This is a genomic window from Pseudanabaena sp. SR411, assembly GCF_002251945.1.
Lineage (GTDB): Bacteria > Cyanobacteriota > Cyanobacteriia > Pseudanabaenales > Pseudanabaenaceae > Pseudanabaena.
In genome coordinates, this window is the sequence record NZ_NDHW01000188.1 from 1 (window position 1) to 57,671 (window position 57,671).

General features: G+C 42.9%; 46 protein-coding genes (1 of these 46 running past the window's edge). 20 read left to right on the top strand and 26 right to left on the bottom strand.

Annotated elements, in window-relative coordinates; all coding sequences use genetic code 11:
• The coding region (locus B9G53_RS19795) for a tetratricopeptide repeat protein (RefSeq protein ID WP_369683008.1) at positions 1–759 on the bottom strand (759 nt) is incomplete at its 3' end.
• An 86-nt stretch (positions 760–845) separates the two neighbouring features.
• Here B9G53_RS19795 and B9G53_RS19800 point away from each other — a divergent pair.
• Positions 846–3,362 carry a CHAT domain-containing protein gene (locus B9G53_RS19800; RefSeq protein WP_094535194.1) on the top strand — a complete coding sequence of 839 codons (2,517 nt, stop codon included), beginning with the start codon at positions 846–848 and terminating at the stop codon, positions 3,360–3,362.
• Between the two features lie 278 nt (positions 3,363–3,640).
• Complete coding sequence (locus B9G53_RS19805) at positions 3,641–5,005, top strand: TldD/PmbA family protein (protein WP_094535195.1); 1,365 nt, start codon at positions 3,641–3,643, stop codon at positions 5,003–5,005.
• Positions 5,006–5,033: 28 nt separating this feature from the next.
• Here the strand turns inward: B9G53_RS19805 and B9G53_RS19810 are convergent, their stop codons facing one another.
• The 5 genes from B9G53_RS19810 to cysK form a co-directional block, all read right to left on the bottom strand.
• Positions 5,034–5,417, bottom strand: coding sequence for a pentapeptide repeat-containing protein (locus B9G53_RS19810; RefSeq protein WP_094535196.1), 384 nt, complete (start codon positions 5,415–5,417; stop codon positions 5,034–5,036).
• 330 nt (positions 5,418–5,747) lie between these two features.
• Positions 5,748–6,128: a hypothetical protein gene (locus B9G53_RS19815; protein ID WP_094535197.1), complete on the bottom strand. Its 381-nt coding sequence runs from the start codon at positions 6,126–6,128 to the stop codon at positions 5,748–5,750.
• A 212-nt stretch (positions 6,129–6,340) separates the two neighbouring features.
• Entirely contained in the window at positions 6,341–7,783 is a 1,443-nt protein-coding gene (cysS, locus tag B9G53_RS19820) for a cysteine--tRNA ligase (RefSeq protein WP_094535198.1), read from the bottom strand.
• A gap of 156 nt (positions 7,784–7,939) precedes the next feature.
• Positions 7,940–13,051 carry a translocation/assembly module TamB domain-containing protein gene (locus B9G53_RS19825; protein ID WP_094535199.1) on the bottom strand — a complete coding sequence of 1,704 codons (5,112 nt, stop codon included), beginning with the start codon at positions 13,049–13,051 and terminating at the stop codon, positions 7,940–7,942.
• Positions 13,052–13,320: 269 nt separating this feature from the next.
• Positions 13,321–14,274, bottom strand: a complete 954-nt coding sequence (gene cysK / locus B9G53_RS19830; RefSeq protein WP_094535200.1) for a cysteine synthase A — start codon at positions 14,272–14,274, stop codon at positions 13,321–13,323.
• 218 nt (positions 14,275–14,492) lie between these two features.
• Between cysK and B9G53_RS19835 the strand changes: the two genes are divergently transcribed.
• The 4 genes from B9G53_RS19835 to B9G53_RS19850 all read left to right on the top strand — a co-directional run bounded on the left by B9G53_RS19835 (position 14,493) and on the right by B9G53_RS19850 (position 16,702).
• On the top strand, positions 14,493–14,900 hold the full coding sequence (locus tag B9G53_RS19835) for a ChuX/HutX family heme-like substrate-binding protein (RefSeq protein ID WP_094535201.1): 408 nt from the start codon (positions 14,493–14,495) through the stop codon (positions 14,898–14,900).
• Positions 14,901–14,942: 42 nt separating this feature from the next.
• Positions 14,943–15,782, top strand: a complete 840-nt coding sequence (locus B9G53_RS19840) for a hypothetical protein (RefSeq protein ID WP_094535202.1) — start codon at positions 14,943–14,945, stop codon at positions 15,780–15,782.
• A 281-nt stretch (positions 15,783–16,063) separates the two neighbouring features.
• A complete protein-coding gene (locus B9G53_RS19845) occupies positions 16,064–16,279 on the top strand; it encodes a hypothetical protein (protein WP_094535203.1) in 216 nt (71 codons plus the stop codon).
• Complete coding sequence (locus tag B9G53_RS19850; protein ID WP_094535204.1) at positions 16,280–16,702, top strand: type II toxin-antitoxin system VapC family toxin; 423 nt, start codon at positions 16,280–16,282, stop codon at positions 16,700–16,702.
• Between the two features lie 81 nt (positions 16,703–16,783).
• Here B9G53_RS19850 and B9G53_RS19855 read toward each other — a convergent pair whose 3' ends face one another.
• Positions 16,784–17,023: a DUF433 domain-containing protein gene (locus B9G53_RS19855; protein ID WP_094535239.1), complete on the bottom strand. Its 240-nt coding sequence runs from the start codon at positions 17,021–17,023 to the stop codon at positions 16,784–16,786.
• A 149-nt stretch (positions 17,024–17,172) separates the two neighbouring features.
• Here B9G53_RS19855 and B9G53_RS19860 point away from each other — a divergent pair, with 149 nt between their 5' ends.
• From B9G53_RS19860 to B9G53_RS19875, 4 genes are all read left to right on the top strand, one after another.
• The gene (locus tag B9G53_RS19860; protein WP_094535205.1) at positions 17,173–17,457 is read left to right on the top strand and encodes a type II toxin-antitoxin system RelE/ParE family toxin; all 285 of its coding nucleotides are present in this window, start codon (positions 17,173–17,175) and stop codon (positions 17,455–17,457) included.
• Between the two features lie 14 nt (positions 17,458–17,471).
• Positions 17,472–17,786 (top strand): HigA family addiction module antitoxin, encoded by a 315-nt coding sequence (locus B9G53_RS19865; RefSeq protein ID WP_094535206.1) that lies wholly within the window; start codon positions 17,472–17,474, stop codon positions 17,784–17,786.
• 13 nt (positions 17,787–17,799) lie between these two features.
• The gene (locus tag B9G53_RS19870; RefSeq protein ID WP_094535207.1) at positions 17,800–18,027 is read left to right on the top strand and encodes a type II toxin-antitoxin system HicB family antitoxin; all 228 of its coding nucleotides are present in this window, start codon (positions 17,800–17,802) and stop codon (positions 18,025–18,027) included.
• 381 nt (positions 18,028–18,408) lie between these two features.
• Positions 18,409–18,678 (top strand): hypothetical protein, encoded by a 270-nt coding sequence (locus tag B9G53_RS19875; protein ID WP_094535208.1) that lies wholly within the window; start codon positions 18,409–18,411, stop codon positions 18,676–18,678.
• Between the two features lie 84 nt (positions 18,679–18,762).
• Here B9G53_RS19875 and B9G53_RS19880 read toward each other — a convergent pair whose 3' ends face one another.
• The 6 genes from B9G53_RS19880 to B9G53_RS19905 all read right to left on the bottom strand — a co-directional run bounded on the left by B9G53_RS19880 (position 18,763) and on the right by B9G53_RS19905 (position 25,798).
• Positions 18,763–18,987, bottom strand: a complete 225-nt coding sequence (locus B9G53_RS19880) for a FeoC-like transcriptional regulator (protein WP_094535209.1) — start codon at positions 18,985–18,987, stop codon at positions 18,763–18,765.
• 23 nt (positions 18,988–19,010) lie between these two features.
• A complete protein-coding gene (gene feoB / locus B9G53_RS19885) occupies positions 19,011–21,377 on the bottom strand; it encodes a Fe(2+) transporter permease subunit FeoB (RefSeq protein WP_094535210.1) in 2,367 nt (788 codons plus the stop codon).
• A gap of 2 nt (positions 21,378–21,379) precedes the next feature.
• Entirely contained in the window at positions 21,380–22,003 is a 624-nt protein-coding gene (locus B9G53_RS19890; RefSeq protein ID WP_094535211.1) for a FeoA family protein, read from the bottom strand.
• Positions 22,004–22,364: 361 nt separating this feature from the next.
• Positions 22,365–24,539 (bottom strand): catalase/peroxidase HPI, encoded by a 2,175-nt coding sequence (katG, locus tag B9G53_RS19895; RefSeq protein WP_094535212.1) that lies wholly within the window; start codon positions 24,537–24,539, stop codon positions 22,365–22,367.
• A 345-nt stretch (positions 24,540–24,884) separates the two neighbouring features.
• Entirely contained in the window at positions 24,885–25,100 is a 216-nt protein-coding gene (locus B9G53_RS19900) for a DUF2202 domain-containing protein (RefSeq protein WP_094535213.1), read from the bottom strand.
• Entirely contained in the window at positions 25,100–25,798 is a 699-nt protein-coding gene (locus B9G53_RS19905; protein ID WP_094535214.1) for a 2,3-bisphosphoglycerate-dependent phosphoglycerate mutase, read from the bottom strand. The genes B9G53_RS19900 and B9G53_RS19905 overlap by 1 nt, the downstream gene beginning before the upstream one ends.
• Positions 25,799–26,264: 466 nt before the next feature.
• Between B9G53_RS19905 and B9G53_RS28695 the strand changes: the two genes are divergently transcribed.
• A complete protein-coding gene (locus tag B9G53_RS28695) occupies positions 26,265–26,531 on the top strand; it encodes a transposase (RefSeq protein ID WP_094535215.1) in 267 nt (88 codons plus the stop codon).
• Between the two features lie 133 nt (positions 26,532–26,664).
• Here the strand turns inward: B9G53_RS28695 and B9G53_RS19920 are convergent, their stop codons facing one another.
• From B9G53_RS19920 to hpsA, 5 genes are all read right to left on the bottom strand, one after another.
• Positions 26,665–27,255 (bottom strand): Tfp pilus assembly protein FimT/FimU, encoded by a 591-nt coding sequence (locus B9G53_RS19920; protein ID WP_094535216.1) that lies wholly within the window; start codon positions 27,253–27,255, stop codon positions 26,665–26,667.
• 72 nt (positions 27,256–27,327) lie between these two features.
• Positions 27,328–27,879, bottom strand: a complete 552-nt coding sequence (locus tag B9G53_RS19925) for a Tfp pilus assembly protein FimT/FimU (protein ID WP_094535217.1) — start codon at positions 27,877–27,879, stop codon at positions 27,328–27,330.
• A 47-nt stretch (positions 27,880–27,926) separates the two neighbouring features.
• Complete coding sequence (hpsC, locus tag B9G53_RS19930; RefSeq protein WP_094535218.1) at positions 27,927–29,237, bottom strand: hormogonium polysaccharide secretion pseudopilin HpsC; 1,311 nt, start codon at positions 29,235–29,237, stop codon at positions 27,927–27,929.
• A 67-nt stretch (positions 29,238–29,304) separates the two neighbouring features.
• Complete coding sequence (locus tag B9G53_RS19935) at positions 29,305–30,033, bottom strand: prepilin-type N-terminal cleavage/methylation domain-containing protein (RefSeq protein ID WP_094535219.1); 729 nt, start codon at positions 30,031–30,033, stop codon at positions 29,305–29,307.
• Positions 30,034–30,171: 138 nt separating this feature from the next.
• Complete coding sequence (gene hpsA / locus B9G53_RS19940; protein ID WP_094535220.1) at positions 30,172–38,616, bottom strand: hormogonium polysaccharide biosynthesis protein HpsA; 8,445 nt, start codon at positions 38,614–38,616, stop codon at positions 30,172–30,174.
• A gap of 255 nt (positions 38,617–38,871) precedes the next feature.
• Here hpsA and B9G53_RS19945 point away from each other — a divergent pair, with 255 nt between their 5' ends.
• Both B9G53_RS19945 and B9G53_RS19950 read left to right on the top strand, forming a co-directional pair.
• A complete protein-coding gene (locus B9G53_RS19945; protein WP_094535221.1) occupies positions 38,872–40,128 on the top strand; it encodes a glycosyltransferase 87 family protein in 1,257 nt (418 codons plus the stop codon).
• Positions 40,129–40,139: 11 nt separating this feature from the next.
• Positions 40,140–40,892, top strand: a complete 753-nt coding sequence (locus B9G53_RS19950) for a glycosyltransferase family 2 protein (RefSeq protein ID WP_176453284.1) — start codon at positions 40,140–40,142, stop codon at positions 40,890–40,892.
• Here the strand turns inward: B9G53_RS19950 and B9G53_RS19955 are convergent.
• From B9G53_RS19955 to B9G53_RS19965, 3 genes are read right to left on the bottom strand one after another with little or no spacing between them, the layout of a single operon-like run.
• Entirely contained in the window at positions 40,873–42,084 is a 1,212-nt protein-coding gene (locus B9G53_RS19955) for a hypothetical protein (RefSeq protein ID WP_141211837.1), read from the bottom strand. The genes B9G53_RS19950 and B9G53_RS19955 overlap by 20 nt on opposite strands.
• A gap of 39 nt (positions 42,085–42,123) precedes the next feature.
• Positions 42,124–43,542, bottom strand: coding sequence for a phospholipid carrier-dependent glycosyltransferase (locus B9G53_RS19960; RefSeq protein ID WP_176453285.1), 1,419 nt, complete (start codon positions 43,540–43,542; stop codon positions 42,124–42,126).
• 52 nt (positions 43,543–43,594) lie between these two features.
• Entirely contained in the window at positions 43,595–44,221 is a 627-nt protein-coding gene (locus B9G53_RS19965; protein WP_094535224.1) for a TVP38/TMEM64 family protein, read from the bottom strand.
• Positions 44,222–44,293: 72 nt separating this feature from the next.
• On the opposite strand from B9G53_RS19965, the gene B9G53_RS19970 reads away from it, so the two are divergent.
• The gene (locus B9G53_RS19970; protein ID WP_094535225.1) at positions 44,294–46,153 is read left to right on the top strand and encodes a hypothetical protein; all 1,860 of its coding nucleotides are present in this window, start codon (positions 44,294–44,296) and stop codon (positions 46,151–46,153) included.
• Positions 46,154–46,207: 54 nt separating this feature from the next.
• Here the strand turns inward: B9G53_RS19970 and B9G53_RS19975 are convergent, their stop codons facing one another.
• Complete coding sequence (locus tag B9G53_RS19975) at positions 46,208–48,109, bottom strand: GtrA family protein (protein ID WP_094535226.1); 1,902 nt, start codon at positions 48,107–48,109, stop codon at positions 46,208–46,210.
• 107 nt (positions 48,110–48,216) lie between these two features.
• Here B9G53_RS19975 and B9G53_RS19980 point away from each other — a divergent pair, with 107 nt between their 5' ends.
• Complete coding sequence (locus B9G53_RS19980) at positions 48,217–49,563, top strand: class I SAM-dependent methyltransferase (protein ID WP_094535227.1); 1,347 nt, start codon at positions 48,217–48,219, stop codon at positions 49,561–49,563.
• Between the two features lie 130 nt (positions 49,564–49,693).
• Here the strand turns inward: B9G53_RS19980 and B9G53_RS19985 are convergent, their stop codons facing one another.
• The 3 genes from B9G53_RS19985 to B9G53_RS19995 all read right to left on the bottom strand — a co-directional run bounded on the left by B9G53_RS19985 (position 49,694) and on the right by B9G53_RS19995 (position 52,676).
• On the bottom strand, positions 49,694–50,302 hold the full coding sequence (locus B9G53_RS19985) for a hypothetical protein (RefSeq protein ID WP_094535228.1): 609 nt from the start codon (positions 50,300–50,302) through the stop codon (positions 49,694–49,696).
• A 191-nt stretch (positions 50,303–50,493) separates the two neighbouring features.
• Entirely contained in the window at positions 50,494–51,741 is a 1,248-nt protein-coding gene (locus tag B9G53_RS19990; protein WP_094535241.1) for a DUF58 domain-containing protein, read from the bottom strand.
• 146 nt (positions 51,742–51,887) lie between these two features.
• Positions 51,888–52,676, bottom strand: coding sequence for a hypothetical protein (locus B9G53_RS19995; protein ID WP_094535229.1), 789 nt, complete (start codon positions 52,674–52,676; stop codon positions 51,888–51,890).
• A gap of 322 nt (positions 52,677–52,998) precedes the next feature.
• On the opposite strand from B9G53_RS19995, the gene B9G53_RS20000 reads away from it, so the two are divergent.
• The 3 genes from B9G53_RS20000 to phnE all read left to right on the top strand — a co-directional run bounded on the left by B9G53_RS20000 (position 52,999) and on the right by phnE (position 55,670).
• The gene (locus B9G53_RS20000; protein WP_217901634.1) at positions 52,999–54,018 is read left to right on the top strand and encodes a phosphate/phosphite/phosphonate ABC transporter substrate-binding protein; all 1,020 of its coding nucleotides are present in this window, start codon (positions 52,999–53,001) and stop codon (positions 54,016–54,018) included.
• Between the two features lie 69 nt (positions 54,019–54,087).
• Complete coding sequence (locus tag B9G53_RS20005) at positions 54,088–54,867, top strand: phosphonate ABC transporter ATP-binding protein (RefSeq protein WP_094535230.1); 780 nt, start codon at positions 54,088–54,090, stop codon at positions 54,865–54,867.
• Positions 54,867–55,670, top strand: a complete 804-nt coding sequence (gene phnE, locus B9G53_RS20010; protein WP_094535231.1) for a phosphonate ABC transporter, permease protein PhnE — start codon at positions 54,867–54,869, stop codon at positions 55,668–55,670. The genes B9G53_RS20005 and phnE overlap by 1 nt, the downstream gene beginning before the upstream one ends.
• A gap of 177 nt (positions 55,671–55,847) precedes the next feature.
• On the opposite strand, the gene B9G53_RS20015 is transcribed toward phnE, so the two are convergent.
• Entirely contained in the window at positions 55,848–56,387 is a 540-nt protein-coding gene (locus tag B9G53_RS20015; protein WP_094535232.1) for a 2'-5' RNA ligase family protein, read from the bottom strand.
• A 239-nt stretch (positions 56,388–56,626) separates the two neighbouring features.
• Here B9G53_RS20015 and B9G53_RS20020 point away from each other — a divergent pair, with 239 nt between their 5' ends.
• Together B9G53_RS20020 and B9G53_RS20025 are read left to right on the top strand one after the other, a co-directional pair.
• Positions 56,627–57,067: a dTDP-4-dehydrorhamnose 3,5-epimerase gene (locus tag B9G53_RS20020; protein ID WP_094535233.1), complete on the top strand. Its 441-nt coding sequence runs from the start codon at positions 56,627–56,629 to the stop codon at positions 57,065–57,067.
• A gap of 211 nt (positions 57,068–57,278) precedes the next feature.
• Positions 57,279–57,671: the 5' end (the start) of a DUF4435 domain-containing protein gene (locus tag B9G53_RS20025; protein WP_094535234.1), read on the top strand. 1,230 nt of this gene lie beyond the right edge of the window; only the first 393 of its 1,623 coding nucleotides appear in the window; the start codon lies at positions 57,279–57,281; its stop codon lies off the right edge, out of view.

Here is a 57,671-nt window from a genome sequence, read left to right on the forward strand (position 1 = left end):
GTCATTTATTTCAGCAATTATTTTGCGATCACCCGAAATAATTGCTGAAATAAATGACTCATTTTTGAAATCATTAATAAACTGATTCATGTAATCATCAGCTAGCTTCTTATATTTAGGAGCGTCAGGATGTTCGGGATAGTTAAGTGCAAACTGACGGGAAGCAATGGAAGCCTCTACCTCCATCTTTTTGGATATGAGTAGTTTGAGTAATGGCTCTAATAAATCCACGCGATCGGGATAAATGCCATAGGCGCGATCTAAGGTTTGGATCGCTTTGTCTGGTTGATTCCAGCGTAGAGAGGCTTCCGCGAACTTGATATGCCCAGTAATGAATTCAGGATAATTGTCGGATAGCTTCTCCAAAGCAATTAATGATTTGGTTGACAGACCAGCCTCTAGTCCTTCTTCAGCATTCTGCCAATATACCTTAGCTCCACTCGCTAGATTATCCACATTTCTTGTCGGCGGATTAGGCGCAGCTACGTTGGGGAGAGTTTTTTTTACAGATTGTTGCAACTTGACCGCTTCAGCGAGATTGTTACTCTGAATCAATCGATCCGCTTGAATTAGCACAGCTACACGTCTATTTCTTTCAATTGCTTCCGCATTGCCCAAGGAAACTTCGGGGATCTTGATGCAATTAGTTTGATTTTGAGACTCAGCTTGACCAACAAAAAGAAACGAAATCAGTAAACCAATACAGAATAGTGACATCCACCTCAAGACTGTTCGGCGATAGACAGAGAAGATAGGCACAATAAAATCCTAAAACTAATTAAATTATAAGTAATTCTAAATTTTTCAAACCTATCAAATTGTAAACAATCATTTATTTTATATAAATGCACTACATTATTGATTTATCTGCGAATAAGTACAGCAATATGATCTTTAAGGCTTTACACAAAGGTTTCTGCTCTTCTGTTTGGTTGTTGCCCCTTTCGACTGGTATATATGGAACTTGGACGCATCTGGGGCTAACATCTGCGGCAATGGCTCAAATTAGCTCACAAGAAAGTTCAGAAAAAAACTTCAAAGCAAAGTCATCGGATGCTGACATTCTGCAAAAGAATGGGAGTGCATTACAGAAAAAAGGACAACTTAACTCCGCATTAGAAGCTTTTCAGCAAGCATTGAAGCTTAGCACCGCAGAGCAAGATCGCGCTGGACAGGCTCAAGCATTGAATGGTATCGCCTCTGTTTACAACGACTTGGGGCAGTTTGTACGGGCGATCGAATCCTATGAACGCGCCCTCAAAATTAGCAAAGACATCAAAGATGCATTGAGCGAGAGCAGCATTCTCAATAACATGGGCATCGTCTATCGCAACTTGGGACAATTTGATCGCTCGATCAAACTCTATCAAGAAGCCCTCAAACTTCAACAAAAATTAGGTGATCGCTTTGGTATTGCCAGAACAATTAACAATTTGGGACTGGTTTATCGCAACAATAAAGAATATGCCAATTCTCTAGATTATTATCGACAGGCTCTAGCACTGACCAAAGAATCGGGCAAAAATCCCGCAGGTGAAGCCGTAATTCTCAACAATATTGGCTTTCTCTTGAATGAGCGTGGGCTGAATGCTGAGGCTTTTAAAAGTTATCAGCAATCCCTAGAAATCAGTCAGAAGTTAGCAGATCGGGTCAATGAAAGTATCACTCTCGGCAATATTGGACTGCTCTACAACAGCCAAGGACAGTTTGAAATCGCGCTCGGTTACTATCAACAGGCTCTAGCCATTAGCCGTCAAACAGGCGATCGCGCAGGTGAGGCTAAGCTCTATCAGCATATTGGTTCACTGCTCAAAGAACGGAAGCAAAATGTTTTGGCGATCGCCTATCTCAAGCAGTCAGTCAATATCTACGAAGAGATTCGGAAAGACCTCAACTCCCTAGCGCGACAGGAGCAAAAACTCTACGCGGACACAATTGCTCCAGTATATCGTCGGCTTGCGGATTTACTTTTACAGCAGGATCGCGTGATCGAAGCCCAGCAAGTGATTGATCTACTCAAAGTGCAGGAAGCGGATGACTACCTCAAAAATGTCCGTGGCAATGAACAAACTGCCAAGGGCGTGGAGTATCAACCAGTAGAAATGCAAATGATCAACTTGAATAGAGAACTTGCCGATTTACAAATATTAGAAAATCAAAACAAGCTCACTCCTCAGCAAAAGGAACGTTTCACCTATCTCGTCAATCAAGAGAAAGAAGCTAATCGACAATTTAACGCTTTTTTGAATAGTGCAGAAGTGCAGAAACTAACTACGGAACTAAATAACGATATCCAACAGCAAAATGTGAATCTCAAAGCGATCGTTAGCCTCCAAAAAGAACTCAAGCAATTAAATGCAGTGATTATTTATCCACTGGTACTCGAAAGCAGGCTGGAGATCGTATTAATCACTCCTTCATCTCCGCCAATACATCGTGCAGTTCCAGTCAGACAAAGAGATATTAGTGCTGCCGTTGATAAATTTCGAGCAGAATTACGAGATGCTAATAATTTTGATTTCAAAGATACTTCGCAACAGTTTTATAAATGGCTGATTGCCCCCATCGAAGCTGAATTGCAACAAGCCAATGTGCAGACAATCATCTATGCTCCCGATAGTCGATTGCGCTATATTCCCATTGCGACGCTCCACGATGGTAAGCAGTTTCTGGTTGAGAAATACAAAATCAATAACATTACGGCTAGTTCACTGACCAACTTTAATCGACCTTCAGTAAATCAACCCAAAGTCTTCGCTGGGGCTTCAACCACGGCTCATAGTGTGAATGTATTAGGAAAAACTATTTCCTTTGTTGCTATTCCTGCTACCCAAAAAGAAGTCAAAAACATTGTCAGCACGTTCCCGAATGTAACGGAGCTAGTGGATCAAAGTTTCACAAAAAACTCAACCAAAACGGGTACAGGTTCCCATACGATTATTCATTTAGCTACTCACGGTTCATTTAATACGGGTACACCAGATGAATCTTTTTTGATCTTTGGAGATAGCGATCGCCTGACTCTGAGAGAGATTGAGACTTGGGTACTCAAGGGCGTAGACTTGGTGGTTTTGAGTGCTTGCGAGACAGGAATTGGTGGCAAATTAGGTGATGGAACAGAAGTGCTAGGGTTGGGCTATCAATTTCAGAATGCTGGCGCAAGAGCCGTAATTGCGTCTCTATGGACAGTTGATGATGGTGGCACTCAGAAACTGATGGATACCTTTTATGCCAATATTAAAAAAGGTATTTCCGCTACCGAGTCCTTACGTTTAGCACAAGTAGCATTAATTCGAGGTGGTGAACCCTTCGATCATCCTTACTTTTGGTCTGCTTTCTTTCTAATTGGCAATGGGCTATAGGATCAAAGTCGGCGCTTCGCGCCGACTTTGATTAACTGATATGGCGTGAAAGGCTAAGATTGGGGCTTGGAGACCAAGCCCCTACCTTTACAATTATGTAGGGATTTGGTCTCCAAATCCTCTTTTAAGATGACTGGGAAACATAATGACTATCTTTGTTCTGCATAACACCACTTATACCAAAGCACAAAATGGCTTGGTCATTTTGTGCTTTGGTATAAGTGGCTATAGCTATAGTTGCTAGAATGAAGTAATCAACTAAAAAGATTAAAAGGTTTATGTCATCAGCGATCAGTGTGGAAAAATTAGTCTCCGATGCTAAAGAGACCGCAAGCAAGCTAAAAATCGACAAATTTGATATTTATGGCGCAATCGTCGATGAAACTAGTGCTGAAGTCGATAGCGGCGAACCTAAGCAAGTATCAGCCTCTAACCGCGCTAGCATCACCGTGCGGGTTTGGAATGATCAGGGGACAGTTGGCGTAACTTCTACCACCAATATCGATCGCCTTGGTCTAGAACTTGCACTCCAAAGCGCCCATGAGGCAAGCTTTTTTGGGGCTAAGGAAAATATTCCTGATTTTAGTCCCGAAGCGATCGCTGTTATCCCCTCTCGCGAATCACAGACTGCAACACAAACAGCGATCGAGCAGCTAGTCGAGACCCTCTTGGGCGCAGAAAAAGAATTACTAGCGAAACATACAGCGATCGCTGGTGTTCCCTATAATGGTTTATCTCAACGCGATGTCAGCCGCTTCTATTTGAATAGCGCTGGTGCAATGCGAAATGAGAGTAGTTCCTATAGCTCTATTTATCTCTATACTAAAACGGAAGAGGAAGACAGAAAACCTCGCAGTGCTGGTGCGTATCGCGTCAGTCGTAGTTTTGAAGGTTTAGATGTCAAGGGTTGCATTGAGGAAACTGCGGAGAAAACGATTAGTCATTTAAACTATGACAAAATCAAATCTGGCAAATATTTAGTTGCATTCTCTCCTGAAGCTTTCTTAAGTCTAATCAGTGCTTTTTCCAGTCTCTTCAATGCCCAAAGCATTCTCGACAAAAATAGTCTCTCTAGTCCTGAGTCCATCGGCACACAGATCGCATCACCATTGTTAAATGTTAGCGATGATGAACTGCATGTGGGAAATGTAGGCGCATCAACATTTGATGGAGAAGGCACTCCCACTCGCCGCACTCCATTAATCGTGAATGGAGTTTTAACCAATTTCCTACATAGCTCTGTCACCGCAAAACGCTTAGATGCTAAACCCACAGGCAATGGGAGCATTGGCTCGAAGGTTTCAGTCAGTCCTAACTTCTTCCATGTTGAGCGTAGTAGCGAAGCTAATGCATCCAATGAGAAAGTCTACGATTTGGCAACGGCTGAGAATGTAATTTTAATCGACGATCTGCAAGCGCTTCATGCAGGTGTGCAGGCTTCGCAAGGTTCTTTTTCGTTACCCTTTGACGGCTGGCTGATCAATAAAGGCGATCGCGTTAGTATTGAGTCGGCTACGGTAGCGGGTGATATCTTGGACTTGCTAAAAGCGATCGTCTATGTCGAACCAGAAGTAAAAATTACGCCTTCAGGTGTCGCTCCACAGATTTGGGTAGAAGGACTATCCATCACAGGCGAAGCTTAAGCAAATGGGATACCTTGTGTCCCATTTACTAGGTTTTGGCATTGTATAAATTGGCATTTGTCATTTGAGCGCCATCAAAAAGAGCCTCTTGCAAATTTGCCCAACTTAAGTTCGCACCCCTCAAATCTGCCCCACGTAGATCTGCTTTGCGTAAATCTGCACCCTTAAGATTGGCATGACGCAAATTAGCCCGATGCAAATCAGCACTATTCAAATTGGCATAACTCAGGTCTGCCCCAGTGAGATTAGCACGACAAAGTTTAGCGTTAGCTAAGTTTGCTTTGCTCATGAGGGCGTGGCTAAAGTCAACCTTGTGAAGATCGATCGCCTGTAAATCTACTCCCACCAGCGCAGCGTTAGAAAATACCTTTCGCCCCGTTCGGTATATTTGCAAAAATTCTTTAGCATCCATTAATTGATTAGCCTTGGCAAAAGTCTATTAGTTATTGTACAAACAAATTTTTAAAAGCCCTACTAAGTAAGGTTCTTAAAAATTAATTTATAGCAACGCAAGTTTTGCTTAGGACATAAAACCCAAAAGAGTAAGAGCATGTTTGAGAAGTTTTGCTTTAGCCCCCCTAGCCCCCTAATTCTGGGGGGAACCAGATTCAAGTCCCCCAGAATTGGGGGATTTAGGGGTCTAAAACATTAGCTTTAGCTAAAAAATGCGTGTGTATTAACTTCTCAAACATACTCTAATGGCGGTGCGAAGCGCCGCCATTAATCTTTTGGGTTTTATAAATTAACTTTCAAACGAATCAAGATCTAATGCTGCGGAGCCTCCCTTCTCTAGCTCAATCAACATTTGGCCCAGTTGTCGCCAAACGAGGAGAGCAATACCGACGGTGAGGGGAATCGCAACGATATAGCCAAATAGAGTCGGGAAACCAAACACCTCTAGCCCTGTTGACATAAAGACAGCGATGCTGATGGTCATGCCTATATAAGGAACTTTGATACTGGCACTCTTTAGCTCCAACATGACGCGAGAAGACTTACTGCTTGACCAGATATTAACCAGATTGCGTAAAGTTACTTCAAATGATCGCCCACAGGCGAGTCCCGCAACAAGGGAAATAGCAAACAAAAAATATGGGGGATCAGAAGGAAAATAGTAATTCACAAGTGTATAAAATTTTGAAGTGTATCTTTATATTAAGCTTAATTGATCTTCGCGTTTAATACCAATTCACAAAAGTGTGACGACACTTTTGTAAATTAAAAACCAAACCCAGTAAGGGTTTTAAAAACACAAAATGGCTACGTCATTTTGTGTTTTGGTATATAGCAAACCTTGCTTTGCTAGAGCATTAGGATGATCATCCTAATGCTCGATTATGCTCTAATCCAGCGGGTTGTACCATCTTTTTGATCAACGAGAGTAATGCCTAGTGTTTTTAGTTCATTACGAATGTGATCGCCTTCTTGATAATTTTTTGCCTTCTTCGCCTCAATCCGTTGCTGAATTAGAGATTCTATTTCGGTTTCGCTAATGTTTTCTTGTTGGACTTGGCGATCTCGAATATCGGCGACAAAACCCAAAATACTAGTCATATAGCTAAGAGCTTGCCAATCTTGCCACAGAACCTCAGCACTTGCGGCAGTTTTACCTGCGTGGGATAGCGAGTTGCGTTCTGAGCGTAATTTCTTAGCTAGTTCAAATACATGGGACATCGCCACAGAAGTATTAAAATCATCGTCCATCGCTTCTTCAAAACAGGCGATCGCTTCACCCACATCTTTTCGAGCAGGAATCTCGATATTGTCCCAGCCCAACTTTGCGCCAAAGTCTGCGGCAAACAGCATTCCATCGCGAATGGTTTCCCAGCCCTTCGTTGCCGCGTTAATTGCTTCTTCCGTAAAGTCAATCGGTTGACGATATTGTGCTTGCAAAATAAATAAACGGATTGCCATCGGGTCAAAATGAGTAACCAGATCCCGAATGGTTGTGAAATTATTTAGCGATTTGGACATCTTCTCGCCATCAATATTCACAAATCCATTGTGCATCCAATAGTTGGCGAGTGGCTTTGCATAAGCCGCTTCGGACTGGGCAATTTCGTTCTCATGGTGGGGAAATTGTAAGTCCGTGCCACCTGCATGAATATCAATGGTTTCCCCTAAACGCGATCGCACCATCGCCGAGCATTCGATATGCCAACCAGGTCTTCCATTTCCCCAAGGTGATTCCCAAAAAGGTTCATTGGGCTTAGCAGATTTCCATAATGCAAAGTCAAAGGGATAACGTTTATAGGGTTCCTGTTCATCTACGCGACCACTTGCCCCTGCTTGCATATCTTCGAGTTTGCGTCCCGACAGCTTGCCATAGCTAGGAAACTTCTGCACTGCATAATAGACATCCCCACCAGATGCATAGGCATAGCCGTGATCAATCAACTGCTGGATCAAATCGATAATTTCGGGAATCGTCTCTGTAGCGCGGGGATAATCATCGGCTTTGGCAATATTCAGCTTTGCCATATCTTCGTCATAGGCGACGATATACTGCTCTGCGATCGCCTGCATTGTGGTGTGATTTTCCTGCGCTTTTTTTAAGATCTTGTCATCAATGTCCGTAATATTCTGAACATACTTAACTTGATACTTTGTCGCCAAATAGCGCCGAATCATGTCCCAAATCACATAGGCTCTAGCATGACCTAAATGGCAGTAGTTATAGACAGTTACACCACAAACATACATTTTCACAATCCCTGCTTCGAGGGGAATAAAATCTTCTTTGTGTCTGGTGAGTGTGTTGTAAAGGCGAAGGGTCATGGATTTGAGTGTCTTTATGATGATCTAGGCGCGGGGTAATTATACAGCAAAGCCATAACGGGTAGTCATTTGTATGGCTATAGCTATAGTCCTAGATAGGCTGTGCTTCGCACAGCCTATCTAGGACACTCATTTTTGTTGTCGCCCATGCTAACTTTAAAAACGATTTTCATATTCGATCGAGATACCTGTACTGCCATCAGTACCATAGTTACCGCGCAATAGAATATTTGGATCGACTCGATAACGCACCGAGAAATTAGTTGGTTGGGTGGAATCATTAATAATCCGTTGGAGAGCGATCGAGAAACTGTTGCTGACATCGATCGCTGCCTCAGCCGACAGCCCTAACGTGCCTGTACTGCTATTGCCTGAAGTCGTAGTCACTGGACTAAGATTAAATTCAGCGAGATTCAACGCATCACCGATCGCATCTTGGAGGAAGTTGAGGACTGTACCACCTGCAAAACTTGCCAGTGCCGAAGCAGGGTCAGATCCACCCTGTTGTTGCAAAACGCCGCCACCTATGAGGGCAATGATTTCTGCTTGGCTGCGAGGTGGACTACTAGAGAGACGGATGTCGGGTGCAAGGGCTGTGCCTGTGACGCTGGCTTGGACTCGTAGAGTCTTCTGCGCCCCCAAATTGCTAACAGGAACTTCATTGGGACGGAACAGATCATCGGGACGATTGGAATTGATCGGTACGCGGGTGATCTCAGCAACAGCTCCAGAAACACGAACATTCAGGTTCGGATTTAGTCCTTGAGAGGGTTTAAACTCGACAAAGTTTTCATAGGCGCGATCGAGGCGGAACCTTGTCGAAATTGCGTTGAACTGTCCGCGCGAAATATTGATTTTACCTTCTGCTTCTGGTTTGAGGAAGGTTCCATTTACAACTAGTGTTCCTTCTCCTAAGAAATTAAATATGGGAAAGCGTGTCACTTGCATATTTTGCAATCTAACCGCGAGGCGATCAAAGGCGACATCTGCTAAATTGCTATTGTCATCAGCTAGAGCCGAACTATTGGGATCAGCATCATTCCCGATGACAAATCGCCCGTCGCCTAGCGCCACTTCACCTGTAAGTATGGGCGCTAATAAAGAGCCTCGCACAATGACTCGTGTATTAAAGTTATCGGAACTAATATCTCGAATATTCAATTTGAGCTTATCGGCATTGATGGCAAGGGCTTGTTGATATTCAGGGCTATCTGTTGGTATCAGGCTAGAATTACTGATCGGGAGAATACCTGTTAAAGCAAGTTTGCCTTCGCTAAAGTTGCTAGTGATATTACTAATCAAGCGATCGCGAGTGAAGTCAATCGTACCTTGCACTTCCGTAAAATCTCCTGGTAAGCCCGCAATCTTGACCTTGGCGTTATCCACCGTCATCTTCCCAGCGATTTTTGGATCTCTAAAGGTTCCCTTTGCCGTGAGATTGATATTGCCTTTACCATCTACCCACCGTACAGGTTGATTGAAAATATTGATAAAAGCAATACCTTCATCCTTAACATCGAGCTTAACGTCAAAGATGCCCAAAATACCAAAATTACCCGAAGCGACAACAGAATCCTTGCCTGCAACCTTCATATTTGCGTTGAAGTTAATATTTAACTTGTCATAGTTAAACTTCACCGCCACAAAATCAATCGGTTGCCGGTTAACGGAACCATCGGTTAGGCTCAACTGTCCTTTTACGCCTAAATCCAGCAAATTAGTACCAGAAATCGAGAGATTGCCGTTAACTTTTCCTGTCAAATCAAAGGGAATTGCGCTAAAAAATGGCAATGGTCGTAAAGATTCAATGGGGAAATCTTTTAATTCAATTTCACCACTTTGCTCACGGAATCGGAATAATGGATTTGATGAAGGAGTAAGTCTAATTCTTGCCTTGGTGATGCGTCCATAGCTCTTGTCGGACTGGAAATTGGCATTAGCAATATTGAAAACTCCATAGGCATAACGTCCTTCTACTTGAATGTCGTCAACAGCAAACTTCCCATACTCAAATTTTTTGCCCACAAGATTAAACCCGACACGAATACCTCTCCGTTGGTTAAATCCAAAGGTGACTTTACCCTTGATATCGCCACGAAAATCCGTGAGTGGCGGTAAATTAAAATTGCGGGCTGAAGCCACGGTTTCCTGCTGCTCTTGTCGTAATTCGATCTGAGTGAGATATTGCAACTGTTTATATAGAGGCTCTCCCATCAATCGGATTGCTTCTAAGGGCTGTAATTCTGCTGCTCTATTTTTCGCAAAGGTAAGCCCTTGAGTAACATCGACAATATTGGCCCATTGCAGAGTGGCAAATATGTCCTGCATTCGACCTTGAGCAATTTCGACGGCTCCAGCGATCAGATCTTCAGCATTAGGGTTGTAGGTCAGATTGAACTTATACTCGTTATTAACTTCTCCCTGCCGAATACTTAAGTTGCCATCTTTAACATCCAAAACACCATTGGCATAGGTGACTTTGGCGATCGCTCGTTCCGCAACTACTCGACCAAAGCGAGGACGCTCCACTGTAATCTCACCTGTTGCCGTGGGATTATTGGTGAAATCAACAATTAGATTACTGGAGAGCTTGCCACTGACATCGTTTTGTCCTGCGAGAGAAGCGGCTAGCGCTAAAGGAATATTATTGATCGCCACTTGTAAGCGACGGGGATTATTCTCAAAGCGTCTACCTGTCGCCGTAGATTCACCTAGATTCACCGTAAAATCAATGGGACGGAAGGCACTATCTAGACGCGCAGCAATGCGATCGCGCTTTCCGCGTAAGTCAACATTTAAGCCTTGATTACCATCAAAGTTGAGTTTGCCTTCTAAACGAGGATCGAAGGCTAATTTATCAACTCTCAGTCCTGCTAGCAGCAAATCACCTGTAGCTTGAATGACGCTACCAATTCCATTTAAAGCACCGTTAAAAGTGAGCCTATCAAGTTCGATTTGATTGACCTTTAAACTAGCTACACGCAGATTTCCAACTAAACTTGGAGCCGCCAAATCACCATTAATCGTGCCATCAAAATCCAGTGAACCGCGTGAAGGAGCCACTATACCTTGTTTGGCAAAACTAGAACCTAAAGAAGCTAGATCAACATTATCCAGTTGCAAGGCTCCCGCAATCTTAAGCTGATCGATCGCCCCAGACAGGTTGCCGCGAAAGTTGAAGATTCCTGACGCTTGAGCAGGTATGGCGCTAGAGAGGGTTGCTAAGCGATTGATATTCACATTGCGCGAAATCAGATCGAGGTTAATTCCTGCAATGCCTGTGGGAAATTCATTGAGTGAGTTATTGGGAAAAGCGAGATCAACTCGACCGTTAGCGGTTAAATAGTTGCCAACTTGTAAGGAAGGGACAAGTAAATTTCTGCCGTCCCATGTGAGATTGGCAACGATCGCATCAGGAACTTCTTTAAGTCCTTGTGGTAAGCGGACAACGCCATCACCAGTAATATCAGCTAGCGAAAACCCACCGCGATCGCTCCGCAGATTGATAAATCCTTCAAGAATGCCTTTTTGATTCATTAGGAACGCGGACAACGGAATACCATTGCTATTTAGCTGGGATTTCCATGCGCCACTGACGATATTGTAAGTACCTGCTAGCCCAATCTCACCAATAGGAAACTGTACCTTCGTGTTCCGAATCGTGGCTAATCCATCCGCCAGAAATACTTCTCCCCTTGTCGGATAGGTCGCATTAGGAGCCTCGATCTGCGCCAAAATTTGCGGATTTGCTAAAGCTCCAGTAATTTGTAAGGAACTCGTAATTTGACCAATAGTGACGGGCAGTTTCGTGCCATATAGCTTGGTAAATTCTTCGGCAACTCCAACCAGACTGGAAGTAAACAGAATCTCCGCAGGCTGATCTTTTTGGGGCAAGCGAATTTGTCCTTCACCTGTGAGAGTTGCGCCAGTAGATGCGGCTTGGACTTTCTTGATTTGGAGCGTATTGAGATCTTTGAGTTCAATCGTCGCTAAAAAGCGATCGACAGTCACCCGATCAAAGGTAACGGCTTTAGGTGTAGTAATGTTGATCGTCAGGGCTGGCTTTTGGGCTGTTCCCGTGAGTTTACCTGCTAGTTTCACCTCACCTGCGATCGCCACAGGAGTTTTGACATCAAAACTTTCCAGCCCTTTCGCGAGATCCAGTATGGTGCTAGCAAAGTTGAGATTAAAACCTTTTTGCTGATTAAATGTGCCATCAATAGTTGTTGTCAACAAGCCATAGTTTGCCGAAAATTCCTTTAAGGTTGCATCAGTACCATCGAAGCTAAGTTGTCCTGAAATGTCGGTAATGGATTTGGCTAATTGGGGCGATTTAATTGCGCCATCACTAAGTTCGGCTGTGATTGCTATCGTGGGGGTTTGCTCCGCAATTATAGAAAAGGTTGCGTCAGCATCAAGTTTACCCTGCTGAATTTCAAAAGGTAAGTTGATGGCAAATCCTTGAACTGCGGCAACTTGTAGGTTCTGAGACTTGAGATCAACCGTGCCTTGTCCTTTAGTCAAGTCCCAATCAATCGCAAAGTTGACATTACCTTTATTGCCTTCCTTGTCAGCACTGGCTGTCTCGATCGCCTTTTTTAACTGCTCAGGATTTGGTGGTGCGGCGATCGCGGCAAGATTTGGTAAAGTTACGCGCCCCTTCCCATTCATTTGCAAACTTTGATTGTTGAGATCGACGATTTTCCAATTGCTATCGATCTGGACTTGGCTGAGAGACACTAGTTCTCCTTTCGCAATCGTTTGGATCGTGATCTGGGCATCCCGAAAAGTGACCGTCCGTAAATCAACAAAACCTTCTTTGGTACTAGGTTCTGGCGGCGTGAGTTTGGGTAATTGCAGTAAACCTGTAACGTCCTGCTTCAAAAATACCTGTGGCTGCTCCGCGATCGCATCGATACCAATTTGGCGACGGGTCAGATAGCTCCAAAGATCGACATTAACTTCAATCGCCTCAACAGCCAAGAAATTCGACTCTTGATCAGTAGGCGGGATCAGAGATTTGCCAAACCTGACACTCGAAAAGCTAACTCGTTCGACTTTTCCTAACTGCAAAGGACGCTTGAGAGACTTCGTAAGCTCAGTCTGTAATAGCGGCGACAATTGCTCATTTAGAAAATAGCGTCCATACCAAAAAGCACCTAAGCTAGTTGCTGTAAATGCGATCGCAAGTCCTACACCTACACGCCCTAGATTTTTGGCGAATGTAGAGTTAGTCGGTCTCTGCGGTGGTAGTTGAGCCTGTCCCACGATTTTTCACTCCATTGATGCCCTCACGACACCATTTTACATATGTTAGCCTTGTAGCGGGTTACTAATTTTAAAAGCCTTGCACAAGTACTATCTTCGATTATCTATAGCAACGCAAGAGATAGCTAGAGACAAATCAAAACCCAAAAGATGAGTGGCGGCGCTTCGCGCCGCCACTCATCTTTTGGGTTTTATGTCCTAAGCAAAAATTGCATTGCTATAATTCTTGAAATAGCCTTGATTTTGTAAGAGGTTGGCTGGGAGAGATTTTAACTCAAGGCCATTAATTCAGGATCTTGGAATAGAGGCGTACTCAAGTAACGTTCACCAAAGCTAGGCTGAATCATCACTACCATTTTGCCCGTATTCTCAGGACGCTTCGCAATTTGGACTGCTGCATAAAGCGCCGCACCACTAGAAATTCCTGATAGAAGTCCTTCTTCTCGTGCCAGTCTACGCCCAAAAGCGATCGCTTGATCATCAGTTACAGGAATAATCTCATCAATCAGTTCCGTTTTCAAAACTTCAGGCACAAATCCTGCACCAATACCTTGGATTTTATGGGGGCCTGGGCGATTACCTGCTAAGACTTGGCTATTAGCTGGCTCAACCGCGATCGCCTTAAAATCTGGTTTGCGTGATTTAATCACTTCTGCAACCCCTGTAATTGTACCGCCAGTACCAACTCCCGAAATCAGAAAGTCAATCTGTCCTTCCGTATCTTCCCAAATCTCTTCCGCCGTAGTCTTCCGATGGATCGCAGGATTAGAAGGATTACGGAACTGTTGCAGCATATAGGCATCGGGAGTGCTTTCACTAATTTCCTTAGCGCGACGGATTGCGCCGCCCATGCCCTCAGTTCCGGGGGTTAATTCGAGGGTGGCTCCGTAGGCGCGTAACATTGATCGCCGTTCCATACTCATGGTTTCGGGCATGGTCAGAATTAATTTGTAACCCTTAGCGGCTGCTACCATCGCCAAAGCAATTCCTGTATTGCCTGAAGTTGGCTCCACCAAAATTGTTTTATTTGGAGAAATTAAGCCCTGTTCTTCGGCTTCTTGGATCATGTTCACGCCGATGCGATCCTTGACGGAGGCGGCGGGATTCATACCTTCTAGTTTGACAATAATTCGAGCCACACAGCCTTCAGCCTTGGGAATGCGCTGCAATTCGACGAGGGGGGTATGTCCAACTAATTCAGTTATGTTATTGGCGATTTTCATAGATAAAAGCTTGAATAATTGCGGGTAAATGAGCTTGTAGTCAACTTTAGAGCATTTTTGAGATCTTGGGAATTTCTTAAGACAAAGTGGCGATCGCTACTTTTATCGCCTAAAAGCTACACAGACTAACCCTTTTCGGCTTTAATAGGGTAGTTGCGATCGCAAGAATTTTTCACAACATCATCACAAACTTATTAATTAATATTAAATAAAATCCTATGGCTGCCACTTTAAAAGATTTTTTAGAAGAATGTCACACTCTCGGCTTAGTGCGTCTGATCGTCACCAGTGATGCGGGTGTGCTGGAAGCAAGGGTAAATATCGAGAAGTTGTTTTACGCGGAACTCCCCAAGGGCAAGTATGCGAATATGCACTCCGAGCATATCGAGTTTCACCTCAACATGGACAAAATCACCGATGTTCGCTTTGAAACCGCCGAAGCCAAACGCGGCAATTTCACCACCTACGCAATCCGTTTCCTTGATGCTGATGACAAGGCGCAAATGAGTGCTTTCCTACAATGGGGTAAACCAGGTGAATATGCCGAAGGTCAAGTCGAGGCATGGTCTACTCTCAAAGACAAGTACGGCGAAACTTGGAAGCCAGTGCCTGTTGAGAGTGTGTAACTTTAGATACATGATACAAAATGATTGTAGAGATCTAATTGTATGGATTACGTAAAACTAGATATTTCCTATGAACGCACAAGAACTCTCGTTCTCAAGAGCCTATCAACTAGTTATTATGGACAAGTAACTAGCCTCTATATACATGTAGCCAGATTAGCTATTCGAGAGGGAATTGCTACTGATCCTTTTGCTAACAGTGGATATATGAATCCACAACATGAACTTGAGCAAAAGTACAATGAGTGGATTGATGATATTGTCTGGGATTTGATAATTGAGGGTATAGTTCGTCCAGGTCAAGGAAGTGGCATATACACACTTCCTCATTATCATATTTCAGAATACGGTAAAAGAGTTCTTCAAGAACTCTCACCTCAGCCTTATGATCCAGATGAATACTTGGCTAGAGTTAGTCACATACCAGATATAGACAATGTAATACTTATCTATTTGGAGGAAAGTCTAAAAGCTTTCCGAATAAATTGTCTTTTATCCTCAGTCATCACTTTGGGATGTGCTTCTGAGAAAGCATTTTTGCTACTGATTGATGCCTGTAGAGAGGCAATGTCCGAACCAGGTAAGACAGATTTCGCAAAGAAAATAGATAAAACTATTTCTATTAAACAAAAGCAAATCGAATTCCAAGATATATTACAAAATAAAATTATACCTAAGCTCCCACGAGGTGAAGTTAAAGAAAACTTAGAAGCTTATCTTTTTGGGATTTTCAACATTATTAGAAGTCATAGAAACGATGCAGGTCATCCATCTGGAAATATTATACAGAGAGAACATCTGTACTCACTTTTAGTGGCTTTTCCATCATATTTGGAGAAAATTTATAGTCTTATGGACTGGCTTAACAAGAATTCGATTTAGACTTATCTACAAAGGTTTACATAATTGATGATTTGGTGTTTGCTTTTCGTCAAACTGTGGAGTAATTTTTAAGAGTTAATACTTTAGAATGTTGATGTAGCTATCGCTGTTTGACTTTTGTGGAGTAGAGATAGAAATTGTGGGTTTTGAGGTGGCGATCACTGTTTAATTTTTTGCAAAGCAGTGATCGTGATTTGGGGGTGAGGAGGCGATCAGTCTGTATTAACAAAGCGACTCAATTGTTATAATCGTTTCTACAACATGAGTGAGTTCTAACCCTAATGTCAATAACCCTAGAAGAAAGAGTCGCAATCCTAGAAGCTGAGATTAACTTGATTAAAAACAAAGTGGAAAGTCCAACTGCCACAGTAAAACCTTGGTGGGAGCAAATCACGGGAACATTTGCAGATAGCCCAGACTACGACAAAGCCATGCAACTAGGCAAAAAATACCGTGAGTCACTGCGTAAGGCATCAACAAAGTCCCGCAAAAAATAGATGTTCATACTCGACACAGATCATCTCAGCGTGTTAGATCGTGGTGGGATTAGTGCTCAGCGTCTTCTTACTCACTTAGCAAAAGTCAATCCTAATCAAGTCTCAGCAACCATCATCAGCTACGAAGAACAGACCAGAGGATGGTTAAGCCACATTTCTAAAGCACGTAACCTTGAAGCGCAAGTTGAAATTTATAAACAACTTAAAAGACAAATCAACAATTACTGCACTATTCCAATAATTGATTTTGATATAGACGCAGCTAATGAATTCCAACGCATCAGAAAGTTATATCCTCGTCTCGGCACAATGGACTTAAAAATTGCAGCGATCGCTCTTGTTAACAATGCGATCGTATTAACTCGCAATACTTCTGATTTTGGACAAATTGCAAACTTACAAATAGAAGATTGGACACAGTAAATCTTACAGATCGCTGTTTAATTTTTGAAGTGGCGATTCAACTTAAAATCACTAATATCGACTCAGATGGATTACTTCTCATCAAACAGCAACTTCATAGGGAACCACTGTTAAACGGCGATCGCGATCAGCAGCAAAGGCAAAGCAAGCCTGTATATCTGTAAGTGTTAAATCAGGAAAATCATCTAATACCTCTTCAACACTCATTCCACTACCGAGATAGTCAAACACATCTGATACAGCAATGCGTGTGTTAACTATACAGGGCTTCCCACTGCGAATATTCGGACTGATGCGTATGCGATCGCGATAGTTTTTCATGACCAAGATTTGCACATAACCTACGCCTATGATAACAGCGCCCTTACAAGAATTCAGATTTTGAGACATGCGATCGCTGTTTAGTATTTAATGAAGTGATGAAGTTGCAATCTTAATGTTATGCTTGACGTAACACATAAAACTTGCCTATGCCTCAAAAGTACAAAGACAAACGCACAGCCAAATTTGCTGCTGGCGAACGAGTCAAAGAATTTCAGGCTTTTGAAAGACAAGCATACAAACGTCTAGAAATCCTAGAAGCCGCGCCTAACAAAGAATCCTTAATGGCTTTACCAAGCAACCGTTTTGAGGCATTAGGCGGAGATAGGAAAGGACAGTACAGCATCCGCATAAATGACAAATGGCGTATTTGCTTTGAGTGGAAAGAAACAGAAAATCATCCATTTAATATCGAAATTATCGATTATCACTAAAGGAGAAAAGAACTATGGCAAGACCCGCAATTCACGCTGGCGAAATCTTAGCTGATGAACTAGAAGAACTTGGAATTAGTGCATCAGAACTTGCGCGATCGCTTCATATCCCCACAAATCGTATTACACAAATCCTCAAAGGGCAAAGAGGCATTACGGCAGACACGGCATTGCGTCTAGGTCGATGGTTTGGCACTGGAGCAGAACTATGGCTTAATTTACAAAAAGCTTATGAGTTACGCCTAGCTGAACAGTTAGCGGGAGAAGAGATCAAAAAAACGATTCAACCTCGTTCATCCATGAATAATCAGCAACTAATTCAAGTTTAGATAGAGAACAGTCATGAAATATTCAATAGTAATTTATCCATGTGAAGAAGGTGGTTTTGTTTCTGAAATCCCAGCTTTGAGAGGATGTTTAGCTCAAGGTGAACCCCTAGAAGAAACCTTGCAAGAGTTAATTACAGTAAGAACTTTGTGGCTAGAGACAGCCCAAAAGCATGGTCAAAAACTTCCAGATGAAGGTAAGGCGATCGCTAGAGTAAAAGCATTAAGTGCCATCGCTGTTTGATTTTTGTTGAGTTGCCACTCCACAAACTTTGCTCTTACGGCTCTATTTCTGACTAACTTTGTCCATAGTATTGAGTTAGAAGTCTAGACTTATGCCAATTCACAAAAGTGTAGTGACACTTTTGTGAATGAAAAAAATCCATTAGGGGCTTTCAAAACACAAAATAACATAGTTATTTTATGTTTTATTACTACATATTTTTTTCAACTATTTGCTGTAAAGTTTTGCAAAAATAAATATCTTTTGAGTATTTAGTAAAATAAGATACAGAAATATCAAAAGTTTTTCTTTCTGTTTTTAAGATTTTAACCTTCTTGCCCTTAGCAGAAGGTGTTTTTTTCACGCGCCACTATAAATTTTCATATAAATAAGGAGTTTGGCATGAATCCAATTGCCGAAATATTGATAGAACAAGTTATCTGCGCCCAAGAAGTAGGAAAACAAATCCTAAGTAGTAGTGGATTGGACTCGGACAACGTAATTTATGCTTTTGCAACGCCTGATACGTTGGTAATAAACTGTAAAGACTATGCAACTACTTGGCAGTTTGACGAGGAACAATGCAAGTTACAGTTAGCGATCGCAAGGATTAGGTCTTCAATTCAAACTATTTTGATTGAAAAAGCGGGAAAACCTCTATATTGCTGGTAAGTAATACCAATTCACAAAAGTGTGGTCACACTTTTGTGAATAGAAAATCGGCTGTTATAGCACTCGTAAAAATGAGAAGGATGCTTAGGAATGGGGATTTACCCATGCGTATAGTTCGAGACTTTCGGGTTTACAACTGTGACAACCGCCGCACCGCTTGCCGTCCAACTTCTGAACTCTTCCTTTGCGAATTAGTTGCCCTAACATACCGCGCAAGGCTTCAGGATCGCATTGGAAGTGATTGGCGATTTCTTCTAAGGAAGTTGGAGGACGGTTGCGAAAATAATTTTGAAGTTGTTGCAGCATCATGGCTTTATGATTTTTTGATCGATTTAGTTAAGCTGCGATGCTTGTTGACTCTTGACTTGAATGCGGCGATGGGCGCTAAATCTTCTCAATCCCACCAAGGTTCCTAGCATGACTAGGGATAGCCCTGTTAACCAAGCGATCGCCGTAGCAGGATGTTGATTCAGGGTCATTAATTGGTAATAGAATACCGCCACCCAATAGCCGAGTCCCGTTGTCCAACAGGCCACAAAAATCGTCCAGCCGAGGTTCGTTTCGCGATAAACTGCGGCTGTTGCCGAAACACAGGGAAAGTAAAGCAGCACAAATAGGAGATAGGCGATCGCCGCAGTGGTGCTACCAAATCGCGAAGCCATCTGCCCAAAGGTGGTGGAATTTACTTCCTGTTCCTTGGCGGCTGTTTCTAGATTGCCCGTACTTCCCAAAATACTTAATCCCAGTGGGTCAACAGCTTGATCTGCTAGTTTGACAAGGTTTGCAGGAATGCTGCTCACCGCTTTACCCATACCTGCCCAAAAATCAAAGGGTTTAGGTGGTTCAGCCGCAGCATTAGCCGCCTGTTCTCCTAAAGCAGTGTATAGGGAATCCATCGTCCCCACCATCACTTCCTTCGCAAATACCCCTGTAAATAGACCGACAGTAGCAGGCCAGTTGTCTCGTTCGATGCCCATGGGGCTGAATACGGGCGTAATGGCGCGGCTAAAGTGACTGAGGATCGAATCTTGGCTATCTTTTTTACCAAAGGAACCATCGATTCCCACGGAGTTAATCAATCCGAGAATGATCACCATGATCACGATCATTTTACCTGCCTTAGTGATAAAGGCTCTGAGACGTTCCCAAGCCCGAATCGCAATACCTCTGAGGGTGGGGATATGATAGGGAGGGAGTTCCATCACAAAGGGTGCAGCTTCTCCACGAAATAAAGTTCTCTTCATTACCAATCCCGTGAAAATGGCGGCGAGAATACCGACAATGTAGAGCAGAAAGACAATATTTTGTCCATTGGTGGGGAAAAAGGCGGCACAGAATAGGGCATATACGGGTAGCCTTGCCCCACAGGACATGAAGGGGTTCATTAAAATTGTCATCAGGCGATCGCGACGGTTTTCTAAAGTTCGCGTTGCCATAATTCCAGGGATATTGCAACCAAATCCCACCATTATCGGCACAAAGGATTTACCAGGCAGTCCCACAAATCGCATCAGTCGATCCATCACAAAGGCGGCGCGAGCGAGATAGCCAGAGTCCTCTAGAATAGCAAGGAACACAAATAGAAAGCCAATTTGGGGAATAAATGTGGAAGTTGTCTGGATGCCGCCACCCACCCCATTAGCTAACAGTCCAATCAGCCAACCGGGAGCCTTGATTTGAGTTAACAGATGTTCGGTTCCATCGACAAGGATCGTCCCCACGCCAATGTCAAAGAAATCAATAAAAGCGCCACCGACGTTAATCGACACCATAAACATCAGATACATTACCGCTAGAAAAATGGGGATGCCCAACCAGCGATTGAGTACCACGCGATCGAGGCGATCGGAGATAGTTTTCTGTAGGAGATCATTCCGTTCCACTACGCCTTGCATAAGCTGACGAATCCATGTATAGCGGCTGTCGGCAATCAATAAATCGATATCTTCGCTAAGTTCTTCCTGAATGTACTGACGATGTTCAATAATTTTCTGTAGTAGCTCCTGTCCTAAGCTTGCTAAATGGCGATCGTCGTACTGCAAGAGATTGAGTCCAAACCAACGTACATTGGCAGGATTAGCGGCGGTACTCATCCCCAAGGGACTCGCTTGATTCTCTAGTAAAGGCGTTAAATCCGCTAAAGATTCTTCAATTTCAGGTGGATAGATGACATAGTTTTGGGGAATTTCTGGATTACTCAACGCATGATTCACCGCATCCCGTAACTGGGGAAGCCCTTTACCTGCATAGGCACAGAGCGCAATGACGGGACATCCAAGCTTTTGAGATAACTGCTCCACGTCAATCCGAATATTGCGTTTCTCCGCCAAGTCAATCATATTTAGGGCGATCAACATCGGTACGCCCATTTCCAAAATCTGCGTGGTGAGATATAGATTCCGTTCCAAATTCGAGGCATCGATAATATTGACGATTACATTGGCTTCACCAGACAGTAGATAATCTCTAGCTACCAGTTCATCTAATCCAGTGGTGCTATCTTCGGCATCCACTGAATAAACTCCAGGTAAATCCACAACCGTAATTTGCTGACCCTGCGATCGATATTCGCCTTCCTTGCGTTCGACAGTTACTCCAGGCCAGTTCCCAACATGCTGTTTGCTCCCTGTTAAGGCGTTAAATAATGTGGTTTTGCCACAGTTTGGATTGCCGACTAATCCAATTATGGGTTGATTCATAGTTATGCTCCGGGGACTAGCTCAACCAACAGCGCATCCGCTTCACCCTTGCGTAAGCTCAAGCGAAAACCACGCACTTCAATTTCGGTGGGATCGCCCAAAGGCGCATGACGCTTTACCACCAACTCTGTACCGGGAGTTAATCCCATCGCTAGTAACTTGCGCTTGTAGTCACGGGCTGTCGGTTCATAACCCACGACCTTTAAGTGCGATCCGATCGCCACATCTTGGAGTTTCGTTGTCGGTGTTTTCGAGTCATTTGGCATTGTTGTCTTTACGGTGAAAGTATGCTGATTTAGATCCGACTGTGACTCTACAGGTACGACTTGAATACATTGAGCCATCTCAATTCCCAATCCCAGACGATGATCTTGGAGAGCGACAATTACGGAACCTGTCGCCGCACAGCTAATCACCTCCAACACCACCCCAGGCATAAATCCCATTCCCATGAGGCGACTATTGGATTCATCACAATTGAGGGAAACAATCCGCACGCGATCGCCTACTTTGCTCGCAGATAATGCCAGAGTCTTTGCGTTTGGCGATCGCTCCAATAAGTTACTTAGTGTTGCTAAGCCGTAGTTCCCTGACTTATCTTCAACACCTGTAAATTTTTTATCCATGAAGGTTATACCTGTATATAATCTTATCCATATTTATTAGCAATAAAGATGTCAAACTGCTGCCAATAAAAGCATTTCTGTTAAGCTTAAATAAAGTATTAACTATTTCTAACTATTTATTCTGAGTTATATAATATAAATACTTGTAAGCATAAATCACAATAACATGAGTTAAAGTATATTGCTATTAATTAGCAATAAGGATTTACAAATTTTTGTGTTCAAACTCAACTCACCAAAAAACTTTTGCAACCGTTACTTAAACGGTTGCAAAAGTTTTTTGGTGAGTTGAGTTTGTGGTTTATTTGTTGGCAGTACCAATATATTGGCATATTGGCGATGTGGGGACTTTTGACGAGAATTAGTCTAGGTCGAAGCGATCGGCGTTCATTACCTTCGTCCATGCAGCTACAAAATCCTGCACAAACTTTGCCTCGTTGTCATCTTGAGCATAAACTTCGGCATAGGAGCGAAGGATCGAATTGGAACCGAAGACGAGATCAACTCGCGTCGCTGTCCACTTGACCTGATTCGTGTGGCGATCGCGGATTTCATACAGATTATTGTCAACTGGTCGCCACGTATAACCCATATCCGTCAAGTTCACGAAAAAGTCATTGGTCAGTGAACCTTCACGCTCCGTGAATACGCCATGTTTAGTACCACCATAATTTGTGCCAAGGACACGCATACCGCCCACCAGCACTGTCATCTCAGGAGCGGTCAACCCAATCAGGTGTGTGCGATCAAGCATCAGTTCTTCCGCACTAACGGCATAGTCCTTCTTTAGCCAATTACGATAGCCATCATGGATCGGTTCCAGAGGCTCGAACGACTCGGCATCAGTCATCTCATCTGTTGCATCTCCACGACCAGAGGAGAAAGGAACGATAACATCAAAGCCAGCAGCCTTGGCAGCCTGCTCAATACCGACATTACCTGCCAGTACGATGACATCCGCCACACTCGCACCACTATCCGCCGCAATAGCCTCAAGTACAGCCAAAACTTTGGTCAAACGCGCAGGTTCATTCCCTTCCCAATCCTTCTGAGGAGACAAGCGGATACGCGACCCATTAGCACCACCACGCTTATCTGAACTACGAAAGGTTCTGGCACTATCCCAAGCGGTGATAACCATCTCACTGACGCTTAGACCACTGGATGCAATTTTATCCTTCACGGTCTGAACATCATAGTTATTATTTCCAGCAGGAATTGGGTCTTGCCAGATCAGATCTTCTTGGGGCACATCGGGACCGATATAACGGATTTTAGGTCCCATGTCACGGTGGGTCAGCTTAAACCAAGCCCTTGCAAAGACTTCTGAGAAATAGGCTGGATCTTGATAGAATCGCTCGGAGATCTGCCGATATTCAGGATCCATCTTCATCGCCATATCAGCATCGGTCATGATTGGCTGTGTGCGAATGGAGGGATCTTCCACATCAACAGGCTTGTCTTCTTCTTTGATGTTGATGGGTTCCCACTGCCACGCTCCTGCTGGACTCTTTTTTAGTTCCCAGTCGTAGTTAAGTAATAGCTGAAAATAGCCGTTGTCCCACTGAGTCGGATGAGTTGTCCAAGCCCCTTCAATACCACTGGTCACGGTGTCGCGACCAATACCACGCTGAGTTTTGTTCATCCATCCCAAGCCCTGATCTTCGATATCGGCAGCCTCAGGTTCCAGACCGAGTATGGCGGCATTACCGTTGCCATGACATTTGCCGACCGTGTGACCACCAGCGGTTAGAGCCACTGTTTCTTCATCATTCATCGCCATGCGGGCAAAGGTTTCCCTTACATCCTTGGCAGTTCGTAATGGATCGGGATTACCGTCTACTCCTTCGGGGTTGACGTAGATCAGCCCCATCATTACGGCGGCTAATGGATTTTCTAGATCTCGCTCACCAGAATAACGGCTGTTGGGGTTGTCGCTAGGGGCGAGCCATTCTTTTTCGGAACCCCAGTAAATATCTTTTTCGGGATGCCAAATATCTTCCCGACCAAAGGCGAAGCCAAAGGTTTTGAGACCCATAGATTCATAGGCGATCGTGCCAACGTAGGCAATCAGATCAGCCCAACTGAGATTATTGCCGTATTTCTTTTTGATCTTCCAGAGTAGACGACGTGCTTTGTCGAGGTTCGTATTGTCTGGCCAAGAGTTGATCGGTGCAAAACGCTGGTTACCAGTGCCAGCGCCTCCACGACCGTCGGCGATACGGTAGGTTCCTGCGGCGTGCCAAGACATACGGATCATCAGACCACCATAGTGACCCCAATCGGCGGGCCACCAATCCTGACTGTCTGTCATCAGTGCGTGTAAGTCTCGTTTGAGAGCAGTCACGTCGAGCTTTTTGACCGCTTCCCGATAGTTGAAGTTTGCGCTCATCGGATTGGTCTTGCGATCGTGTTGATGCAGAATGTCGAGGTTAAGGGCTTTCGGCCACCATTCCATGTTCGACATATTGATTTCTGTCGCACCGCCGTGTATCACTGGACATTTGCCCTTAGTGGATGGGTGAATTTCATTCATTATCATTTCCTTTTGCTAAGTTGATTAGCTGATATTCTCGAACATGGCAAAACTTGATTACCGAGAAGTAACTTCTTGATCATTGCAACCAGTCTTTCCAACAGTGTAGTTTAGCTGCCCTAGACAAGCTTTAGCCTTGTAAAAATCGCCTTTAATGGAGCAGATCTAACGCAGTGTTAGGATTTTGTATCAAGACTAAAAAATGGCTATGCCATTTTTTAGAGCGTGTTTGAGAAGTTTTGCTTTAGCTAAAAACTGCATGTATATTAACTTCTCAAACACGCTCTTAGTCTTGATACCCTAGGTAACTCTTGATTGACACATTCATATGCCCACATCATAACATTAGTCCTGAACCAAAATAGCTGTAAACTCTTGTTGTGAAAGAACTTGAGGGGTATAAGCTCCACCTTGACGCTCAATCTGTCTCACAAAGGCTTGCCAATGATTGTAGGAACCTCTCAAGAGATTTTTATATAGAGTTGGATGATTAGTTGTATTCAGGCGATCGCGCAAATCACTATGAGAAGTTTGGAAAACTTTGCGCCTGTATGCGATCATTAGTCATTCAGGATTGTTTTGCTGATCACCTCTCCAGTAACATCAAGTTCATAGGTGATCGGTATGCCTGTCGCTAGTTCCAATTCTATTACTTCCGATGGACTGAGATGATCTAGCATCATGATGATCGATCGCAGAGAGTTCCCATGAGCCGTAATTAGGACATTATCGCCTTGGAGAAGATGAGGTAGAATACGGCTCCTGAAATAAGCATTCACCCGCTTTTGGGTATCTTCTAAACTTTCTCCCCCTGGTGGTCGGACATTGTAAGATCTGCGCCACGCATAAACCTGTTCAACGCCATATTTTTCAGCAGTATCCGCTTTATTTAAACCTTGCAAATCACCATAAAATCGCTCATTGAGAGCTTCATTTGTAAAGATAGGGAGTTCTTCCTCTGGGTTGCCATCATAACTATTCCAGCCATGCCAAATTTGGTCATCCTTTTCATGTTTAATAATCGGAATTTTGCCACCACAAATGTCATCACGTTCCGTCAAACAGATCATTGCTGTTTCGATCGCCCTTATTAATCTACTGGTAAAACAAACATTCACTCGATAATTGCTGAGCCGACAAGAGGCAATCGTCGCTTCTGCACGACCACGTTCGCTAAGGGGAACATCGACCCATCCTGTGAATTTATTGAGAGCATTCCAAAGGCTTTGTCCGTGACGAATCAATATGAGTTGAGCCATTATTTTTCTCTGTTTGAAATTATTAACTAACTTACCTGACTACGGAGCGCAGATCGACAAGTATTGTGCTTTTTTTTCAAGTAAAACAGCACAATACTTGGGACAGTTTTGAAAAATGAGAACAAAAAAGCTATTCATCGGATAAGGTGCAAGTGTTGAATCAAAGCACCAAATGAATAGCATTACAGACATAATACCGAAGGTAGCAAGCAAAGCACAACGGAAATTCCTGACAATCCTGTTTTCAACAATCATGGTAATTGGTGGAAAAGTGAACTTCACGAATCTGAGGCGATATAGCGAAATCAACGAACGCACCTATCGGCGGCAGTTTTCGCGTTCATACAACTTCATAAAAGGGAACGTAGAGATCATCGCAACGGACTTCTCATTTGTGTCGAAAAGTGGCAAAGCAACCTATAGAACCCATTTGGTATCTTAGGAAGATAAGAAAAAGGAGCCAAATATGGGATATAGCAGCAACCTAAGCGATCAAGAGGGAGATTATCGAACCTCTGTTGCACCGAAAATGTCGAAGCAGGAGAAGAAGACTTTGGCTATATCTGGTTTTGTGGTCATTCCTATGCGTTGGATTGTGGAACGTTCCAATGCTTGGATGGAGCGTTGTAAAAGTCTGGTCAAAAACTTTGACAGAACTTTAGACAACGCTAATGCGAGAATTCATCTTTGCTTTATCAGGCTTATGCTTAAGCGCCTTGCTAAAACTTCCTAAGATACCAAATGGGTTCTATAGAATCGAATATTTCTACAATAGGAGCGTAAGTTCCTAATATCCAACTCGCAAAGTCGGCGGAAAAGCTCTCTGCCAGAAATTTACAGATGTTATCAATCATTGCGAGATTTTATCATTGGTTGCATCCAGCATTTTCGGCTACTCGCATTGAGCCTAGGATTGTTGAAATAATCACGCATTTTCTGCGATCGCCAGATCTAGTCCCCAAAGTGATCCGCCCCATCTCACCTAGACCGTTGGGATTGCCTTGAGATTTAAACTGGACACGATAAATATCTGGTTCTGGAACTGCTGTGAGCTTTGTCAAGGTGGTTCGAGGTTGATCTTCCGTATTATCCACAATTCGCACTCCTCCATCAAAATTTTGCCAAGGTAGACTGTCCCAATATTCTTTCGTCATTGATGATGGAGGAGATTGATGTACGGCGTATTGAGCAACGGTGGGTGTATTTCTAAAGGTTGCTTGCCACATGGTTTGGGTTCGTTTGGCGTTGCTTTGGGCTAAGCGCAGAGTGCTAAGTGCTTGACTCTGGGCAGAGTTGAGCCTTTGATTATTCACAAATCCTAGCCAAGATGGTGCAGCGATCGCTGCCAAAATGCCAATGATCACCATTACAACTAGAACTTCGATCAAAGTAAAGCCGAACATCGACTGGCGGCGATCGCGCTTTTGCTGTCGCCGTTCATTCACAGTCCAAAACATAATATCTTGCGATTTTTAAATGCAATTATCTGGTAACTGTGATTTTAGCAAATTATTCAGTTTATTTACGGGTTAATTGCAGTCAGTATCAGATCCCGATCGCATTGCCCCTAAAATTGTCGTAATCGTCGTACAGCGTTGGCGATTGGGGCTATCCTTAGTATTTAAAGTAATGCGAAGCGGATAATCCGTAAAACTCGTTGTCGTATTTACTGACACAGGTAAGCCTTGCGAATTAAATGTAATTGTCAATGGTAATGTCAAGGCTGTCGGAGCAGTTGCTTTGGTGACGGACAAAACCTGTACACCTTGCTCTAAATATTGCACTTGAGATCGGCTAGTTTGCACATAAGCACCATTAGTTGCATCATTACCAATGGTGAAGATCGTCGGAGTGCCACTCCTTTTTGCTGTAGATTGGGCTTCTTTTAATGTACCGAATACTCGGCTCTGAGATGAACTTAGGCGATTATTATTCACAAAGCCAAGCCATCCTGGAGCGGCGATCGCCGCTAGAATACCGATAATTGCCATTACTACCAAAACTTCGATCAAGGTAAAACCGCGATCTCGTCCTGATAATTTTCGGTATGATTGTCGAGTTTGCTTAAATAGGTACAGCATCTAAAATATCTCCTTAAAAATTCGCGGCTTGTGAGTTTTCAAAAACCTTACTGTTGGAAAAACAACTTACCGCGCCCATAAGCTCTCACACTACTGGTTGATAGAAACGTATTATTTTGAGCCGTGATTGCTCTTTGGGATCGAATTTGATTTGGTCTTAGTCTTGCCAAGGCATTACCACGCAAATAGACACGAGCAACGGTTTGAGTCGAGTTCACACATACATAAAAACTACTCAATCCACCAACGGTAAATGTACTAGGAATTCTTTGAGCTGCTTGCACAGAAGCACCACCAACACCCACCATCGGATCGGAGCAACTGGCATTACTCCAGTTACCTGCAACTCCAGTATTTGGCCCGATAGCAATCCTAAATGGTGGATTTACAGCAGTTCCATCATCTTGACCCGCAACAAAAGGCGTATCGTCAACTAGATCTAATAGAGGAGTTGGTGTAGTTGTATAGGCTGCAGTAGTTTTTGTCCAACTATTCATCACCGTAGTGAGATCTGCACCTTGAGCATCGAATGGCTTAAATCCAGCATCAGGTGCAACCCAATAGTTAATATAGTTATTTGGGGTGACTTCAACTCGGCTAATTGGCACAGGCTCAGTACAGAGAGGCGAAATGACAGCAAGAGTCCCTAACTGACAACTTGCCCGAATACCATCTTTGACTTCCCAACGATCTATTCTTGCTGCACTTGACCAAGCTGGATTTGCGCCATTGGCATTACTATCGGTTAGATAGTAAACGACGAGGGAGTAAGAATAACGACCAGAGCCAGTTGGGTTATTCGCATCGCAAGGTGCAGCAACTGTGGAGTTAGTGGTAGATGTGCCATACTCCAAACATCCAACTCTTTTGGTGTTACCCCCACCTACAGGCACATCTTCATTAGGATCGTAGTAGATACGCTTCCAGAAAGCGAGAACTGGTGTACTGTTGGCAAAAGTGGGAATCTGGTCGCTAATTCCATTAGGACTAACTCGCTCTATTCCATCTGCATTGTAGATATAAACTGCTTCTTGCAAGTCGTCAGAGATATAGTCGAGAGCCGCTTGCACTTCTCCCTGAGACTCCACTTTTGCTTGTTCACGGCGATCGGTTTCCATGATGTTGACCGTAAAGGCGAGCATGGTGCTAATGATCAAGGTCGCAATCAACATCGCCACCAAAAGCTCAATCAACGTAAACCCTCGCATTCGTAATGCCATGCGATCGCCAATCGCAAACATCCTCATAAGTAAACGCTTAAAGCCTTTAACCCAAGCATTGTTGAGTAAATAGTGAGCATTGCGCTTATTTTTATTAGAGCGATTAGGTTTCCAGAATTTGCGACTTGAGAAAATCATGGCAGTACAAAGAATTGGTATGGAGAATCTGAAATCAAACCTTTAATCAGAAATGAGATACATCTATCTATAAGCGACCCTTAATCTGATCGAGCGTACTATCTGTAGGATAAACATCAACTTTCATGACTACCAACGGGCATGTGAGCGAGCCATTGCTACTTGTAAAAACGCGACTACCATTCGGACAGTCTGTCTCATTGTTCCCTGTTTGCAATGAAACTCCTGCTCTAATCCCAGTTAGGTTGGGCGGAGTTGCGGTATCTGCTAGAAACGCATCGGCTCGATATACACGCACCGCCATATAAAATCCTTGGCTGTCCAGATTATTGCCATCAGGCGCACCACTACGCATAGGCTGAATCACTAAATCTTGAGGATCATCAACACTAAAGCCATCACCATTAGTGTCAATCTTAATACCAGGAAGCGCGTTTAAAGCTGCCACTGTAGCATTGGTCGGTGCGGGTACAGATTGAAAGTACTGACTGCGCGATGTTCCTACCCAAGTTGAAGCATCATCGATATAGGGAAAGGATGCAACTGGATCGATAATGTTAATCACGCCTGCACGGACACCATCAACATAACTACGAGCCGCCTGAGTAGCTAAGTCAACTCGCCGTGCTTGTACTCGTGAGGCAGTTGACAAGACGACCATAGGCACGATCGCTGCTAGCAAAATAGCGACAACGACCACAGCTACAAGTGACTCGATTAGCGAAAATCCTGCTTGCGTAGATAGCAAATACTTTATAAGTAATAAACGAGTATTTTGTTTTCGCATAGTTCGCATAGCGGTTCACCATAGTTAAGAGTGGTTAATACAAGTCTGCAAAATTTGCTTGATTTTACTTGATTTTTTTTGCCTTAGATTTTAAAGCAAAATGGTTTCTAGGATATTACCCAGAAACCATTTTTGAGATAGCGATCGCTAGGAAGCAGGGGAATAAGGCGTAGTTGGAACTGCGCTCGTATTACAGTCGGCGGGGCGATCTCTTTGACCTAGGGCAAAGTTTGTGTAGTTAGTGACTTTAGTACCCAAACGCTTCGCAAGACCAACATTGATACCATCGGCTGCCACGTTGTTAGTATTCAAGGCGGTTGGAGCAGGCTGCAAGGCGCAGAGCATCGTTGTTACCCAAGGATCGTCTTTGCTAGATTCTCTAAAGAACTCGTTAGGGTTGGGTAAGGCTTGAGAGAAGCGTTGCGCGAACAGGTCAGGCTGTTGTACGAGGAGTCCAACATCAAAGCCCCATAAGCGAGTAGGTGCTGTGTAGAACGGAATCGACTGAATATTAGTTGATTGGTAATACTTAGCAAAGTTACTTAGAGTGTCGTTACTAGCACTAGGATTGATAAACCAACTTTGGGTGTCACTACTTGTATCAATACAGGTTGCACGGGTCGCTAATGTTGCACTTGCAGAGAGACATCCAGTTAAGTCTAGGCTGGTATAAGGAGCCGTACTAGAGAATGGAGCCGTAGCAAATATACTGCGCGTGTTTTGAATAAATCCACCCGAAATTTGTAATGAGGTGCTAGTCCAATTTTCCATAAATCGGACGAAGTTATGTAAACCACCACCAGTCTCACCTGTGTAGAGTGAAAGATTTGGATTGCCAGCAGTGGCAGAGGTTTGGTAAGGCACATAGGAGCGGGAAGGCGTATTTCCTGCCACAAAGTAAACATTGACTGTAGTTGCGGGTGCAGCTACTCGTTGTGTCCATTGTCCAGTACCGTCAGCACCATTGGGGATACCGTTAGTGCCTTTTAGATACTTATCAAATCCAGCGGTTGGTTGTGGCAATGTCGATTCAGATCCTGCTGCTGCAACAGTAGTGGTGTCTGGTGCGTGGATTTGTAAGACAGGTACAACTACAGGCTGATTGACTGTAGTCATCGCCGTGATTTTTGCACTCGAGTCAACCCCGATCGCCTCTGGGGTTATCGAAGCCGCAGCAGATTCTGTAGCCGCCGTTGCGACATTTACCGCCCTAAAGCCAAGGAATCTTGCACTTCTAATCGATACACCCTTACTACCGCCAGTAGAACCAATGTTTAGCCCTGTGCTGTCTGTTGCAGTACCAGCAGTAGCGGGCATAGTACCAATAAAGTTACCCACCAATACGGTTGGTTTCGCAGCCGCACTGCTACCACCTTGGATGGTCAGAGCCTTAAGTCCAACCCTTGGGAATACCCAAAATACCTTGTTTGGATCAACGCCATTTAACTTGACATACAAGCCATCGATCGTCACGTCAGCGTTGGGGGCGCGGAGTAAGAAGGTCGGGTCAGGATTGCCATTTGCACTCAAGGTGAGGGTGGCATCTTTGAGATCAGTATTGATATTGGCAGCAGTCAGGTCTAAGACATTGAGCTTGGTGCTGCTTAGAGCATTTACTATGCGAGTTGTACCAGTGCCGCCTAGGGTTACAGTCTGTGCAGTATTTGCAGTTGCAGGATCAGCAGACGTGATCGCTTTTAATCCATTAGCAAAAGTAACGATCGCACTACGAGGATTACCCAAAGTAGTTGGGCAAGCACTACCTGTGATATCCGTTAAGAATGTAGTACCTACTTTCTCAACCGCTTGATATCTTCTGGAATTACCTGTCACACCGCACACTGTAAACGAAGATGCAGGCTGATTGGCTCCACTACCATCGGGAAATACAGGATTTGCAGGTGAATTGAGATTGAGCAATGCTGAAGCAGTACAGGATTTGTCAATCGTGCCATTTGTTGCCGTACCTGTCTCAATACAGACCGTTTCGGGCAAGATTAACGGTGCAGGTTGATTGATGTTGAAGGTTCCGTTTGTGGCAGCACTAGAGGAGTTGTAACTGGTGTTGTAAATAAACAAGTCATCAAGATTGTCATACCTGACCGTGCTGCTATTTCCAGTTGTATCAGAGTTGCTACTGACGACTCGATACCACAGCGATCGCGCTACTCTCTGAGGCATGGCTTTATTCATACCTGGAAGCATGGGTATTTGACCATTATCAGTAGTACCACCAGAGATTACAGGTGCGCCATCAGGAGCAATATCAGGGAATTGCTCACGATCTAGAAGCCCATTGCCATTGAGATCCTCACCTGTATCGAGAATATTATTGTTATTAACATCTTCACCCCATACGCTATTCGCATTAACGGTAGGTGCAAAACCATAGTTTTTGTCTGTGGTCGCACCAGCATAGGGGTAGTTGCGAACTGCACTTACATCGGTTGCTGGATAGGCGGCTGCTAGTGAGATGGAGTCAGAGACAGGAGGTAACAGCGCTGAGAATGGTAGGCGCATATTTCCTTCAAAGAAGTACCTACGTGGGAATAGTGTGCCTCCAATTGGGGGTGGTGTTGGTGTTGGTTTTGGTGTTGGTGTTGGTGTAGCGGTTGGCTTCGGTGTTGGTGTAGCAGTTGGTTTCGGCGTTGGCGTTGGTGTAGCAGTTGGTACTGGTGTAGCGGTTGGCTTCGGTGTAGCGGTTGGTACAGCAGTCGGCTTCGGTGTTGGTGTTGGTACTGGTGTTGGTGTTGCTGGCTTCGGCGTTGGCGTTGGCGTTGGCGTTGGTGTTGGCGTTGGCGTTGCCGTACCAAAGAATGTCGGAGCATCGTCGTTGTCAATTATCACCCAACGGAAGTCAAAGGTACTAATAGTAGAAGTATCAGGAGTTGTAGTTCTTAATATTGCACCAGACTCCGCCGTATTCGGATTATCAATCCTGATGCGGAAGCGCTCTTGTTCTTCGTTAGCACTGTCACGAGCAACTAGAACTGTGACCCATTGGAAGCAACTATCGGTAGCAGAAGTTCCAGTGTTGATAACTGAACACTGCGGATTGGTAGGATCAGGGAATTTGAGAACCTGTTTTTCACCCGCAGTAGGAGTGCCAACATAGTCCGCAGGAATCCAAGTTGTGCCGTTCCAGCGATAAATGGTCGAGAGATAGTCTATGCCAGTACCCGGACCACGCCCTGTTGATGTGGAGCAGCCAGGAATCGCTTCTTCATCACCAATCGAATCAATTGGACTGCCGCAAGTAGTGTTATTGAGATAGCGAGTGTTTTGAACTTGTGGTTGCAGTCCTGTCGGTCCTGTACCAAGATAAGCTCCTCTTCTAGCAATATGCGATTTACCATCGTTAGTATTTGCTGATGTAGGTAAGCTCGCTAATGGCGGAATCACAGTGGAAATATCGACAGTGATCGGATCGGGGAGTGTGCCAGATCCTGAGACGTTGTTGGCGCTATTAGCATTGTCAACAACGACTCTAAAGGTATATGGTCGATAAACTGCGTTATTACTAAATGTTAGAGTATTTGTCTGAGGGGGTGTTGCAGAAGGGTATGAGGTAGCTGTATTTCCATTGCCACCAGCATCACTCGTAGCTAAACCAGTACCTTGCCCAGTTGCAGGAGGATACTGGCGCACCACATTACGTTGTGTATTTGATGTCCATGGAGTTGGAAATGCTATTGGTCCGTTTGCATTGGTCGTAGGCACAAATTTAGGTTCTAACAAATCACCGTTCGCAGCGATCGGCGAATATGAAGTAGCCGTCTTAACGTAAGCTGAGGAATTGGGTGTTCCTGGGTAAGCAGTTGGCAAGTTATCGCCGATTCTCAGAGGAGGGTTTTGAGGATCAGTACCGCTAGCCGCAGTCACGATCACAGGATCAAGGGCATCCTTAAAGCCAAACTGAGGTAGTCCATAAATTCTCCGCCCCTCATTACCCGAGAGGTTACTATTAGCCTCAAACCTTACCACTGGTTTAATTGCGGGACAGCCGACATTGCCAAAAGCGGTGTTTGCTGTGCCAGTGGCATTGAAGGGTGTAGTGCGATCGCCCAATACCTTGGGATAGGTATATCCGGGGTTTGTGGCTATTGTTGCCGAGTTATTGCCATAGGCAACCCCAATTGGCATCGGCCACCAGTTGTCAAGTTGAGGGCAATTACCCGCCGCCATAATCAACGCTTTGTTGCCATCCTTATAGATGTCGTCATAACGCAAGAATGAAACTCGACGGGGGAAGCGCTCATCGTTATCAAGTACACCATTGGAATTAAGGTCTTCACCTGAGTCTAAAACTCCATTTCGATTTATGTCTTCATTAGCAATATAACGCGGCGCATCCGCTGGAGTGATAGCACTACCAGCCCGACTAGGCAGAGCTGTCGTACCTGCTCCAGCCATCACCCAATCACTAAAAGTACATTCTGATGTGGGGACCTTGCGGCAAATCTCCATGCCATATTCCCCAAAGATCACCCGACGCTGTACAGGCGTGACTCCATTAGAGAAGTAGCTATTGCTGTTAGCAGTAGTCAGTCCTGGCCAGAGGTTAGTGGCATTATTGGAGGCAGTACTTGCCACACCTGTAGCCCCACCAGAGATCGAATCGGCAGCCGAGGCACTGGGCAACCAGTTATAACTAGTGACAAAGTTGTTATTTAAGAAGCCCATGCTGAGACGTTTGATCGAAGGCAAATCTTGGAGTACAGAGATATCACTACTAGTCTGTCCAACTGATTGACTGATCAACTTAGTAGCGACACTACGATTCTGCCAATTTGTTGCCGTTGATGTATTGCGGTTATTTCGCAGGTCGTAGTCACCTTGGTTGCGAAATCCTGCATTAAAGCTAGCCGACTGTACAGTGACACTATCCGCGATTACGGTCGCAGGTCGCCACTCATCACCACCAGCAGGACTTACGGCTGCATTTGCTTGACTAGGTCGGTAGGCAAAGTTGGGGTTAAGCGTCGCGGCTGTACGGGTATAGAAATTACTCCAGTTACTAGTTAACAGCGTTGTAAATTCTTCGGCTGTATGTAAGTTAAACCCAATCTCACCAGTATCATTAGATGCATTGATATAGACAGGGTTATTAGAAACTAAAATCAGTCCTTTTTCGCCTTGTGTCGCTTGAGTGAAGTTTGGCTGGGCAGTTCCAGTACCACGCCAGAGCCTCGCTCCATTAATCAAACGGATACCATTAGCACGACGGGATGCATCTAGACGAAAATCAGTAGAACTTAGAGATTTGCGTCTACTGGTGCTTGTTGGATCAGGATTCCCAGTTGCGTCAGTGTCAAAGTAGCTCAGATCGGGCAGAGCATCATCACGAGTTGCATAGACAACACCACTGTAGGGCAGTAAATAGTCTGTATTTAAACTAGCGGCATTGTTTCCGCCAGTGATCGTGGCTCCCCGCAAAATATTCATGTCTAGATCAGTCACCCTAATCTCTAAGGGCTGACGCTGTTCTATTTCAAGATCATATAGATCAGAGCGATTGGTGCTATTCGTAATTTGCGAAGTTAATGACTCGTCTTTATTTAGCGCTTTAACTTCACGACCATCTAAGAAAGATGCTTCTCTAATCGCATTGTTAGGGAAATTCGCTGTACTTCTAGTAATCCCTCCATCAAGAATTTGTAAAGCACAGAGTGTGGAATCCACAGCGGACTGATCGGGCAGAGTCAAACGCTGGTTCGCCGCGATTTTGATCAGCGCATTTCTTAATGGCTCATTCACAAATCGACCACTAGGGAACATCAAGTTCCCTTGATAGGATAGCCTCTGAGCTAATGTACCTGCTAGAGGGTTCTCACCCCCAGTACTGCTAGTAAATAACTTGGTTGTAGCGTTATAGGTAATGCCCGTAACACCTGCGGCAGTTGTACCAACAGTATAGGCAAACCCATTATTTGAGCGTCCCCCCGTGACTAAAACATCTTGGGCTGTAACTGAGTTGGTAGGGTCGTAGTAGCTGCTGACACAGGCAAGTGGTGTTTGATATGTTGCAGGGACAGCAGGATCGTAGGCTGAAGGCTTGTAGTGATAAACCGCCGTCGCTCTCATCTGCAAGTCGCCTTTAGGTGCTGTAGTCGCAGTATCAACACCTGTCATCGGCATGGCATCACTCCAGACAACGGGAAACAGCGATTCGTTTACGTCGCTAGTAATGGGGTTGTCTGTTAAAGCAAGAGGCTGAGGTAAAAATGTTTGGGTGCTTACCCGACTATAGACACCAGCACCAGTAACTACTCTAAGTCCACCACTAACTGGAGCTTGGGTGGGCGTAGCAGTTCCCGTCGCATCAATGGCAGGGTTGTCGGCAGCATTGAGTTCCCAGAAACCACCTCGATCTGACACACCCAAAGACTTGAGTGAATTTGATTGGGTAAAGCGATAACGAGCGTCAGCAACGCTAGCACTCATCGCCGCACCTTCTGTCCCGTTCCAAAAAACCGAGTTGTTATTGGTAAGGTCGTAAGGCTCAGTTGCACCAACATACCGATTCAGAGTCCCTTCGGTTTTGAGCCAAAGTGCAGGAAGATTATTGCCAACTAAAACGCGATCGCCTAAGAACTGCTCCTTAGTTGTCTTCTCAACATCTGGTTTGGTTGCAGGTAAAGCAGCAACGCTACCTGATGCACCTAAAGTTAAGTCTCCAATTTTGACAACTGTAGTTGGTGGTACGGTCGCAGCAGTAACAGCAGCTCCAGCCGTACCTCTACGCAAAGCTCTACCAGCTTCAATATCAGTCGTTGCCGTAGAGGTTAGCGCCGTTGCATTGGCATAGGCCGGAATCATCCATTCCACTGGAGGCTTCCATTCAGTGCCACTAGTAGTAGTAATAGTCGTAAAAGCTGGAGTAACACCACCATAGATCACAGTGTCAGGAGCGCCAAATGGAACTTCGCGATAAGGAACCTTCCGAGTCCGCAATCTAAAGTAAGCTTCTAAGGATTTACGTCTTGCTTCTCTGAAGTCAGTGTCTGTGGTCAAACCTTCATCTTTGATGCGGCTAACAATGTCTTTTTTCACCGCAACTGGGTCACTAGTAAGGACATCAGTGTCTTTGACATCTGCAAAAGAAGTAAGTGCAGTATTAATGACGCTAGGACCTGAGAATGTCGCAACTGCCTGATTAACCAGCGTATCAACACGGAAATTGTAAGCAAAATCGTTAAAGGCTACATCTCGTCCGCGATTGGTATTGTCGTCGCTTAGACTTTGGGTAGTGTTATTGATTAACTTAATTTGTGCTGGGTTTGGACCAGTGCCATCCTGAGTTGGATCTTTGCCAGCTCCAGCTCCTCGGAACAGGTGAACTGAAACCACATTAGGATCAACACTTAAGGAGTTGTCACTAACTAGTGCATCTCCCTCAACTACATTCCCTGCAACGAGGATTTTGCTATTTTCTTCTTTGTAATAACAAGATTCAGGACTGCTGACTTGAAATAGCCTAATTGGTGCGGTAGCCCCCAGCATCAGGTTACCTGCGGTGTAGATTCTACCATTGAGGTCAAAGCGAGCCGCGCGGGAGATTTCTAAGTCACCTTCAAACCAAACTGCGTTGGTATTTTGAGGCGATCGCGCCCGATCTTGTTGTAACTCTAGGGCGCTAAATGATGGATTGCCAGTATAAACTTCATAGTTGCCACTTGCCTGCTCCGCCGCAGTTAGAGGGCTAGAGGGATCGTCTAGTGGTGTGGTAATTGGAACCGTAAGTGCATAAACAAAGAAACTCTTTTTGAGCGCATTGTCAGAGGTAGTTACCCAACCCTCAGTCGTACTAGCTCCAGTTTGGGCTGCACTGACACAAGCTCCACTCAAGATCCCGTTGTCCATCGGCGGAGTTCGCACCTCAAGCGGACTAACTGGACGAGTATTTAGGTTAGAGATGCTATTTCGTGGCGTTGTCCGAAACAGAATGCTGTAAATAGCAAAGGAGTCATATCTGCCATTACTATCAGTATCTACAGGAAACTTCCAAGCGGTACTAACATTATCATTATTGGCAATGGCAGCAGAATCCCAGTCAGTTGCTGTATCTGAGCCACATGGAGGTGATAGTGGATCTAGAGGATCCAGTGGCTCTGAACCGCATATCTTTGGATCGATAAGTTGCAACCTTACTTCATCAGCAAACGTATAGTTGCCATTGTCTTGAGTTATGGCTTGGTAGAGTGAAGATTCGGGTGGGGTTCCACCAGGAAGGCTAGGATCTTCGATCAAGGCGCTAATCTTGGCTCTAGCGCGATCAAGAATGGTGGAGTTGGCACTGCGATATACTTGCTCAACTCTGGCATTAGATGCTTCTTTAGCGCGATCGGCTGATCTCGCCACCATTGAGACTACTAGCAAGCTCACAACTAGAGTAACCATCGTCACGGTTGGTAGCACAAACCCACCCGCACCAGCCTTGCGTTTTTTGCCGCTACTGCCATTGAGCAACGCACGGACAAAACGGCGACTAATCCGAATCGGACTGCCAATTTTATTCAGCCATTTTCTGATTTTGGCGATAAATTCGGCAAAAAAACGATTGAGTTTGCGGCTTTGCTTAGAGTCGGACATAAAAGTTTCTACCAACCTGACTGCAATATATTACCCAAGCAAGTTGTAAAAGTTGCAAAGATTTTGAGCAGAATCTAAAAAGTAGTGGTAAGTACCTGTATCAGGACATAAAACCCAAATAGTGTGAGGCGGCGCTTCGCGCCGCCTCACACTATTTGGGTTTAAGAATGGCGACAGCTATAATTAGAGGATTTTCCCTACTACTTTCTGGGCTAGCGGTTGTTATATTGATTGTCTGGTTACATATCGGAAAAAATGACCAATATCGCAAAAGCCCCATTAGAAATAAATTCGTATAGGTTTTATCTAGGATTGGCGATCGCCTTAGTTTTGCATCTATTGTTAATCAGCTTCCCAATTGCCTTTTGGGTTGATATAAATTTATTTAAGGCTTGGGCAATAGACTTAGTACAGCAAGGTTTCCTCAATTTTTATAATTTCTCAAACTGTGACTATCCCCCTGCTTATCTCTATGTACTATGGCTAATTGGTAAGATTTATCAACTTTTCGATCCTGTCTTTAGCAATGTTAATGGAGTGTTGCTAATGGCGATGATCAAGTTGCCTGCCGTATTTGCCAATATTGGCTCAGCGTTTTTAATCGCAAAGATTTTAGAGCCTCACACCACGACTGATAAAGCCCATCGACTTGCGCTAATTTATGCCTTTAATCCATTGATGCTATTTGTGTCGGCGGTTTGGGGACAGGTAGATAGTGTGATCGTTTTATTGATGCTATGGGCTTTTTACTTAATTCAGCAAAATTATCTGATCAGAGCAGGGTTACTAATTACCGTGATGGTGATTGTGAAACCACAAGGACTTTTTCTCGCACCATTCTTGCTGCTCTCTCAATGGTTTCGTCAGGCTTGGTGGAAATGGATGGCGATCGCTATTGGTGGTTTAGCATTGATTTGGTCAATTGTCTTGCCTTTCTATGGACTTGAAAATGGTATCCTCACCCCATTCTTTGGTTTATATCAACGATTGCAAGGTACAGCGAATTATTATGATTTCGCTTCGGTCAATGCTTTCAATATTTGGGGATGGGCAAATTGGCAGCACGATGCCACGACATTTTTGGGAATTAGCTATAAGGTAATTGGTTTAGCATTTTTGGGAATCCTTACAATGTGGTTGGGAATCTTTCTCTACCAGCAACGACACTTTGCGGCTCATTGCATAGCTACAGCGACGATGTTGATTGGTTTTTTCATGTTGCCAACGCGAATGCATGAACGTTACATGTTGTACGGTTTGGCTTTTATAGCGATCGCGATCGCTATAATTCCCACAATCAAGTGGATCTATTGGGGCTTTACTATCACAGGATCGGTAAATGTGGGCTATGTTTATCTGCGATATAACTATGAAGCCTTATTCAATGCCATTCCAGAAGTATGGTTTCAAAGCGCGATCTATTTAATCAGCGCTGTAAATATCATCTTATTTGGAGTTCTGCTCTCCCATACGATTCGTTGGCAAACACCACAAGCATTATCTACTACCTAGCATTAGTATCCATGAGCCATAAACCGATGAGCCATTCTCTATCTCTATCTGTGGTATTACCTGCTTACAATGAAGCGGAAAATATTGATCGGGTGATCGCCAACGCTGTTGATTACCTGAGCGATCGCCAGATTTGCTATGAAATTATTGTGGTCAATGATGGTTCCACTGATGCAACTAAAGCGATCGTCACTGCATTAGCAGCCAAAAATTCACAGATTCGACTGATTAATCATCCCCACAATTTGGGTTATGGCTCAGCTTTGAGAACTGGCTTTGATCAGTCTGTACATGAATATATTTTCTTAACTGATGGAGATGGACAGTTTGATATTAGCGATCTCGATCAGTTTTTGCCATATATCTACAATTCCCAAGGACAGATATTATCTAAAATCGTGATTGGTTATCGAGCTAAGCGTGCCGATGTTTTTGTGCGATCGCTCAATGCTTGGCTGTATCATCAATTTATTCAATTGGTATTGGGTATCAGAGCCAAAGATATTGATTGCGCCTTTAAACTATTTCCACGCAGCATTTACAAATCGATCAAACCGATTAAATCTGATGGAGCCTTATTTAGTGCTGAATTTCTCTTGAAATTACAACATTTACCGATTATCGAATTACCTGTGCAGCACTTCCCTCGGAAATTTGGCACAGCGACAGGCGCTAATATCAAAGTAATCTTAAAAATGTTTTGGGAATGTTGGCAATTAAAAAAAGAATGTCATATTCAAGACTCTAAACCCCAAATTGTTTAGGATTTAGAACCATAATTGTTCCGAAAATATTAAACCAAATAGAAAGAGCAATACAAAAAAGAGAAAGTGGGGATGTAGACTTGACTTTTGATTGAAGTAGAAGAAAAGCAACAAATGGGAAGAAATCCAAAAAGTAGCGATAGCCAAACTGTCGCCAACCTGTTGAAAAATGTGTAAATACAGGTATAGCAATTATAGCTATACATAACCAAGCAAAATTGTGCCAAGAAGCAAAGTTGTACCAAGGTTTATCTTGATGTTTACTAACTAGAATATAAATAAATAAAGGGCTAATTGCTAAAATCCCGTTACCCACTTCATCAATCTTGAAAAAAGGAAACTGAGTTATAAGTTCTGGGAAAGCAAGAATTCCATGGTAAATGTTTGGGAAAATATAAACAAGATTATGAAACCCGTGTTTTTGAATAGTTTCCTGAAAAAAAGCTGCATAGGCGTGATCATCATAGTTTAGTGAAAATGGATTACCAAAACGCACCCAATTCCACCATAAGACAAACACCATAAATAGGGCAGCAGGAACAGATAAAGCAATCAGAGCGTTAAGTTTTCCTTTATAACGAGTCATCCAAGCTTTAATTATAAAAATCGGCAAGATTAGAGCTAAGTGAAATCGACTCATTGAGGCTAAGGCAAGAAAAGAAATTGCTAACACGTCCTGTTTAAGAGTTTCTGCATAATATAAAGTTAGCCAAGCTAATGAAAGAAAGATACAACTACTCAGTACAGCATTAAACCAAGATGTAGATATAACTGCACATGGTAAAAGCATCGTTCCTAGTGCTAAAAAGACAAACAATAGACTACGTTGCCAAATGTCTTTGTCTGCTGCAAATTTTTCTACATATATAAATTGAATAACAATCAGAAAAGCATAAAGAATGAGTGCAAAAATAGTTTCTGTAAATTTATCTCCAAAAAGATAAACAAATGGCGTGATTAAAAATCCATTTAATGGTGGCAATGCGAGAAAAAGTTTGTCATTAAATGGAATTAGATCATGCGTCCAAGTTACAGGAAGATCAACTCTTCCTTGCAAAAATGCCTCAGCTTGTGCATGAAACATTTGCATATATCTTGCATCCCATGTACCACTTATGGAATAAGAAAAAATGATGGTAATCGCCATACATAAAGCAACTAAACCAAACCCATACCAAGATTTATAAACCATTCGATTAAGAGACTAATTAAGAATTATGTTTACTATTTTTTAAATCCAGTTAAACCCAGATATTTTTTCTGGCATAAACCAAATCCGATGATAAAAATCGTCAGGTAATATGGGCAACCCTAACCAAATCGGCATAAAGAAAATCTGACTTAGGATCACTGTGGTAATAATTACATAGCCTAGATAACGCAGAATCCCTTTTTGATCAAGCATTTGGGAAACTAGCCATGCTAAAGCCATAAAGCTAAACACCGCAGCAGACATATAGTGATAGACGAATAGGCAACGCTTCACAATTAGCCAAGGTGCATAGTTGGCGAAATAGCCCAAAAGCAAGTAGTCATTAATGCCATTAGTAAATTTGCGAAATCGCGTCAAAAATTTAGCTAAGAGTGAAGTGATGGTTGTGAAAACGATCGCTAAAGTCGAGAACCACCATAAAATCGGATTCCCCAGTCCTTGAATAACTGAAAAATATCCTTCGTTATTTTGGAAGTAGTAGCCAACAGGTCTCGCTAAGACAGCCCAAGAGATTGCCGATGAGCAGTATGGATGAGATGGATGATCAGGATCGATACTGGTCACAGTATCTGTGGAATGCCACCAGAGGATATGTTGATGGACAGCAATTAGTGATTTGATAAAACCATTAATTGATTCCCAGCCACTTCCTAGTACAGCCCCCCCAGAAGTTTGCATAAACAGCGGAAGCCACTGCACTAGATAAAATGCGATCGGCATGGCTACAAAACAAAGTAAATATTGCCACCAATGCAATTTGATAATTTCGGCAAGTATTCCTAAACGTTCCAGATTTTTTGGAAAGAATTTGGCGATCGCCCATACCAACATCACCAATAAAAACAGCAATAAACTAAATCCCAATCCATTCCATTTCACTGATGCAGTTGCACCAAGTAGCAGCCCTGCACAACAAAGTAAAAATGTGCGTAATTTCCCCTTATTCTCTAACCCCGCAATCAAAAATATTTGTGATGACACACCACAGGCAACCAAAAAAATATTAAGCAAACTTAAGCGAGATTCTACTAAAAACAAACCATCACTGCCGATAAATAAGCCCGCCAAGAGCGCAAAATTGCGTTTGTAAGTTAGACGGTAAACCAGCCCAATCACTAGTAATGGCATGATCGATCCAAAACAAGCTTCAAGAAACCGATAGCCAATTTCATTATGTCCAAACAGCAAAATGCCGAGCATGATGAAATATTTACCTAATGGTGGATGTCCTTCCCAAGTTGGTTTACCTTCTAGATACTCATCAGCATATTGCCCAAACCAAATCTCATCAAAAACGGGATAGGGAATTTTTCCTAATTGCCAAAAATGCAGAAACAAGGAAATTGCTAAGATCCCTAGACTACCCAATACTAAATACAAATCCCATCTAGGTTTTTGTGGATCAGGATTTTCTACGTTGTTCTGTAAGTACTGCATAATTTTCTGTAACATCTTAAACATAAGTAAAGGCAACGCTTCTCGGCACTACTTATGTTTTGTTGAATTTGTACCATGTACCCGCAACAACCAATACGGCTAGTCCTAAGCTACTAGCCAATAAAGGTAGCACATCATGACTAGAACTCATTTGCATCCCCGTACTACCTAAAAATACGAAAGGAGCAAGCCCCAAAGGAGTACCAAACAAAGTTCCGATTAAATAATCACGGTGCTTGATCGGACTCAAACCTGCGGCAAAACTGACAATACCATGGGGAACTAGTGGTAGTAGCCTTGCAGCAAATGAGTAAGCTATTCCTCCTGAGACAAGATTTTGGCTTACATTTGACCAGCGCTCATCGGTGGCAGCGAATTTTGAACCAAGCGATCGCGCTAAAATAAACCCAAGCAATGCTGAAAGAAAAGCCCCTAAAGATGTCAGTAATATTCCCTCAAATGCTCCATAAAGCAACCCACCCGCAATATTAAAAGCAGTCACAGGTAAAATAAGCAAAGATGCGATCGCATAGGCTACAACAAAAATAACCTCACCCCACGCCCCCGACGATTGAACAACCTCCTGAATTTGATTTAACCAATCAATATGGGCATAAGTAACCCAAACACTGCCTAAAGTGAAAATACAGAGGAGGATCACTAAAATTTTTTTATTCATGACTATGTTTTTTTTTAACCAAGAGAAAATTGGATAAACTGAGGTGTTGCTTTTATAAAAAGTCAAGTAAAAATGGAATGTCCTTTATGTGATAGTACCCAATTTAAGGATTATGGTAAAACAGCTCGTGGTGATAAAAAGTACCAATGTGAGGTCTGCCATAATATTTTTATAGATGGTACAGCTAAAACTTTTTGTCTACCAGAAATTAATCTTCTAAAATTTAAAAAAAATCAAATATTTAAGACAACATATCAAACGAAAAAAATATTAATCATTGAAGTAATAGCAATTATTTTGCTCTGGTTAGTTAGCATTGTCTTTTCTATCTCTGTATTTAACCGTCCACTCAACATTGATGCTCATCATGAATGGCTATCAGCTCATACTTTAGTTAGCCTTAGAGCCTTAGAGCAATGGGGGATTCATCATTTGTTAGGGGCTTCTGTTCTTATTCCTAAAAGTCTTGAATATATTCAAGCTGATATAACAACACTTAATAAAGATGATGGAATTTATCTTAGTTATCCTTCTCTATGGTTAGTTGTCCCCTATATCATTTTTAAGATTTCATCAATTCCAATCACTGTTGCAAATTTACAGATTTATAATTTAATATTTGAACGCTTACTCAACAGCATAGTTATCTACTTCTTGTGTCTAGAGATATTACGGCTTTTTGAAAAAATTGATTTTATAAATATTTGGTCGAGTAAGATTCTAGCATTTCTAGCAACATTCGCATGGATGTTTAATCCACCTGTTTTATATTGGTCACAAAACGTTTATTTTTGCGACCAAGCAGTTTTATTGCCAATCTATGCCTTGATTTTATTTGCACTAAAGCAACGGTTTCGATTTGAAAATTTAACTAGGAATCAAAAATTAATTCTTTTTTTACTATCTCTATTTGCCGCAGGATTCGATTGGTATGGATGGGTCTTTTTGTTTTTATTAATGCTCTCAGTAGCGCTCCCATTAGTTCGTAAAGATATATGGCTAGCATGGAGTTCTGTTCAACCAATTTTAGGCGCGATCGCCCTGATAACTGTTTGGTTTATATCCCAATTAATTTACTATCAAGATGGCTGGAATCAAATTACATCAATCTTTTTAGAGAGGGTTGGCGCAAAGATGGAAGTTAACCTCAATCAAGATATATTTGTAATGACTTTTTACTGGGTTAAATATCTTCCTACATATATGCAAGAAATGTGGGAGACAGGTAAACTTTCAATATTGACACTTTTCTTAGGGCTACTCATACTTTTATGCTGGCTATGGTGGCATAGCCAATATAAGTTAAGTCTACTATCAGTTTTTTTATTAATCTTTTTGGCTCCCTTTTTACAAATTGCTATATTAAGACAACATTCTACTATTCACGATTTTTCTGCTTTTAAACTAGCTTTGCCAACCATATTTGCTATTTGGATTGTTGTGCCTGTATCTATTTTAATACTGCTACAGTATCTGCCAAAGTCTTTCTATTTATTGTCTTGGTTAGTACTCGGTCTTTTGATATATCTAAGTATTCTGATAAGTGGAGATATATCATCAGAATTTATTGAATTTGCGGGTGTGGGTAGAACATATCCTAGAGAAATTGGTGCGATCATCAGCAAGTATATTGCAGATAATGATCTACCAATCTCTGATTCTAAGTATATTTATGCAGGTTCAGTTCCTCCTCAGCCAACTTGGTATACTAACCGCTTCGTTTATACAACGTTAGAGCTTCCTAATTTACCTAAAAAACTAAATCTTCCAAGCTTAAAACATTTAAATTTTGTTTATCTTATCTATGAAGATGAAAAACCTAATGATCAAATAAATGAAGCTTGCCAAAATTCATGGCAAGATATTCCTGAGACTATCATGAGTAGAAGAGTACGCTTATGTCGTAGCGAAAAGCTGCAAAACCTATTGTAAATTTTGGCAATATCACTCTGTGGATAATACCGCTAAAATTTATTTAGAATGCACTTATTGATTTAATGAAAAGTCATTGACATTTTTATAGGTACTAAATGAATATAACTTATGACCAATAAAGCTTAGAAATACAATACAACCAGCACTAATAATCCTCGCAGGAATTGGCTGCCATTTTAGTTCATTAACTAATAGCTGGATCATTCCTAAATTTGCTAATAGACTATTGAGAGCGATCGCCGTAAATACAAAATATTGAAGCAATCCATTTTGCCAGTAAACACCAAAGACATAGTTACGACTTAACCAGAAATTTGTAGTGAGTCCAAAGAAATAACTAATACATAAGGCGTATACATAGTAAATATCTAGTCGTTGTAAAACTACAAAGATGCTAACATCAACAATAGTAGCAATACCACCTGTCAGGAAATACCTGCTCAGTTGCTGCAAATTTTCTCGCCATTTTTTTTGGATTTGTGTTTGCATTTCTGGGGTTTTAGCTTTATTAGTTTGCTTGACTTCTAAATTCATTTCTTCTCCATATTCTGTGTCTGAATTGACTGACCAGAGATCATGTTTGGATAGACCAATAATATTTTCTGCTGCCCAAATCCCCATCAATAAACTATGGTCTTGATTGTTATACTTAAATGATCCGTAGCGTCCAATTAGTTGCAGATTAGAGAATTGGGATAAATAGTTTTGAATTGTAGCGATCGCCTCTCGATAGTTACCTGTGTAAACTGGATAGGTACGCGGTAAGCGGATTACAAAAGCATCACTTATGGTTTGATTACCTAGTAATTTGATCTGACGTAGTTCAGCGATCGCAAGAGATATTAATTCATCCTCAGACTCTTGCCACATCGCTTCATTACTATTGCACCAATATTCACAGCATAAAGGCGTTTGCGAAATGGATGAGTTGGGTAACATATCTGGCGACCAATTCGCAAAGTTAGTAACTCTACCTAATCGTACTTTCGCATCATTAATATATAACCAATTATCAGGGAATAATGATTCACCATCAACAATTAAATACACCAGAATTGTATTGCGAAACTGTAAAGATTTTGCAGCCGCCATTACTTCGGGTGGTGGTGCTGGCTGCATTTGCTGCACAAGCAGGTTGATGGGAATTGATGAAATGACATGACTACAATCAGCTAAAGATTCTTTTCCTGTGTGGCGATCACGTAGGACAACATGGGTAATTTTTGAACCATCATGATGACAACTGATGACTTCGGTATTGAGCAAAATTGATTGCTCTTGTTCATGGAGGCGATCGCAAATGCGATCGTATAGTTGCCCCGAACCTAATCGTGGAAATTGAAATTGATCGATTAAAGACTTTACCTTACCGCTATTGCCAAAAATTGCGTTGCGGATCGCTTTGCTGAGAGATAATCCTTTAATGCGTTGAGCCGCCCATTCTGACTCAATTTCGGTACAAGGTATTCCCCAGAGTTTTTCGGTATAGCCTTCAAAAAAAATACTAAACAAGCGCTTACCAAATCTAGCTATGATCCATTCAGCAAAGTTTTGAGGATTAAGAGTAGGAAAAAGACGACTAATTAAGTAAGAGTAAAGAATATGGAATGTTTCTCTAATCCCTAAAGCAAATAAAACTTCCCTAGCGTGAATTGGGTAGCTAAAATATTTCCCCCCATAAAATATGCGTGTCAATCGTTTGACAGTAACTTGCTCACTTCCTAAAACCTCATTCCATAAACGGATCACAGGTGAAAGTTTAGTAAAAAAACGATGGGGCCCGTAGTCGAGAATAAACCCACGAAAATGAAAGCTTTTTGCCAATCCGCCAACTTGGGATTCTCGCTCTACAACTGTAATTATTTTGCTGTGCTTAGATAGGGTGTAAGCAGCAGCAAGTCCTGCGGGACCAGCACCAAGAATAACGCTATGTATTTGTGGGTTTACGGTCATAGTTCTGTTAATGTTTATGCGATGTTACCCAATTGTCCTAGAAAAATAGAAAGCACCTGTCTAGAAGTTTTGCATAACCAATTTTGAAATTGAACCATTTTCTAAATATGAACATTGACCCCAACGAAAAAGTTCGCCAACAATTTGATTTGATGCCTTATCCGAATTTGCCCGCAAATCAAACTGGCGGTGATGGCGATCGCGGTTTAATTTTGCATTCTTTTGCTTCTGCTTGGTATGCCAAAACTCAACGGGTAGGCGATCGCCAAGATCTGACTATTTTAGATGTCGGATGTGGTTCAGGGGTAACCACTTTGGCTCTTGCGATGGCAAACCCCAATGCAAAAATTGTGGGAATTGATCTTTCTGAAGCTTCTTTAAGCTTGGCAAGAGATCGCCTGAACTATCACGGGTTTCCCAAGACTGAATTTCATAAATTGCCAATCGAAGAACTTCCAAACCTAAAAGATAAACAGGGTCTACAGTTCGACTATATTAACTGCGAAGATACGCTTTATCTTTTGAATGATCCAGTACTTGGTTTGAAAGTCATGGGATCTGTGCTTGCTCCTGAAGGTTTGTTACGAGTCAATGTACATAGTCTTTATCAACGCACTGATTTCTTTCGCGCTCAAGCATTTTCCCGATTGTTAGGATTCCTTGATCGCAATCCCACTGAGGACGAATATCAACAGATTTACGCAATTATGGAAGCATTAGGAGATGGAACCTTACTCAAAGCTAACACTTGGACACCATCTGATAAGTCTTTTGGATTTTTTTTGATGAACTATGTTATTCAAGAAGATAAGGGCTTTACGATTCCTGAAGTCTTTCAGATGCTGAGAGGCTCAAACTTAGAATTTGTCAGTATGATCAATCCTGCGGACTGGCGATTGCCAAATCTATTTCCTGAGCATATTCCAAATGGATTTGTTGAATTTTTAGATCATGCGACACCTGAACAAAATCTTCATGCCTATGAACTGCTACATCCTGTAAACCGTTTGCTTGATATTTGGTGTGGACATTCAGGACGTTCTGCTTATACAGAAATCAGTCAATGGACAGAAACAATGTGGGAGTCAGCAACAGTCCATTTACATCCTGCTTTGCGAACGGAAGCATTTTTTCAGATCCTCGATCAGGCAATCGCTCAACTTCGACCTGACTCTAATATTCAAAAATTACATAATTCTAAGCTTGACTCACTTACAGTGACTCTATGTCTGCGATTTCTCTGGAAACGTGAGTGTAAATTCTCAGAGCTTGTCACCTATTGGAGTATACATAAACCGAGACTAGAAGCCTATCGTAAGGTTTCGACAACTATTGTTAGTGAAAGGGTTACACCTACAGGTAAGCTCAGCGATCGCCAAGCGAGTGACGAATTGAGATTTTTACTGGGTGAACTAGTTATAGATCAACTTGTGATGATCGAAAAGGATATTTAACGCATAGCTTGATTTTGAAGCCCATGTAATACCAATTCACGAAAGTGTGGCAACAGTTTTGTGAATTAAAAACCAAACCCAGTAAGGGTTTTAAAAACACAAAATGGCTACGCCATTTTGTGTTTTGGTATTACAAAAAATTGGTGGGCTTTGGCAGATAGAAAATTACTCTGATCGCAAACCCGATCACCAAACTACTACCAGTCAAAATGCCAAGGAGAATAAAATTTTCTTTGGTTGATAATTCGAGATACTCGATTTGTTTGCCGATTAGGGTTACCGCTGCGGCTATTATCCCAATCGTTAAACTCGCTAACCAACTTAAAGGAATTTGAAATGTGGCAATAGTGAGCGCGATCATTAGGGCAATTGTGAGTGCTGTAGCGATCAGATCGATAATGCTGAGTTTTTTATTGGGTGCAGGATTATAACGGATATCTTGAAAACCAATCCAATAAAGAAATAAGCAGATAGCAGCCCCTATTAGGCTTTCATTTAGATTGGCATTAATATAAATTGTGATGATTGCAGCGATCGCGGCGATTAAACCGCCTAAGCTGCGAGGCATCGCAAATATGCCACTAGCAGCTAACAAAAATAATAAACCTGCTGCCCAATAACTCTGTTCTAGCCAAAACAAGCATATATAGCTGCCTAGATATCCATAGGCGATCGCGATCGCGGTTAGAGAAATTAGCAAACGATACCCAATCTCAAGTCTACCGATTTTGAGCGCCATGACATACCACCAGTTTTTAGTCGATGCGAACGTGGAAATCGCGATATTTCAGCAATTGGCTATTTAGGAACCCAGAATAGATTTTGTAAAAGTAGTGCTTTGCACTACTTTTACAAAATCTATTCTGGGTTTTATTTAGGCGCAAAGCGTTGTAACGCGATATCAAAAAAGTATAGCAATCGTCAGTTCGCTTAAAGCGTTAGATAACCTTGAAGTTGCGATCGCAAAGATTTGTAACTTGTATCTTCAGCATCTAGCATTGTTTCAATCGTTAAACCAAGCGATCGCTGATTGGGAACCGATACTTTTGATGATTGTCCTAATGATTGCCATAGTAACCATCGACTACCAGAGGGCAAATAGGCAATGCTATCGCTACGATGGGATATCCAGACCACGGGCAAATCAGGCAAGTCCTTGAGCAGATCGGCGGAACTCGTTGCCATATTTACGGCGGCTAAAGTTTCTAATACAGCGCGATCGCTCTGGACGATACCTGTATCATTTGTCCAAAGTCTGACACTTAGTTTTGATTTTTGAGCATAGAAATAGAGCGAAGCCGCCGCTACTACTGCTTCTTCAAAGGCTTGAGCCTCCCATCCTGCGGAATTATCAAGGGCGATCGCTACTTCTTGCCCGCCAATCGTGACTTCCAGTTCGCGCACCCGCAATTCGCCAAACTTGGCACTAGTGCGCCAATGGATTAATCGGGTTGGATCACCCCAGCGATAGGGACGCAAAGTCTTCGTTAAACCTTCGGTAGCATTGCTGTAATTATGGTCATCGCTATATTGGCGCGGATTCGTATCACTTCCCAATTGATCAACCAAAGGACAGCGATCGAGGGGTAGCACCGTTGGATAAACGATCGCCTTGTTTCCCGATGGACAAGCGCGACGACTGCGGAACAATCCTAATGGACTGGAGGTGGCAATTTCTGTAGATCGAAACCAAAATACGCCACGCTTAGTAGTTTTTGCCTCATAGTTCCAGTGATATTCCTGAAGCGGGGCAATCAACTCAATTACTACGTCTTGTTGCAAAATATTTGAGAGATTTTCTGGCAAAATATCACGGACTTCTAGCAATCTTTTTTCAGTTCGTCCTGTATTTTGAATCGTCAAATCCACCCATAGATCATCCCCCACACTGACTGGATCAATCGGCGATCGCACCACCACCATTTCTGCCAATAGGCGCTTGGGCATAACTGCCCCTACAATTAAGAGAGCTAAACTTACGCCACTAATTACATAGAGCCACCCCGCAAGGGTATTGGTCGCCGCCATAAAGAAAAATAATGTTAAAGCAGTAAACATTCCCCCAATAAACTCTGGTGTCGCAAATCGCCATTCTAACCATTTAAAAAAGCGTTTAATCTTAGATATTTTTTTCGGTTTAGAACTACGCTGTGGGCGATCGCTTTGGCTATTTGACATATGGTTTTTGTTGTATTCTAGCGCAGGAGCAGCATGATCAAAATCGATCAAGTAATACCAATATTAATTACAAACCCAACCCCGAAAAGTTGCGCCCCACAGGGGCACAACTTTTCGGGGTTGGATAATTTATTTTGCACAAGTACTTAATAAATTGATTCCTTCGGTTTCACCAGATTAATCGCTCTTAATCCCGAAATCACCCCCGTACCAATCACTGCACCAGATAGTCCACGCATGGCATTTTCGACAGGAATAATCGGAATTAACATCTTCCAAATTGGTTCTGGCCAGTTAAATAGATAGTAAGTAAATGGAACTTGACTTAGATGCGCTAGTCCGCAAATTGTCCAAGTACCGCAAAAAATACCGATCGCTACTTTCACAAAATTACTACTGCCAATTAGTTTTGTGAATAATATTCGAGTTGGTAACAAAAATAGCAATACTGCCGACCAGTCGATAAAGGCTCCTGCAATAAAGGTATCTACAGGAATGCCATTACGGGCGATCGCTAAATAAGCATAAACGGCAAGTTCGCTCACAAACAGAACCGTTAAACCCAAATACCAATATTTACGCTTTTGTCCAATCACCATTGCTCCCGCCGCAAAGCTAGCGATCACGGCTCCCCAAATGGCGATCGCGGGAACTCCTGCGGTGTAAGGAGCAAGAAAGACTCCAATTAACGTACCGATCCCACTGGCTAAGGCTCCTGCTAAGGGTCCAAGCAACCAACCGAGCAGAGGATAAATGCTTTGACTTAATGGGATACCTTTGCCTGAGCCAAGCACGATTGAAAAGGGAATAAATGCTAAAACAGTGACCACAGCAGCGAGGACGATAATATAGGCGATCGGAGTGCCGTCGATTGCTGCCCCACCCATTGTTTTTACTTCACGTTCTAGACCTTCAGGGATTTTATTTTCGGTCATGGTGATTTCGGCAAGCTTAATGTTAGCGATCTTTTTAGCATTTACAGCGCGTTGCGCTGTAGTTTTTATCTTATCGCAAGTTAGAGAGGGTGCTTGACGTTATCGCCATGCAAGTTTTGCTTAACCGAAAAGAGTAATAACGGCGCTTCGCGCCGTTATTACTCTTTTCGGTTTTGATTTTTTTTGAAATTGGTGAATAGGCGATCGGCAAAATAAAAAAAACTGATAAATAATTGACTTAAATTCTCAAATAGGTTTAAGCTACTTTTATTAGTTATTGCAAGTAATTCTTCTTAGTGTATTGCCCGTTTTCAAAAAATCGATGAAAAAAATTTCGTGTTTACCTGTTAATTTTGCTGTAGTCGCAGGGTTAATATCTTTAATCGGCTTAACTGCTTGTACAGAAAATAGTCCGCAGCCTCCATCTCAGCCTAATGCAGCTCAGACATCTGCCCCAGCTACAGCACCAGCCAAAGAAACTAAAGCGACTCCCACTGAAGCTGCACAGGCTCCGCTTAAGGAACTAACGATCGCCTTTGCAACTCGTCGTGACACTACAGATTTACAGACTAAAGTTGATAAGGTTTCGGCAATTTTATCCAAAGAGATGGGTATCCCAGTGAAGGGGATCATCGCTGATGAAACAGCCTCTGTCGAAGCACTCAAAGCTGATCGCGCCAATGTCGCCTTCGTCAGTGGTCGCGCTGCCCTCAAAGCAGAACTACTATCGGGCGCAAAAATGTACTTAGCTGAGGTGCGGGCTGACTATTCGGGTGGCAAAACCTATAACTCGATCTTTGTCGTGCCAGTAGATAGTCCGTTAAAAACCTTGGCAGATCCTACCCAAACTCTTGAACAGTTGCGTGGTAAACGCATGGCTTTCACATCGCGTTCCTCTGGTTCTGGGTTTATCTTTCCTGTCAGCGAATTGGTGGGGCTGAAGTTTGTGGATGGACCCGATCGCTTAGAGCAGTTTTTCGGCAAAGTTACCTATGGGGACGGCTATAGCAGCGCATTACAAGCCTTACTGCGGGAGCAAGCCGATGTAGCTGTAGTTTCTGAGTATGCGTTACTGCCACCTTGGATCACCGAGGAAGAGGGCAAAAAATTACGGGTACTGCACCCAGTGCCTAATGTGCCTGCTCATGGCATTTCCATTGATGATAGTGTGCCTGCGGATCAACGCGAAAAGTTGATTAATGCTTTTTTGAAGCTGAATGAACCAGAGAATAAAGAGTTATTCCGCAGTCTCTATAACTCAACCGAGTTAGTCAAAGTTGATCACGAGCAACATTTGGCAACCATGCGGACAGCGATCGCAAGGGCTGGACTCAAACCATAACCTATTGGTTGCCTAGCAAAGCTAGGCAACCAATAGATATTTGACTTCAATAATTAGAATTTTAAAATTATGGAACCTCTATCAGAAAACAATTCACCTGCAATCGCTTGTCATAATGTTCGCACTGCTTATCAATCCACTTTAAAGCGTCCCATCTTGAATGGAATTGACTTGCAAATCAATCATGGTGAGTTTGTGGCTCTGCTGGGACTAAACGGCGCAGGGAAATCAACACTTTTGCGATCGCTGGTGGGATTAGTTCCTGTCAGTCAAGGCGAAATTCAGATCTGTGGGACGACCGTTCAGCCCAAACTAGTTGATGAAGTTCGTAAAAATGTGGGTTTTCTCGTACAAGGAGGCGGCTTAGTCGATCAACTATCTTGCTTAGATAATGTCCTGTGTGGATGTCTAGGAGATCTGAATACATGGCAAAGCTTGTGGGGATTTCCTAAACGCGATCGCCGTGTAGCGATGCAGTTACTCCAAAAAATGGGTTTGCAAGAACAGATTTATCAAAAGGCAAGACAACTCAGTGGTGGTCAGCGTCAACGGGTAGCGATCGCCCGTACTTTGATCCAGTCACCTCATATTTTGTTAGCTGATGAACCCACTACAGGATTGGATGTGTCAGGCATTAATCAAGTGATGAGTAGCCTACAGGAAATGAATCGCAAAGGGTTAACAGTTGTGGTCGTGCTACACGATCTCGCCCTTGCCGCTCAGTACGCACAGCGAGCGATCGTTCTGCAAGAAGGGCAGGTCTGGTATGATGGGGACTGTCAAAATATGGACAGACAATTTGCCAAGTTGCAAAATCTCTCCCTAGTTCAGTCCGTTAACGCCGCATAATGAAACTTCTTGATCGAATTCGTCCCTATACCTCTAACCGCTACAATGTCTGGGCATTCAGAGTTTTAGTTATTATCGGTCTAGGTTGGGCGTATATTTGGTCATTACAAGGTCTAAAAATTGATCCCAAGTTAATCCAAACCAGTCTGCCTTACATGACAGATTTTCTGTCGCGACTTTGGCCGCCTGATTTGAGCATTTTAGATGTGGCGATCAAGGCTTTGATTGAGACTGTGCAGATGTCCCTTTGGGGAACGACGATTGGGGCGATCCTCTCAATTCCACTAGCCCTATTGTCAGCACAAAATCTTTCACCATTGTGGTTACGCTGGATCGCGAATCTGCTCCAAAATACTGTACGTTCAGTTCCATCGATTATCTTAGGTTTGTTTTTTGTGGCGGCGACAGGTTTAGGTGCGCCTGCGGGAACTTTGGCTTTGGGAATATACACAATTGGTTATTTAGCTAAGTTCTATCAAGAAGCGATCGAGTCTGTAGATAAGCGATCGCTGGAGTCTTTGCAAGTTGGTCGCGCCTCTTGGTGGCAGATTGCTCAATATGGGATTATGCCGCAGGTTTTGCCACTATGTCTCGGCTATACGTTCTATATGTTTGAGTACAATATCCGTGCTGCATCCGTTTTAGGCGTAGTCGGTGCAGGGGGAATTGGTTTCGAGTTAGTGAGTTATATTCGCGGGTTTGAATATAACAAAGCAATGACCATGATGTTGGTGTTGCTGGTAGTTGTGACTAGTATCGATGTCATCAGCAGTCAATTAAGGAATAAGTTCAAATCTGATTAAAACTTAATCGCAATCGCTCTTGCTGATCAGATGTTGATCTTACCTAGTTTTGCAAGTACCTTACAGCTTAGTCTAGGTCAGCTTTTCGACTGTCTACAAGTAAATTAGAGTTCTACGATTTAATAAAGAGCAAGTTTTTTGTGGCGCGGTGAAGCCGCGCCACAAAAAACTTGCTCTTTATTTTAATGAAAAATTCGATAGAACATTCCATTTCTGCTGATCATGGGCTAGTAGAGTCAGATTAATCACTTCAAACTCAAACTTAATCTGGCGATCTCTAAATTCTGCCCAAGCTTGTTCAAAGTTTTCAGGAGTTAAGTCGCGAAAAGCAACGGTCATATGTGGCACAAATGGTCTAGAAGCATAGGGATCGTGAATGTCTAGATTATTGGCAAGTGTTGCCGCAATATCTACATAGAGATTTGGCAAAATTGGATTGGATACGACATTGAGATAAATAACGCGGGGTGGGAAAGCAGCAAATCCTGATAGGTTGATCGTAAAAGGCGATCGCGTTTTAGCAAATTTCTCTAGTTCTATTTGTAATTGTTCTAAGCGATCGCTTGATAATTCAAATGGAGGAATTAGGGTGATGTGAGGTGGAGCCTTGAGAGTGGCTTGAGTGCTGTAGCGATCGCGGAAATCATATTGAATTTGCCTAACTTCATCTTGCATAGAATCAGGGGGCAACAACGCGATAAAAAATCTTTGGTTCATTACATGACATGTAACTTTTGAGGGGATATTCTATCATTTCGCATAAAGTATCGCTAAAGTCACTTGTATTAGAATTGAGTGGCATCGCTTCGCGCCGCCACTCAATTCTTCGGTTTTATGTTCTAGTACCGCGTCAGCTATTCCTATATGCATAAAAACTTGTATTCGTTTTCTTTGTAACAAAAATTAAAAAACTAACGATTAAGCTGAGTGTGTAGGGATATATTGCGGAGATCTCAATGGCTGCTAACAAAAAAGTCGATATTCGCTATCTCACCTCGATCAAAAATGGGATGGCTGAGTTTTATACACCACAGGCAAGTGATGAAACTATGCTTGTACAGGTTGCAGCAGGGGCGATCGATGATTTGTTTGTGCATCATTTCCAGACCGATCAGCTTTTGGTGGTGCGCGGTAGCTTTGTGTTGGTGGTACTAAGCGATCGCCAATATCAATACATTCCCTTGAGTGAGTATCGTCCTGCGGTGGTGACGATTCCGCCCAATGTGCCACATGCAGCGATTAATCTCAGCGATCAACCTTGTTTGATGGTGAATGCTGTTTTGCGTCATGGTGCGCCCTATGCGAAGGATTACCAACCCCGTCGAGTTCCTTTTCCCTATGATCTAGAAGTTGCTCGTAAGGCGATCTCTAATTTAGAACTTCCACTAACTGCTTAAATAAATTGCTGTTGACGAATATCGCGATCGGCTATCCTATTATTCTGAGTTGATGAATATCGCGATCGCCTAAAGCAAAATATTTAGGAGATAGATTGTTGATGTACTCTCGTTAGACTTAGATTAGGGTTTGTGATAGATTGTTGCCCATATTGAGCCGTAATTGCTTGGTAAGCTCTAACTATGCCTCAAACTTCACCGAGAGGAAATGATGCCCGAAAAATCTAAATATAAACTTACCCTTGCAAAATCATTTGAAAATACAACGGATCTAGAATCAAACCAGAGTATTTTGCTAATTGGCGCGAATGGTTCGGGGAAAACACGTCTAGGTACATGGATAGAAATGGAGTCGCTGCAACGGAAGTGGGTACATAGGTTGTCTGCTCAAAAGTCTCTTGCAATGCCTGATACAACTACACCAATATCCATTGAGCTTGCAGAAAAAGATTTGTTGTGTAGCTATGCTTCAGCCCCAACAGGACAAGAGATGCAATATAAAGATGGTCATAAATGGGGTAGTAAACCAGCAATATCAATGCTGAATGATTTCCAGAAGTTGATGGTTTATTTGTTCTCAGAGGAAACTGAGGAGAACGCCAAG

Coding starts and splice junctions, on each gene's coding strand:
- B9G53_RS19800 (WP_094535194.1), top strand. CDS start 846: ATGCACTACATTATTGATTTATCTGCGAATAAGTACAGCAATATGATC.
- B9G53_RS19805 (WP_094535195.1), top strand. CDS start 3,641: ATGTCATCAGCGATCAGTGTGGAAAAATTAGTCTCCGATGCTAAAGAG.
- B9G53_RS19810 (WP_094535196.1), bottom strand. CDS start 5,417: ATGGATGCTAAAGAATTTTTGCAAATATACCGAACGGGGCGAAAGGTA.
- cysS (WP_094535198.1), bottom strand. CDS start 7,783: ATGACCCTTCGCCTTTACAACACACTCACCAGACACAAAGAAGATTTT.
- cysK (WP_094535200.1), bottom strand. CDS start 14,274: ATGAAAATCGCCAATAACATAACTGAATTAGTTGGACATACCCCCCTC.
- B9G53_RS19835 (WP_094535201.1), top strand. CDS start 14,493: ATGGCTGCCACTTTAAAAGATTTTTTAGAAGAATGTCACACTCTCGGC.
- B9G53_RS19840 (WP_094535202.1), top strand. CDS start 14,943: ATGGATTACGTAAAACTAGATATTTCCTATGAACGCACAAGAACTCTC.
- B9G53_RS19845 (WP_094535203.1), top strand. CDS start 16,064: ATGTCAATAACCCTAGAAGAAAGAGTCGCAATCCTAGAAGCTGAGATT.
- B9G53_RS19850 (WP_094535204.1), top strand. CDS start 16,280: ATGTTCATACTCGACACAGATCATCTCAGCGTGTTAGATCGTGGTGGG.
- B9G53_RS19855 (WP_094535239.1), bottom strand. CDS start 17,023: ATGAAAAACTATCGCGATCGCATACGCATCAGTCCGAATATTCGCAGT.
- B9G53_RS19860 (WP_094535205.1), top strand. CDS start 17,173: ATGCCTCAAAAGTACAAAGACAAACGCACAGCCAAATTTGCTGCTGGC.
- B9G53_RS19865 (WP_094535206.1), top strand. CDS start 17,472: ATGGCAAGACCCGCAATTCACGCTGGCGAAATCTTAGCTGATGAACTA.
- B9G53_RS19870 (WP_094535207.1), top strand. CDS start 17,800: ATGAAATATTCAATAGTAATTTATCCATGTGAAGAAGGTGGTTTTGTT.
- B9G53_RS19875 (WP_094535208.1), top strand. CDS start 18,409: ATGAATCCAATTGCCGAAATATTGATAGAACAAGTTATCTGCGCCCAA.
- B9G53_RS19880 (WP_094535209.1), bottom strand. CDS start 18,987: ATGATGCTGCAACAACTTCAAAATTATTTTCGCAACCGTCCTCCAACT.
- feoB (WP_094535210.1), bottom strand. CDS start 21,377: ATGAATCAACCCATAATTGGATTAGTCGGCAATCCAAACTGTGGCAAA.
- B9G53_RS19890 (WP_094535211.1), bottom strand. CDS start 22,003: ATGGATAAAAAATTTACAGGTGTTGAAGATAAGTCAGGGAACTACGGC.
- katG (WP_094535212.1), bottom strand. CDS start 24,539: ATGAATGAAATTCACCCATCCACTAAGGGCAAATGTCCAGTGATACAC.
- B9G53_RS19900 (WP_094535213.1), bottom strand. CDS start 25,100: ATGATCGCATACAGGCGCAAAGTTTTCCAAACTTCTCATAGTGATTTG.
- B9G53_RS19905 (WP_094535214.1), bottom strand. CDS start 25,798: ATGGCTCAACTCATATTGATTCGTCACGGACAAAGCCTTTGGAATGCT.
- B9G53_RS28695 (WP_094535215.1), top strand. CDS start 26,265: ATGGGATATAGCAGCAACCTAAGCGATCAAGAGGGAGATTATCGAACC.
- B9G53_RS19920 (WP_094535216.1), bottom strand. CDS start 27,255: ATGTTTTGGACTGTGAATGAACGGCGACAGCAAAAGCGCGATCGCCGC.
- B9G53_RS19925 (WP_094535217.1), bottom strand. CDS start 27,879: ATGCTGTACCTATTTAAGCAAACTCGACAATCATACCGAAAATTATCA.
- hpsC (WP_094535218.1), bottom strand. CDS start 29,237: ATGATTTTCTCAAGTCGCAAATTCTGGAAACCTAATCGCTCTAATAAA.
- B9G53_RS19935 (WP_094535219.1), bottom strand. CDS start 30,033: ATGCGAACTATGCGAAAACAAAATACTCGTTTATTACTTATAAAGTAT.
- hpsA (WP_094535220.1), bottom strand. CDS start 38,616: ATGTCCGACTCTAAGCAAAGCCGCAAACTCAATCGTTTTTTTGCCGAA.
- B9G53_RS19945 (WP_094535221.1), top strand. CDS start 38,872: ATGACCAATATCGCAAAAGCCCCATTAGAAATAAATTCGTATAGGTTT.
- B9G53_RS19950 (WP_176453284.1), top strand. CDS start 40,140: ATGAGCCATAAACCGATGAGCCATTCTCTATCTCTATCTGTGGTATTA.
- B9G53_RS19955 (WP_141211837.1), bottom strand. CDS start 42,084: ATGGTTTATAAATCTTGGTATGGGTTTGGTTTAGTTGCTTTATGTATG.
- B9G53_RS19960 (WP_176453285.1), bottom strand. CDS start 43,542: ATGCAGTACTTACAGAACAACGTAGAAAATCCTGATCCACAAAAACCT.
- B9G53_RS19965 (WP_094535224.1), bottom strand. CDS start 44,221: ATGAATAAAAAAATTTTAGTGATCCTCCTCTGTATTTTCACTTTAGGC.
- B9G53_RS19970 (WP_094535225.1), top strand. CDS start 44,294: ATGGAATGTCCTTTATGTGATAGTACCCAATTTAAGGATTATGGTAAA.
- B9G53_RS19975 (WP_094535226.1), bottom strand. CDS start 48,109: ATGACCGTAAACCCACAAATACATAGCGTTATTCTTGGTGCTGGTCCC.
- B9G53_RS19980 (WP_094535227.1), top strand. CDS start 48,217: ATGAACATTGACCCCAACGAAAAAGTTCGCCAACAATTTGATTTGATG.
- B9G53_RS19985 (WP_094535228.1), bottom strand. CDS start 50,302: ATGGCGCTCAAAATCGGTAGACTTGAGATTGGGTATCGTTTGCTAATT.
- B9G53_RS19990 (WP_094535241.1), bottom strand. CDS start 51,741: ATGTCAAATAGCCAAAGCGATCGCCCACAGCGTAGTTCTAAACCGAAA.
- B9G53_RS19995 (WP_094535229.1), bottom strand. CDS start 52,676: ATGACCGAAAATAAAATCCCTGAAGGTCTAGAACGTGAAGTAAAAACA.
- B9G53_RS20000 (WP_217901634.1), top strand. CDS start 52,999: ATGAAAAAAATTTCGTGTTTACCTGTTAATTTTGCTGTAGTCGCAGGG.
- B9G53_RS20005 (WP_094535230.1), top strand. CDS start 54,088: ATGGAACCTCTATCAGAAAACAATTCACCTGCAATCGCTTGTCATAAT.
- phnE (WP_094535231.1), top strand. CDS start 54,867: ATGAAACTTCTTGATCGAATTCGTCCCTATACCTCTAACCGCTACAAT.
- B9G53_RS20015 (WP_094535232.1), bottom strand. CDS start 56,387: ATGAACCAAAGATTTTTTATCGCGTTGTTGCCCCCTGATTCTATGCAA.
- B9G53_RS20020 (WP_094535233.1), top strand. CDS start 56,627: ATGGCTGCTAACAAAAAAGTCGATATTCGCTATCTCACCTCGATCAAA.